Source organism: Aeromonas sp. sif2433, from assembly GCF_019218705.1.
GTDB classification, from domain to species: Bacteria; Pseudomonadota; Gammaproteobacteria; order Enterobacterales; family Aeromonadaceae; genus Aeromonas; species Aeromonas encheleia.
In genome coordinates, this window is the sequence record NZ_JAHUXD010000018.1 from 1 (window position 1) to 52,698 (window position 52,698).

Genomic DNA, 52,698 nt, shown 5'->3' on the forward strand with positions numbered 1-52,698 from the left:
CCCACTATCTGAGGAATTATCTGGGCTGGCGACGGATGCTGGAGCGTTATGGGCGGGAAGTGGATGTTCCACGTTGCTTGCATGAGGCGCTTGGGCGCCCCATGCAACACGTAATTGGGACATAGCCATAAAAAAGGCCTCCTGCCCAGGGGGAGGAGGCCATGCTGGTGGAGCATGCAGGCGCGGGGCGTCACCACCCCTCGCCGGCTTACTGGGCGCTCAGGCTGTAGGCCAGGGTCTGGTCGTTGAAGCGAACCAGATAGGCACCGATCACCGCGCTGGTGATGTCGGCCCCTGCCGACTCGGCCACGCCGTCCTGGTTGCTGTCGCCGTAGTTCTGGGTCCAGTCCCCCTTGACGTCGAACTTGAAGCGCTGACCCCCGTTGGCATCACCGGCGCCGCTGAAGGTGACGCTGGCCTGCCACAGGTGGTCGCCGACCAGGGTCAGGGGGGTGGTGCCCCAGCCGTTGGGGGTGCCGCGCAGGTTCAGGCTGGCGAAGTTCTTGGCATAGCCGACGCTGACCGGGCTCAGGCTGTACTGCAGGCTCTGGTCGTTGAAGCGCACGCGGTACAGGCCGGTGACAGTGGTGGCGATGTCGGCACCGGCCTGCTCGGCCACGCCATCCTTGTTGGTATCGCCGTAGTTCTGGCTCCAGTCCCCCTTGACGTCGAACTTGAAGCGCTGGTTGGTCTGACCGTCGAAGCTGACTTGCGCCTCCCACTGATTGTCGGCGATCAGGGTCATGGCCAGTGCGCCCCAGCCGTTGGGGGTGCCACGGAAGTTCAGGGTCGGCAGCACGCTGGTGTAGCTGCCGTTGCTGTCGGTGACGTTCACGGTGGCGCTGGCGCTGGCGGTCAGCCCCTCTGCGTCGGTGACGGTCAGAGTGACGGTGTGGGAGCCCTGGGTATCGAACTGGACTGTCTCGGTCTGGGCGCTGCCGCCGGTGGACCAGCCGTAGCTCACCACACCGGCATCATCGCTGGAGGTTGAGCCATCGAACACCACGCTCTCCCCCAGCTTGACGCTGATGGCCTTGGGCGAGAGGACGGCGACAGGGGCCTGGTTGGCATTCAGGGCGGTCAGGGTGTAGCTGAGATCGCTCTCCTTGAGGGAGACACGATACTGGCCGACGCCACTGAGGTAGATGTCCTTGGTGCTGCCCTTGTCGGCGATGCCATCCCCTTCGTTGTCGCCATAGTTTTCGGTCCAGTTGCCGAAGACGTCGAACTTGAAGCGCTGGGCCCCGGTGGCATCACCGGCGCCGGTCAGGTTGATGATGGCGGACCAGATGCGGTTGGCATCCACCTGCATGGGGGTGTTGCCCCAGGCGTTGTGGGTGCCGCGCAGGTACAGGCTGCTGAACCTGTTGCCCGGCAGGGCTGTCCCACCGCAAGGGCTGGCCTTGGTACAGCCGGCCAGGATGGCGGCGGCCTTCATGCCTGCGAGGTTCAGGCTGGCCTTGCCGCTGCCGTCGACCTGGATATAGGCGCCGCTGCAGTAATCGTTGCCGCTCAAGATGTTGCAGTACTCGCCGGCCGGCAGACCGGTCTGCACCGAGGCCACCAGGCTGCCGCTCTCGTTGTTGATGGCGACGAAGCCCTTGTCACCCCGGCTGAAGGCGATCTGGTTGTTGCCGTTGTCCCACCAGTTGCTGACCGCAGTGCCCTCGGTCCTGTTGTGGAACAGGGCCATGTTCATGATGGTCGGACGGCGCTGTTCGCAGTTCCACTGGCTGTCGGAGCAGGGCGTGCTGCCCGGCGCGCCCTTGTCGGTCTCGTACTTGCCCATGTCGGCGAAGCGGTAGCCTGACATCACCTGTTTCCAGCCATAGGGCCAGGCCATCATGAAGACGTTGGCCAACTCATAGCGACCACCGTTCATGAAGGTGAGCATGCCGCCACCGCCGTGGCCGCGTTCGCGGTCGTGGTTGACCACGAAGATGAAGGACTTGTCGGAGGGGAGCAGGCCCCAGCTCTCCCCCAGGGTCTTGAGGTTCTTGATCTGGCCGTTGAAGTTGGCGGCGAGACTGGTGCCGTATTTGAAGTCGGTGACCCTGTCGATATAGGTGTAGCGGTTGGGCTGGATCTCGGCGGATTCCCCACCGGCACCTATCACCTCCAGATAGGCCTTGGGACTGCCTGCCTTGTCGAGGATCGCCTTCACCTCGCTGGGGGCCATGTGCTTGGCCGCGTCGACGCGAAAACCGGCAACCCCCCAACCGAGCAGGGTCTTCATGTAGGTGGCGATCTGCTCCTGCACGTAGGTGGATCCTGTGTTCAGATCCGGCATGCCGTAGAGGGCGCCGTTCCAGACGTTGTTGCTGTCGCCGTAGTTGGTGATGTCACCGCTGTGGTGGAAGTCGTTGTAACCGAACTGGGGATACTGGAACTGGCCGGAGTTGTAGCTGCCGCCGCCGGTGGCGGTGGCCGTGCCCGAGGCCAGCTGGTTGAAGACGGCGTCGGCGTAGATCTTGACCCCGGCGGCGTTGCAGCGGGTGATCATGCTCCTGAGCTCCGCCTCACTGCCACCGAAGCTGTTGAAATTCTTGAAGCTGACCGGCTGGTAGACGGTCCACCAGTACTCGCTCCCCTGCTTGTGCTCGGCCGGCGGCGTGATCTGGACGCCCCCGAACCCCTTGGGACCGAGCACCGTCTCGCACTCGTTGGCGATGTCGTTGAACTTCCATTGGAACAGATGGACCATGACGCCTTCGGCGGTGGCGGAGTGGCTGAATGAGCCAAGCGCCGCGGCGAGCAGGGCGGTTCGAAACAGTGTGTTGTGCATGACGATTTTCCCTTCGATTTTGTTATTGGTTTTCACTGCCTGAATCTCGAACGGACGACGAACAACTCTCGTTCGGTTCAGTAGCATTGATGAAATCCAGCTGGTTGAAAATCGAGCAGGCGTAATTAGTTAAAAACTGTGAATGAAAATGCTTTCATATGGCACTTGTCGGCTCTCGGCTGTGCGGGGTGAACGAGGCGGCTCAGCACCGCCATCCGGTGCCAGTGCCGATGGGTTTTCGGTCGTGGTGAGGAGGGGAATAGCAGGGAGAGAGGAGGGGAGTGCTCCCCTATGCAGGCGAAGGTGTTAGCGGGTCAGCGATGGCAGGGCGCGGCGAATGCACATCGCCCTGCCATGGGTTCTCGGGATCAGGAGTGTGGTTCTTGCTGTCGGACCGGGGCGGCGCGCTGGCGCATCGGCAGCATGCGGGCCAACAGATTGCTGCGCTGGCGCCAGGAGGTGTAGACGATGGCGCACAGGTGCAGGGCAATAAGTCCCTGCAGCGCCCAGGTACACCAGACATGCCAGTCGTCGGCCCCCAGTTCAAACCCCGGCTCGGTGTTTTGAAACCAGCCGGTGCCCGCGGTAGCCAGGATGAGCAGCCAGAGTGCCCAGACCGCCAGCTTGCCGCTGCCGTGATGGCCGGGGGCGGCGGGGGCGCGTTCACGCAGCGCCAGGGCCTGCTGGCGGAAGTCCTCCCGGTTCGGGATGAGGGCGCTCAGGCGGGCGTGGCCCCTGGCGAAGGAGAGTCCCCACCCCAGCCGCAGGCTGATCAGGATGATGGCCAGATAGCCGAGCCGCTCGTGCCAGGTCTCTCCCGCCTCGTTGAACCAGAGGTTGGCGACGCAGGCCGCCGCCACCCCCCAGTGAATGAGGCGGACCAGGCTATCCCAGCGAAAAGACTCAGCCTTTCTGCTTGGCATAGGTGTGGTACTCCTTCTTCAGGTCGTTGACCTTGGCCAGATGCGCGCGGGCCTTCTCCTCATCACCGGCCTGCAGGGCGGCCAGGCTGGCGTCCAGCTCGGTCTGCACCTCGCCCATGCCTTCGAGGAACTTCTCCTTCTTGGCCGTGGGCATGTTCTGCTCTTTGGCGATGTCGAGCTGGGCCTTCATCTCCTTGATGTGCTTCTCCATGGTGGCGGCATCGCTGGCCTTGAGTGCCTGCTTGTAGTTGAAGCCGATCTTCTTCATCGGCTGCTCCAGATCGCCTGCCATGGCGGGCAGGGTCATCAGGCCAAACATCAGGGGCAACAGCAGGGGGCGCACAGTTTTCAACATGGGATTTCCTTATGGGACTACGACATTGTGGGTTCTTATGGCACTCATTTGAGTGCGGTTAATTTAGCATGATGCCATGAAAATGGGTCAAATGTATGGCTGAAAAGCGACTAATTGTGACGAAATGTGTGCATTGTGCTGACGACATGTAGCAGGACAGAAGGGACGGGCGCTCTGATGGGGCTGGGTGGATAGCAGGCAAGCCGGCCTGAGCTCGGCTCGTCGGCGGGGTAGCGTGAGCCGCCGGCGTCGGCACTCACTGGGGCGAGCGCGAGCTGGTGCAGGGGACTGCGCGGCCTGTGGCTCTGGCGACAGGCCAGTAGCCCCGCTCCCGGATCCCAGGCACAAAAAGGGGCCCGCAGGCCCCACTCGCATCAGGGTACGAACGACCGGACTTACTTGGCCTGTTCGCGCTCGATGGCGCGCCAGCCAATGTCGGTGCGGTAGAAGACCCCGTCCCACTGGATGCGGCCCGCCAGCTGATAGGCGCGTTGCTGCGCCTCGGCGACCGTGTGACCCAGCGCGGTGGCGCACAGCACGCGGCCACCGGCGGTGACTATGGTGTCTCCCGCCAGCTGGGAGCCGGCATGGAACACCTTCTCGCCGCTCGCCTCTTCCACCGGCAGGCCGCTGATGGGCTTGCCCTGCTGGTAGTCACCCGGGTAACCGCCCGCCGCCAACACCACGCCGATGGCGACGCGGGGATCATAGATGGCTTCGACCCGATCCAGCTTGCCGGCGCAGGCGGCCAGGCACAGCTCCACCAGATCGGAGCGCATGCGCAGCATGATGGGCTGGGTCTCGGGGTCACCGAAGCGGCAGTTGAACTCGATCACCTTGGGGTTGCCCTGCCCATCGATCATCAGGCCGGCGTAGAGGAAACCGGTGTAGACATTGCCCTCGGCCGCCATGCCACGCACGGTCGGCATGATCACCTGCTCCATCACCCTCTGATGCACCGCATCGGTCACCACGGGGGCCGGGGAGTAGGCTCCCATGCCACCGGTGTTGAGGCCGGTATCGCCGTCGCCGACCCGCTTGTGATCCTGGCTGGTGGCCATGGGCAGCACGTGCTCGCCGTCCACCATGACGATGAAACTCGCCTCTTCCCCGTCCAGGAACTCCTCGATCACCACCCGGGCGCCGGCGTCGCCGAACGCATTGCCGGACAGCATGTCGCGCACCGCTTCCTCTGCCTCATCGAGGGTCATGGCGACGATGACGCCCTTGCCGGCGGCCAGGCCGTCAGCCTTGATGACGATGGGGGCACCCTTCTCGCGCAGGTAGGCCAGTGCGGGCTCTACCTCGGTGAAGTTCTGGTAGTCGGCAGTGGGGATGGCGTGGCGTGCCAGGAAGTCCTTGGCGAACGCCTTGGAGCCTTCCAGCTGGGCGGCGGCGGCGGTCGGGCCGAAGATGGCGAGCCCTTCGGCACGGAAGGCATCCACCACGCCTTTCACCAGCGGCGCTTCCGGTCCGACTATGGTGAGACCTATCTGCTGAGCCTTGGCGAAGGCCAGCAGGGCCGGGATGTCGGTCGCCTCGATGGCGATGTTCTCGATGCTGCCCTCGTGGGCCGTGCCGGCATTGCCGGGGGCGACGAACACCCGGGTCACCATGGGGGATTGCTTGGCCTTCCAGGCCAGGGCGTGCTCACGGCCGCCGTTACCAATGATCAGTACTTTCATCGTATCGCTCGCTTCTATTTGTGATCACCGCTTGGGACAAGCGGTTGAAAATAGTCAGTTGAAAAGAGACAACAAAAGGGCCGCCAGTGGCGGCCCTGACTCATCAGTGACGGAAGTGACGCATGTTGGTGAACACCATGGTCATGCCGTGTTCGTCGGCGGCGTCGATCACCTCCTGGTCGCGCATCGAGCCACCCGGCTGGATGACGCAGGCGATGCCGGCGGCGGCGGCGGCGTCGATGCCATCGCGGAACGGGAAGAAGGCATCGGAGGCCATGACGGAGCCTGCCACTGTCAGCCCTTCATCCTCGGCCTTGATGCCGGCGATCTTGGCAGAGTAGACCCGGCTCATCTGGCCGGCGCCGACGCCTATGGTCTGGCCGTCCTTGGCATAGACGATGGCGTTGGACTTGACGAACTTGGCCACCTTCCAGCAGAACAGCAGATCTTTCAGCTCGGCCTCGGTCGGCTGGCGCTTGCTGACTACCTTCAGGTCACCCTGGGTCACCATGCCCAGATCGCGCTCCTGCACCAGCAGGCCGCCGTTGACGCGCTTGAGGTCAAACCCTTGGGCCGGTGCCGTCCACTGGCCGCACTCCAGCAGACGCACGTTCTGCTTGGCGGCGACGGCGTCACGGGCCTCCTGGCTCACGCTCGGGGCAATGATCACCTCCACAAACTGGCGGGCGACGATGGCGGCGGCGGTGGCGCCGTCCAGCGGCCGGTTGAAGGCGATGATGCCGCCAAAGGCCGAGGTGGGGTCGGTCTGGTAGGCACGATCGTAGGCCGTCAGCAGGTCGTCACCTATGGCCACACCGCAAGGATTGGCGTGTTTGACGATGACGCAGGCCGGCTCGCTGAACTCCTTCACGCACTCCAGCGCCGCGTCTGTGTCGGCGATGTTGTTGTAGGAGAGTGCTTTGCCCTGCAGCTGTTGGCTACTTGCGACTGAGCCCGGTGCGGCCTGCTCCTCGACATAGAAGGCGGCAGCCTGATGGCTGTTTTCGCCGTAGCGCATGTCCTGCTTCTTGATGAACTGGCTGTTGAAGGTGCGCGGGAAGCGGGACTCGGCGTCGCCTTCCTTGTTGTCGCCGTAAGAGGGCACCAGGGTGCCGAAGTAGTTGGCGATCATGCCGTCGTAGGCGGCGGTGTGCTCGAAGGCGGCGATGGCGAGATCGAAGCGGGTGGCGAGGGTCAGGCTGTTGCCGTTGCCGTCCATCTCGGCGATCACCCGGCTGTAGTCGGCGGCCTTGACCACTATGGCCACGTCTTTGTGATTCTTGGCGGCGGAGCGCACCATGGTCGGGCCACCGATGTCGATGTTCTCGACCGCGTCGGCCAGGGTACAACCCGCTTTGGCCACGGTGGCGGCGAAGGGGTAGAGGTTGACGACAACCATGTCGATGGGGGAGATATTGTGCTGGGCCATGATGGCGTCATCCCGATCGCGACGGCCGAGAATGCCACCGTGCACCTTGGGATGCAGGGTCTTGACCCGGCCATCCATCATCTCGGGGAAGCCCGTGTAGTCGGAGACCTCGGTCACCGGCAGACCCGCGTCGGCGAGCAGCTTGGCGGTGCCGCCGGTGGAGAGCAGGGCCACGCCACGCTCGTTGAGTGCCTTGGCAAATTCCAGGATGCCAGTCTTGTCAGACACACTCAGCAGTGCACGGCGAATGGGTCGAGCTTGTTCCATCACACTATCGTCCTCAGCATGCGGGAACTTCTATGGGAGGCAGGCGCACGTTGGCCGCACCCAGCACAGAGAGTCCCCAAATAAATGGAAGTGGGGGATTTCGCAAATCACTCTCGCCCAAAAGCCCGGATGCTGGCAAAAGCGTTTTAGGAAATGCCCGCTTGACGCGACGCTCTCTTGTGGGCGCGTATTCTACACAAAAAATGTGAGCCGTGGTGGATTTTTTAAAGTGACAAAGCCTTGTCTGGTGCGGTGTTAAACGTTTTCCGATCATTTTTTGTGAAACGTTTGTCTTTTCAGCGTTTTGACGGGAAATGACCCTGCCGTCCGCCTTTATCTAGCGCTTTCCTGCCTTTGGCTGGCAATCGACAGGCAAAGGCGCGATAGTGGAATCCGCTTTGTATTGAGTACCATATCCAGTGGGAGAGGGACATGTATCGGATCGGGGAACTGGCCAAGGCGTGCGGGGTGAAGGCGGATACCCTGCGCTTTTACGAGAAGAACGGGCTCATCTCGCCGGGCCTGCGCAACGAGTCCGGCTACCGCCTCTATGGCGAGCAGGACAGGCGACGGCTGGAGTTCATCATCCGCGCCAAGTCGGTGGGGTTCTCCCTCGCCGATATAGGTGAATTGCTGGATCTCGACACCAACAAGGCCAGGGTGACCTGCCAGGAGGTGAAGGCAGTGGCCGACGCCAAGCTGACCCAGGTGGAGCAGAAGATCATCGAACTGACCCGTTTTCGCGAAAACCTGCGGGAGCTCTCCAACATCTGCTGCGGCGGGCCGCGCTCGGCCGAACACTGCGCCATCCTCGAGACCCTGGAGTCGGGCACCCCGGCCCGCCATGAGCATCACGATCATGAGCACTGAGTCCATAAGCAAGGAGCACAGACGGCCCAGGGTCTCCGCCTTCCTGGCCCTCTCCCTCGATGGCTTTATCGCGGGGGAGGGGAATGATCTGGACTGGCTGAGTCCCTATAACGGCGACTCCCAGGAGGAGACCGGCTACAGCGCGCTGATGGCGAGCGCGGATGTGCTGCTGATGGGGCGCAACAGCTACGAGACTGTGCTGGCCTTCCCCGACTGGCCCTACGGCGACAAGCCACTGGTGGTGCTGACCCACAGGCCCGCCGAGCCCCGTGCCAACGTCTCCTTCCGACAGGGGGAGCTGGCACAGGTGCTGAGGGAGCTGTGGCAGGAGGGGACCCGCCACCTCTATCTGGACGGTGGCGCCGTGGTGCGGCAAGGCCTGCAGGCCGGGCTGGTGGACGAGCTGACTCTGTTCTGGGTGCCGGTGGTGCTGGGCAAGGGCGTCTCGCTGTTCGGGGGCGAACCGTTGCCGGGGGCCCTGGTGCCCCAGAGCAGCAAGCTGCTGCCGAGTGGCCTGATGCGGGTCGTTTATCATCCCGCATGACGCATCGGCTGCCTGTCTTCGCGCGGGACTTGCGCTGCGGTGGGCCCGGAGGCACAATCGCTGCGTTTTTGACCGCCTCGTTAACTAGAGGGGGCGTTATCTTCGTCAATGAAAGAGGGTCATATGGCCAAGCAACAGAAGGTGGCCGCTGCCACCGCCGAGTCCGCGCACGATCATCAGCGCGGCGTCATCCACGACAATCACCTGAAGGCGCTGGTGACCTCACCGCTGTTTCAGGCCAGAGTCGAGCAGAGCAAGAAGGGCAAGGGCAGTTATCAGCGCAAGGCCAAGCATGGCCAGCGGTGGGAGCCCGGCCAACAGCGGATGCAACGCGTCTGCTGCTGAGCGGGTTTCTACCGGCCGATGTGGCCAGATCAAAAACAGGGCGTCATTGACGCCCTGTTTTGTTATCGAGAGAGAGGAAGGTCCGGAGCCACCTCACTCATCCATAAAGAGCTCGAGCAGCACATTCAGGTAGCGGTGGCCGAGGGCCGTCAGCTGCCAGCAATCCCCCAAGTCTTCGATCAGCTCCTTGGTCTGGGCGATGGCCAGCATGGTTTCCACCCGCTCCAGTGGCAGACCGGTATAGGCCTCGAACTCCGCCTTGGGGGCTCGTTCGAACAGCCGGAACCGGTTCATGAAGTACTCCAGCGGCAGATCGTCCTCGGTCACCTGCCACTGGTTGTCCAGGTAGGGACGGGCCGGGTCCAGGTAGCCCTTGGGATGCTTCACCTTGGCGCTGCGCAGGATCCGCTGGTTGGCGAGATCCGTCACCTTGCCGTGGGCCCCGCAGCCGATCCCCAGGTAGTCGCCGAAACGCCAGTAGTTGAGGTTGTGACGGCACTGATAGCCCTCCCTGGCGTAGGCCGAGATCTCGTACTGGTGGTAGCCCTGGGCGGTGAGCATAGCGTGGCCCTGCTCATAGATGTCCCACAGCAGATCGTCTTCCGGCAGCCGCGGCGGCTTGGAGGCGAAGGCCGTGTTCGGCTCTATGGTGAGCTGATACCAGGAGAGGTGGGGCGGCGCGCAGTCGATGGCCTGCTGCAGATCGTAGAGGGCATCGTCCAGGCTCTGATCCGGCAGGCCGTGCATCAGATCCAGGTTGAAGGTGGGCAGCTCTATGGCGTGGGCCAGGGCGGCGGCCTTGCGCGCCTCCTCCGGGCCGTGGATGCGGCCGAGCCGGCTCAGCTTCTCCTGCTGGAAGCTCTGCACCCCGATGGAGATGCGGTTGATACCCGCCCGCTTGAAGCCGGCGAACTTGTCCGCCTCCACCGTGCCGGGGTTGGCCTCCATGGTGATCTCGCAATCCGGGGTCAGCGCGATGCGGGCCCGCACTCCGTCCAGCAGGGTCTGCATGGCTTCCACGCTCAACAGACTCGGCGTACCACCGCCGATAAAGATGGAGGAGAGCGCTCGCCCCTGGGCCCACTTCAGATCCAGATCCAGATCCTCCAGCAGGGCGGCCACGTACTCGAGGTGGGGCAGCTCCCCCTTCTGGGCGTGGGAGTTGAAGTCGCAGTAGGGGCACTTCTGGACGCACCAGGGCACATGGATATAGAGGGAGAGGGGCGGCAGTTGCAGCATGGGGTTTCCAATAATCAAAAATCAAAACGGGGGCTGACGGCCCCCATTGTAGATGAAATGCTTGCCGGAGTATCCCGGCGCCTTGTCCGGACTCAGTGCGCCGCGGCCAGGGCGGCCTTCAGCTTGGCCAGCGCCTGACCACGGTGGCTGAGCTGGTTCTTCAGCTCGCTCGGCATCTGGGCTGAGGTGCAGTCGTGATCGGGCACGAAGAACACGGGATCGTAACCGAAGCCGTGCTGGCCGCGGGGTTCGTCGATGATCATCCCCTCCCAGCTCGCCTGGCAGATGATGGGGGTGGGATCGTCGGCGTGGCGCATGTAGACCAGCACGCACCAGAAGCGGGCGCTCTTGAGGTAGTCGGGGGCACCCTGCAGCTCCCCCAGCAGCTTGTCGATGTTGTCCTTGTCGCTGGCCTGTTCGCCGGCGAAGCGGGCGGAGTAGACGCCGGGGCGACCGTGCAGCAGATCCACTTCCAGGCCGGAGTCGTCGGCGACGGCGGGCAGGCCGGTGATGCGGGCGGCGTGGCGGGCCTTGATGATGGCATTCTCGACGAAGGTGGTGCCGGTCTCTTCGGCATCGGAGACCGCAAATTCGCTCTGCGGGATCACCTGGATCTTCATATCGGCCAGCATGGCGGCCAACTCCTTCACCTTCTTCTGGTTACCTGTTGCCAGGACAAGCTTGCTCATCACGCACCTCCGCAAAAAATAATCTGCGCATTCTATGCGGGGCGGGCGTTTAGTCAAAGCGCCAATTACCCCCGACAGGGGAGCATGCCGCGTCGCAGCTGGGCTGCTCGGAGGAGTGGATGAGATGCATGTTTCCATATAGGAATAACCAAAGTGATTAAATACCATTTCAATTCATTACTCTGAGTCAGTAGACTCGCGCACCAATCGATATTCCCTAGGCTTGAGGTGACTGATGCCATTGATTCTTCTGCTTGTACTCCTGGTGCTGTTCAGCCCGCTGGCCATCGACATCTATCTGCCTGCCATACCGCAGATGGCCGAGCGGCTCGGTGCCGAGGTGACGCTGATGCAGGGCACCATCACCTGGTTCCTGTTCAGCATGGGGTTGGGCCAACTGCTGGTGGGGCCGCTCGCCGACCGCTACGGCCGCAAGCCCATCGCCCTGGGCGGCGTGCTGCTCTATGGCCTGAGCGCCCTGGCCGCTGGCTTCGCCGCCAGCCTGGGTGAGCTGATGCTGGCGCGAGTGCTGCAAGGCTTCGGGGCCTGCGCCACCTCGGTCGCCGCCTTCTCCGTGGTGCGTGACAGTTATGGCCCCAAGAAGAGCGGCCAGATGATCTCCTACCTGAACGGCGCCATCTGCTTCATCCCCGCGCTGGCGCCGCTGCTCGGCGGCTGGCTCACCGCCAAGGCGGGCTGGTCGGCGAACTTCTGGTTCATGGCCGGTTATGCGGTGGTGGTCGGCAGCTGGCTGCTGTGGCGCATGCCGGAGACCCGCCCCGAGGAGACTAGCAGCGAGGGGGCCCTTATCAGCTGGTCCCGTTACCGCCCGGTGCTGAGCTCCCCCAGCTTCCTGTTCAACGCCAGCCTCTGCATGCTGGCGATGGCGGTGATCCTGGCCTATGTCACAGCCGCGCCAGTGCAGTTGATGGTGAAGCTCGGCCTCGACATGAGCGGTTTCAGCTACTGGTTTACCGCCAATGCGGCGCTGAACATCCTGGCCTGCTTCCTGGCGCCGCGCTTCATCGCCAGAGTGGGACCGAGGCGCACCCTGCGCATCGGGCTGCTGGTGATCTGCCTGTCGGCCATCGCGTTGACCTTGGTGCAGCACATCGAGCATCCGCTGGCCATGATGGGACCCGTGTTCTTCTCCAGCATCGGCTTTGCCATGGTGCTGGGGGCGGCGGCCGGCATGGCGCTGGCCCCCTTTGGTCACTGCGCCGGCACCGCGGCGGCCCTGCTCGGCCTGTTCCAGATGAGCGGCTCCGGTGCTTTGGTTGGGCTGACCGGTTGGCTGATGCCGGATCCCCTCAATCAGCTGGCGCTGCACATGTGGCTGCTGTTGCCGCCTCTGCTGCTGTTGCTGACCAGGCGTGGTCGTCGGCTCTGCCTGCAGCCCTGATCCGCTGCAGCCTGATGACAGGGGCTGACAGCGCCGTGGCTTGATGGATAACGGCGCTTGTACTGGCAATAAATCCTGTGCTCTGATGAGCGCAAGCGGGGGCTTCGGCCCCCTTGTTTTTTGGGCGAGCAGTCGCCAGACGCTTATCATAATGGACAGAGTTCAGCGGAGAATCCCATGAGTCAGACAATCAACGCCGCCCTGGTGGGCTACGGTTTCGCAGGCCAGACCTTTCATGCCCCCTTCCTGACCAGCACGCCGGGCCTCTCCCTGCGCTGGGTGGTGAGCCGGGATGCGGCCAAGGTGCAGGCCGAGTTACCCGGTTGCCTGGTGGGTTCGCTGGAGGAGGTGCTGGCCGACAGCACTGTCGATCTGGTGGTGATCGCCACGCCGAACGATACCCATGCCCCCATCGCCCGCAAGGCGTTGCTGGCTGGCAAGCACGTGGTGATCGACAAGCCGTTCGCCCTGGATCTGGCCGAGGCCGAGGCGCTGGTGGCGCTGGCGGATAAACAACAGCTGCTGCTCAGCATCTTCCACAACCGGCGCTGGGACGGGGACTTCCTCACGGTGCGCCGCCTGCTGGCGGAGGGGGCGCTGGGGCAGATCGCCCAGTTTGAATCCCACTTCGATCGCTATCGTCCCGAGGTACGCCAGCGCTGGCGGGAGGCGGGCGGCCCGGGATCGGGTCTGTGGTTCGATCTCGGCCCCCACATCCTGGATCAGTCGCTGCAACTGTTCGGCCAACCAGACTGGATCCAGGCGGACCTGGCGCAGCAGCGTCCGGGCGCGCTGAGCGATGACTACTTCCACGTGGTGCTGGGCTATGGCGCGCTGCGGGTGATCCTGCACGGCAGCTGCCTGGTGTCCGCCACCATGCCCCGCTTCGTGATCCACGGCAGCACGGGCTCCTTCATCAAGTTCGGCATGGACGTGCAGGAGGAGCAGCTCAAGCTCGGCCTGCGGCCGCCTCTGGCGGACTGGGGCCGGGATCCCGAGCCGGGTCTGCTCAGCCGCATCCTGGATGGTCAGCCGCAGCAAACCGCAGTGGCGGGCGAAGCGGGTGACTATGGCGCCTATTACCGCGGTATCTGTGCCGCCATCACCGGCAAGGGGGCCAATCCGGTGCCGGCGGCGGAAGCCCTGGCGGTGATGGCGCTGCTGGATCTGGCTCAGGAGAGCCATAGCCAGGGTAAACGGCTGATTTGTCAGAAGCTGTCTGACTGAGTCGGCTCGGACCGGCGAGATAAAAAGGCAATTGATGGCTAACAATTGCCCTGATGGCGCTGTTTTGTCATGGGAGAGCGCCTCAATCGTGGCGTATTGCATTAACAGTTGTCGTTGCAGTAGTTCTTTTCATCCAGGCAACGAGAAAATATTATTGTGATACGCGTTTTCATTGGCGGCATATGGCGCTATATTTCGCGCGCCTCTTGGCCCTCGGTGTATGGCTCTTTTACCGGGGGTGAGGACGCACAGTGATGGTTATCAAGACCATCTCTCCACTTTTTTTGAGGGTATGCACATGAACAAAGTACTGGTAGCCGGTATCCTGGGTCTGATGTTGACCGCCTGTGGTCAGAAAGAAGAAGCTGCCGCTCCGGCTGCTACTCCGGCCGCCGACGTTGCTGCAACTGTTAGCGAAGCTGCTTCTACCGTAGAGAAGGCTGCTTCCGAAGCCTCTGCTACCGTCGAGAAGGCTGCTGCTGACGTAGCCACCAAGGCGGAAGCTGCAGTGAGCGATGCCAAGGCCAACTAAGCCTGCACCTCATCTGAAAACGGGCCCGGCGTTACCGCCGGGCCCGTTTTTTTATGGGCAAGAGCCGAGCTGACCGGCAGCGCGGCGGCGATCAGGGCAGCGGCTCGACCAGCAGGATGTGGGAGTCGGCCCCCACCACCTTGACCCGGCTGCCCGCCGGCAGCGGCACAGGGCAGCGCACAGTCCAGACGGTGTCATCCAGATGCACCCGGCTGGTTCCCTGGCTCACCTCATCCAGCAGGGTCAGCTCCCGCCCCAGATAGCTCTGCATCCGCTCGTTGATGGGGGCGGCCGCATCGCGGCTCGAGCGGTCGCGCTTGTGCTGCCAGCGCCACCAGGCCCAGGTGGTCACCAGGGACTGCGCCGCAAACAGCAGCAGCTGGGCCTGCCAGCCGAAGGGCCAGAGCAGCAGGATCAGCCCGACTTCTAGCGCGGCTATGCCGGTCCAGAGCAGAAAGCCCACCGACCCCAGCACCTCGATGGCCAGCAGCACGAAACCGAGCCCCAGCCAGTGCCAGTGGGTCAGCCCCTCGAACAGGGCTGTCATGACTTGCCGACCTTGCCATCTTTGTTGAACAGCTCGGCCATGCCCGCCACCGAGCCAATCAGGCTGCCCGCCTCCAGCGGCATCATGATGATCTTGCTGTTGGGCCCTTCACCGATGCGGGCCAGCGCCTCAGTGTATTTCTGGGCCACGAAGTAGTTGATGGCCTGCATATCCCCCTCTGCGATGGCCTTGGAGACCATATGGGTCGCCTTGGCTTCCGCCTCGGCGGCCCGCTCCCGCGCCTCGGCGGCGAGGAAGGCGGCCTGGCGTTCCCCCTCGGCTTTCAGGATCTGGGACTGCTTCTCCCCTTCCGCTTTCAGGATCTTGGACTGGCGCACCCCTTCGGCCTCCAGCACCTCGGCCCGTTTCTGCCGCTCGGCCTTCATCTGGGCGTTCATGGCTTCCACCAGGGCCAGCGGCGGGCGCACATCCTTGATCTCGATCCGGGTCACCTTGATGCCCCAGGGGGCGGTGGCCGCATCCATGGTGCGCAGCAGCTTCTCGTTGATGGTGTCGCGCTGGGAGAGCATCTCGTCCAGCTCCATGGCGCCCAGCACTGTCCGCATGTTGGTCATGGTCAGATTGCGGATGGCGCTGGTGAGATCGTTGACCTCATAAGCCCCTTTGCGGGCATCCACCACCTGCACGAAGCTGATGGCGTCTATGGTGACGTTGGCGTTGTCCCGGGAGATCACCTCCTGAGCCGGGATGTCCAGCACCTGCTCCATCATGATGATCTTGTGGCCGACTCTGTCCACATAGGGGATCAGCAGGTTGAGACCGGGGGAGAGGGTGCGGGTGTAGCGGCCGAAGCGCTCCACAGTCCAGTTGAAACCCTGGGGCACTATCTTGATGCCCGCGCTCAGGGTGGCCAGCACCAGGAACACGAAGATCCCCAGCACAATCAATGACTCATTCATGGTAAAGCTCCTTATGAAACACTTTCACTAGCCTAGGGTCTGGTGCGAACCACCACAAGGACATTCGCTCCCCTTTGCCACGACATGGTTTTGCTAATTACTAAAACGCATTAAAGAGCATTTTTTATTATTTTGAGGGATAAGGACTCCTGCCTATAGTCGCCCCAGATGTCGTCGTATGCCGAGGAGTGGGCCCTGATGGATTATTTACCTATGTTTGCCAGGTTGGAAGGCCGCCCGGTATTGCTGGTGGGCGGGGGCGAGGTTGCCCTGCGCAAGGCGCGCCTGCTGCTGGCGGCAGGTGCCCGGCTGACCCTGGTCTCCCCCGAGCTCGAGCCCGACTTCCATGAATTTGCCGGTCGCTTCACCCATCTGGCGGCGCGCTTCGACCCGGCCCATCTGGCCGGCCAGATCCTGGTGGTGGCTGCCACCGACAGCCTCGAGGTCAATGCCCTCGTCTATCAGAGCGCCAATCAGCTCGGGCTCTTTGTGAATGTGGTGGACGACCCCGAGCGCTCCAGCTTTATCTTCCCCTCCATCATCGACCGCTCGCCCCTGATGGTGGCCGTCTCCAGCGGCGGCAAGGCGCCGGTACTGGTGCGCCTGTTGCGCGAGCGACTCGAGAGTCTGCTGCCCCGCCATCTGGGCGGACTGGCCGAGCTCTCGGGCCGGGTGAGGGGCAAGGCCAAGCGGGTGCTCGCTTCTCTCTCCGATCGCCGCCGCTTCTGGGAGCGGGCATTTGCCTCCAACACCCTCGCCGGTCTGATTGAGAAAGAGGATTGGCAGGGGGCAGAGGGCTGGCTCAATGAGGGGCTCGACAAGGCCCAAAGCGAAGTGGGCGAGGTGGTGCTGGTCGGTGCGGGCCCCGGGGATCCTGGCCTGCTGACCCTCAAGGCGCTGCAACAGATTCAACAGGCTGAAGTGGTGCTCTATGACCAGCTGGTCTCCCCGGAGATCCTGGACCTGGTGCGCCGTGACGCCACCCTGGTGTCGGTCGGCAAGAAGGCCGGTGCCCACAGCGTGCCCCAGGAGGAGACCAATCGCCTGCTGGTGCAATACGCCAGGGCGGGCAACCGTGTGGTGCGGCTAAAGGGGGGTGATCCCTTCATGTTCGGCCGCGGCGGCGAAGAGCTGGAAGTGCTGGCGGGCGAGGGCGTTCCCTTCTCAGTGGTGCCCGGCATCACGGCCGCCGCCGGCGCCACCGCCTATGCGGGCATACCGCTCACCCACCGCGACCATGCCCAGAGCGCCGTCTTTATTACCGGCCACTGCCAGAAAGAGGGCAAGGAGCCCGACTGGCAGCAGCTAGCCATGACCCAGCAGACGCTGGTCATCTACATGGGGCTGATGCGCTCCGAGCACATCCAGCAGCAGCTGGTGAGCCATGGCCGAGGCCAGGGCACCCCCATCGCCATCATAGAGCGGGGCACCACCGCCCGTCAGCGCGTGCTGACCGGCACCCTGGCTGACCTGGCCGTATTGGCCGAGCAGGCGGTGAGCCCGTCGCTCATCGTCATCGGCGAGGTGGTGGCTCTGCGCAAGCAGCTCGCCTGGTTTGGCGAGCAGGGTGGCGAACAGGCCGAAACAGAGGCGAGCCGCCACGAACTGAAGCTGGTGAGCCTGGCCTGAGGGCAGGCCGCGACAGCAACCGATTTGACGGTGCGGCCAAGGCGGCACCGAACTGAACCAGAACTGCGCCCCGAGCAGGCGCGATAGCAATGAACCGAGGACCCAGACATGGACCGTGAAAGACTGACACACCTGCAACAGCTGGAAGCCGAGAGCATCCACATCATCCGCGAGGTGGCTGCCGAATTTGAAAACCCGGTGATGATGTACTCCATCGGCAAGGACTCCTCCGTCATGCTGCACCTGGCCCGCAAGGCCTTCTACCCGGGCAAGATCCCCTTCCCCCTGCTGCACGTCGACACCAACTGGAAGTTCAAGGAGATGATCACCTTCCGGGACGAGACCGCCAAGAAGTACGGGCTGGATCTGATCGTTCACAAGAACCCGGACGGCCTGGCCATGGACATCAACCCCTTCGTGCACGGCAGTGGCAAGCACACCGACATCATGAAGACAGAGGGGCTCAAGCAGGCGCTCAACAAGTACGGCTTCGATGCCGCCTTCGGCGGGGCGCGCCGGGACGAGGAGAAATCCCGGGCCAAGGAGCGGGTCTACTCCTTCCGTGACAAGTCCCACCGCTGGGATCCGAAAAACCAGCGCCCGGAGCTGTGGCGTGTCTACAACAGCCAGGTCAACAAGGGGGAGAGCATCCGTGTCTTCCCGCTCTCCAACTGGACCGAGCTGGACATCTGGCAATACATCTATCTCGAGAACATCGACATAGTGCCGCTCTACTTCGCGGCCATGCGCCCCGTGGTGGAGCGCAGCGGCATCAAGATCATGGTGGATGACGAGCGCATGCCCATAGGCCCGGAAGACGAGGTGAAGCAGGAGCTGGTGCGCTTCCGTACCCTCGGCTGCTACCCGCTGACCGGGGCCATCGAATCCAATGCCACCACCTTGCCGGAGATCATCGAAGAGATGCTGCTCACCACCTCGAGCGAGCGGCAAGGGCGGCTCATCGACCACGATCAGGCCGGCTCCATGGAGCAGAAGAAGCGTCAGGGATATTTCTAAGGAATCGCATCATGAACAACCACATTCAGACCGCCATCAGCGAACAGGGCATCGAAGCCTACCTGCACGCCCAGCAGCACAAGAGCCTGCTGCGCTTTCTCACCTGCGGCAGCGTGGACGACGGCAAGAGCACCCTGATCGGCCGCCTGCTGCACGACTCCCAGCAGATCTATGAAGATCAGTTGAAGGCGCTGGAGTCCGACAGCCAGAAGCTCGGCACCACGGGTGAAAAACTCGATCTGGCGCTGCTGGTGGACGGCCTGCAGGCCGAACGCGAGCAGGGCATCACCATAGACGTGGCCTACCGCTATTTTTCTACCGCGAAACGCAAGTTCATCATCTCTGACACCCCGGGCCACGAGCAGTACACCCGCAACATGGCCACCGGCGCCTCCACCTGCGATCTCGCCATCATCCTGATCGACGCCCGCAAGGGGGTGCTGGATCAGACCCGTCGCCACAGCTTTATCGCGAGCCTGCTCGGCATCAAGCAGTTCGTGGTGGCGGTCAACAAGATGGATCTGGTGGGGTTCAGCCAGGAGGTGTTCGATCGCATCAGTGCCGATTACCGCGAGTTCGCCAAGAAGCTCAGCGTCGACACCATCCACATAGTGCCGGTCTCCGCCCTGGACGGTGACAACGTGGTCAACCCAAGCGACAAGCTGGCCTGGTATCAGGGCGAAACCCTGCTCGCCCTGCTGGAGAGCGCCGATGTGATACAAAATGCGGAGCGCGAGCTGGAATGCCACCCGGTGCGCCTGCCGGTGCAGTACGTGAACCGCCCGAACCTCGATTTTCGCGGCTTCGCGGGGACGCTGGCCTCCGGCATCCTGCGGGTCGGCGACAGGCTTGCGGTGCTGCCCTCCGGCAAGGAGAGCACTGTGACCCGCATCGTCACCTTCGACGGGGATCTGGACTACGCCCTGCCGGGTCAGGCCATCACGGTCACCTTCGCGGACGAGATCGACATCAGCCGGGGCGACCTGCTGGTGGATGCGGCCCAGCGGCCCCAGGTGACCCAGAACGTGCTGGCTCACATCGTCTGGATGGGGGAGGAGTCCCTGCAACCGGGCCGGGTCTATGACGTCAAGCTGGCCACCAAGAAGAGTCGCGGCCAGGTGGAGGCCATCCGCCATCGCATCGAGATCAACAAGCTCGACGAGCTGCCGGCAGCTGAGCTCAAGCTCAACGAGATCGGCCTGTGCGAATTCAGCCTGACCGATCCGGTGGCGTTCGATCCCTATGCGGATATCCGCGACACCGGCAGCTTCATCCTGATCGACCGGCTGACCAACGTCACCGTGGGCGCGGGCATGATAGTGGAAGGGCTGGCCGCAAAAGCGGTGGCAGGGCAGTACAGCGAGTTCGAGATCGAGCTCAACGCCCTGGTGCGCAAGCATTTCCCCCACTGGCAGGCGCTGACCATCAGCAACGATTCCGGCAAGGAGTAAGCCCATGACCTGGCAACAATCCCTGGTGCTGGGTCTGCTGGCTGCCCTCGTCGCCCTGCTGATCCAGGGCAAACTCCGGCCGGCGCTGCTCTTTTCGGGCGCCGTGCTCATCACCTATCTGAGCGGCCTGGCGGACATCAACGCCGTGGTGGCGGGCTACACCAACAGCGCCCTGCTGACCCTGGTGTTGCTGCTGCTGGTGTCGCTCGCGGTGGAGAAGACCCGGGTCATGAGCTGGTTCGCCAACCTGGTGGGCACCGGCTCCTTCAACAAGGTGCTGGTGAAGGTGTGGTTCTCCACCGCCTTCCTGTCGGCCTTCGTCAACAACACCGCCGTGGTGGCCTCCATGCTGGGGGCGGTCAAACGCAACCCCAATCATGCCCCCTCCCGGCTGTTGCTGCCCATGTGCTTCGCGGCCACCTTCGGCGGCGTTCTGACCCTGATCGGCACCTCCACCAACCTCATCGTCAACAGCTTCCTCATCAAGATGGGGGCCGAGCCGCTCGGCATGTTCGACTTCTTTATGGTGGGAGCCGGCACCCTGTTGACCGGTCTGGTGGCCGTGCTGCTGTTTGCCCGCCACCTGCCGGAGCAGGACACCGAGATGAGCCGGGAATCCGGCTACTTTCTCGAGGCCAAGGTGGGCCCCGGCTCACCGCTGGCCGGACGCAGCGTCAAGGAGAACGGCCTGCGCAGCCTGAAAAGCCTCTATCTCGCCGAGATCATCCGGGGCGATCAGGTGATCTGCCCGGTGCAGCCGGAACACGAGCTGCACGAGGGGGACATGCTGCTGTTTTGCGGCGACGTGGAGAGCGTCGGCGTGTTGCAGGAGCTCAAGGGGCTGGATCTCTACGGCCAGCACCGCCTCAACGGCCAGCATCTGGTGGAGGTGATCGTCAGCCACAGCTCGCGGCTGGTGGGGCAGACCATCAAGGATGCGGAGTTTCGCACCCACTTCGATGCGGTTGTGCTGGCGGTGCGCCGGGGCGAGACCCAGCTCACCGGCGGCCTCGGCCAGATTGAATTGCATGCGGGGGACACCCTGCTGCTGGCGCCGGGCCCCAAGTTCGCGGGCAACAAGTCCCTCTCCCGGGAGTTTGTGGTGGTGAGCGGGCTCGAAGCCTCCACCCGGCTTGATGGCAAGCGCAGCGCCGCCGTGGTGCTGGGCTTTCTCGGGGTGCTGGCGCTGTCGGTGTTCGATCTGGTGCCGCTCTTCAAGGGGCTGCTGGTGATGCTGGTGGTGCTGCTCTTCTCCCGCATCCTGACCCTGGACGAGATCCGCCGCCGCTTTCCGCTGGACATCTGGCTGGTGGTGGGGGGCGCGCTCGCCATCGCCGATCAGCTGGAGAAGAGCGGCCTGGCCAGGTTGATTGCCGACTGGCTAATGGGGGAGTTCAACGGTTCCAGCCCACTCATCGCCTTTATCGGCATCTACCTGTTCACCCTGGTGCTGACCGAGCTGATGAGCAACAACGCCGCCGCGGCCCTGGCTTTCCCCATGGGCTACCAGCTGGCGCTCAGCATGGATGTCTCCACCATGCCGTTCATCCTGGCGGTGCTGTTCGGGGCCAGCTCCAGCTTCATACTGCCCTATGGCTACCAGACCAACCTCATGGTCTATGCGGCGGGCAACTACAAGATGCCGGACTACCTCAAGCTGGCAGTGCCTGTCTCCCTGGCCTACAGCCTCGGGGTGATTGTCATGGTGCCCCTGCTGTTTCCGTTTTAAGGCGCAACCCTCTTCGTTTTGGGGCCCTGATGCCTCGCAAGGAGTTTGAATGAGCAATACCATGGCATCAGCAAGTTATCGGCTGACAGTCCGAATCGGCTCCCCGTGGTTGTGGACAGTTTCAGTGTTGAGGCGTGAGCGCCAATCAAGGAGTGTTGGATGAGCAATATCGTGTGGCATGCCCATGCCGTCGACAAACAGAGCCGGGCCGAGCTGAAGGGACAAAAGCCGCTGGTGATCTGGTTCACCGGGCTGTCGGGGGCGGGTAAATCCACCCTGGCGGGGGCACTGGAGCAGGCGCTGGCCGCCTCGGGCAAGCACACCTATCTGCTGGACGGGGACAACGTGCGCCACGGCCTGTGCGGGGATCTGGGCTTTGATGACGCCGCCCGCCAGGAGAATATCCGCCGGGTCGGCGAGGTGGCGAAACTGATGGTGGATGCGGGCCTTATCGTGCTCACCGCCTTTATCTCGCCGTTCCGTGCCGAGCGGGATCTGGTGCGAAACCTGTTGGGAGCGGACGAGTTTGTCGAGGTGTTTGTGGATGCGCCGCTCGCCGTCTGTGAAGAGCGCGACCCCAAGGGGCTCTACAAGAAGGCGCGGGCAGGGGAGATCCGCAACTTTACCGGAATTGACTCCGCCTACGAGGCACCGGAGCAGCCGGAAATCCATCTGCTGAACGCCGGCAAGCCGGTGGCAGTGCTGGTGGATGAGCTGATTACTGCACTGCGGCAGCGGGGGTTGATCGACTAGGCGGCGACTTGTGGGGAGCTCGGCCTAGCTCCTTACCTGTGGCTGGCACTTTGATGCGGCTGCGCCGCATAGGGATTTCGCCCGCCCTGCGGGCTGTGGCGAGTGACTTTTCTTTGCGTGGCCAAAGAAAAGTCACCAAAAGAAAGGCCACCCCCGCTGATTCGCTCTCCTTCGTCGAGTACCCTCACCTCTACCACAGCACCGACGGCACGCGCCGACGGGCCTTCCATGACCCGCCGTCACTCGCTCGGCATCCTTGTCTCGCGACCTAGTGCAGTGGCCTCGTCTCGGCGAATCAGAGGGGACCAATACAGTGCCCGTCTGTGACAATGGGGATAGTTCGCCAATCGGTTGGCCGCTATGTGGCGCTCAGAACGGTGGGTGTTCCAATTTCACCCATGATATGCATCGATCATCACAAAAGTGGTAGGCTAGGGATTGTTGCGAGTGAGCCAAAAACAGAGGGGTGGGGTGGTGACTGCAGGCAAGAATGACATTTCCGATGACGTTGATTTTTCTGAGGTGTTTAGTGGTGTCGATATTAATGAAATTGTTAAACCCTTTCAGGAATATACTCAGGCCTTAAGTTTATTTTTTACAACATACACGCCTGAAACTAGCAAGACGCTCATACACATACATAGTGATTTCGACCCTGACTTATTTACTCAGCAGGAGGCTGCTTTTGCAAACGAAGCTTTAAAATTTGCAAACTATGATGAAAACGCCCTTCAAGGTGAGTTAGTTGTATTGTTTTCGACTCCGGTTATTGTCTCGGAGCTCTCTTGTCGGAATGTATCTAAATCTGAAAATGAAGGGGCAGTTAGGCTTATTTCCTATCACGGTACGGATAAGAGATTTGCAACCAAAAGAATAACAAAACAACCTTTGAATAGCGTACCTATTTCCACATATAAAATACATGACATTGCGTTGGGTCTTATCTTGCCAAAGCACAGTGTATTTTGCTCTGTGCGTGTTGCAAGCACCTCTGCGCTGCTTACTGAGCGGGAAAAATTTGATAGGGCTAAAGATGCTCTAAACAGAGCTAGAGAAGTACCGCTTATCGAAATGCAAAAGATTAAAGGTAAGCTTGAGAACATTAATAGTGTTATCGATGTTAAGCGAGCGTTGTTTGATTCTATATCTAATGATATCAATATATTAGAGCAAGAGCGCTCCCACGCAAAAAACAGTCTAGCTCACAGTCAGAATGCTCTGGAAAAAGTAAGAAGTGACATCGATAATTCAAGTCGGGAGTATGAAAAGCTTTCAAAAACTATTGCCGATGAGTCTGATAATTTAATCGCGATAGAGAAAAGAATCGAAGTTGAGACTGATTCGTACAAGAAAGAAGAAAATAAGCTTAAAATGTTGGTTGTCGATACTGAGAAAGCGAGCGATGTGCTAAAGGCGGTACAGCAAGAGTTAGCTGTTGCGAATCGGCAAAAAAATCTTACCACCCTAGATATGGTGGGACACTCTAATGAAACGTCTAAACAGTTAAGGCCATATTATATCTTGGCTGTTTCTACATTTGTTGCGTTGGCTTTTATGGCAAGATATATATACCAAAATGGTGAGAGCTTTATGTATATGGTGCCATTTTTGGGTAATGTTAGTGCTTGGGATATTCTTCTCAGTAGATTGCCGCTGATTACAGCCACCACCCTGATTATTGGCGGTTTATCGGGTGTTTTCTTTTTCTTGGTTAAGCATATCGTCTCTCTTAATACTGAGAAAATGACAATGCTTAAGGCCGCCATTTTGGCAGAGCAAATAACTAATTCCATAGAATGTGAGCATATGACTGAGCGGGAGAAACTAGAGTTCAAGCGTGACACTAAAATCAGGCTCATAACTCAAGTTTTCTCTAAGAGTGAGCCAGAGATAGACAAGGCTAGCTTTATTATGGATGTTCTAAAAGCACTCAGTGATAAAAAATAGCTTAAAGAAGCCACCGGATAAACGGTGGCTTTTTATTAACATGGGTCATCATCTTGTATGTTGGGCTAAAATTCGTAGGTTGGTGCTGAGCGAAGTGAGGCCCAACATTTACCACGAAACGTATCTGCAAACTTGTGTTACTGATCGACCCAATTCATGTTTATTCCACTCTGGTTGAGGTGGTCATGTTCGTCTGTTGGGCTTCGCTACGTTCTACGCCAATCTATAAAGACAAATAAAAATGGAACAGTCACCATTTTGGTTCTGTGGGCCACTACGCGGCGCTCAGAATGGTGGGTGCCCCTAATTTTATTTAAGCTCAATATTATCAGCGTGTAATAATCTGATTTTAAATTTCGAATCACCAAGAATTATATTCCATCGGTGTTCCATAAATCTAAGTAGCTCTAATCCTCGCTCTAAGATTTTATTCGGTGTCCAGTCTGTATTTTGAGCAACCTCATTCTCGGAAACAGATCCGTTGTAATAACCAACACCTGTTCCGTTATTAACCTTTTGAGGAAAACTATCATTTTGCAATGCCGAGTTTTTGGAGCGAGAAAGAGGTAACAAATTTCCTAAAGAGTGGGTTAAATAGCGCCGTTCCTGCTCATTAAGGTGACCGAAACGCTCACGCCAATAGGCATCGTCAGGAGTTTGTGGAAAGATATGCTCCAAAGTCACATGATCTTTTTTACTGGTTTTCAGTGCATCCCAAGTGAGTTTACTGGCTGCCTGTTTACCTTTCTCCTTGAGCCAGTACTCATATTCATATAGAAAGTAACGAATACCATCCCAGTGGTAAAATCCGTTCCTGTCCAACTCGTACTTCTCCTCAATGTGAGCTAGAAATTTCTCTGAATCATAGTAGCGATCAATCCAAGAATTTATGGACTCAACTACCTCTTTAATCGATCTAACTCCAGTTAATAAATCCCGCGACATACTAAAGAACTCTGTGTCACCGGTATTAGCACGGCGCTGGCTTAGATTGAACAATGTGAAATTATAGCGTTCAGCCGCGGCCAGCAGCTTACTAATCATTTCGGGATCTTGCTTGGAGACAAATGCCGACAAGATTAGAGGCTTAAAAGATCTAAAGCTCAAACGCTCCAAGCGATCCAGCCACAGTTTCTGAAAGTCGTTAAGCTGGTTGCCTTGCGTATAATATGGATTATGCATAAAGAACCAGTAGACAACAGACTGCTGAAGACTTTTCACATAGTCAGAGATCTCTTCAATCTTAAGTTCATCTTCTACTTTTTTGGAGTGAGTAATGTTTCGTGCATTAAACTTCTCATCCAGTAGAAAATTGATGTAATCATCCCCTTTTTTGCGAGTATATTTGAAAAACATTGTCCAATGGTTACGTAAAAAGAGGTTGTCACTGAGGGGAATGTCGGGGTTTTGCCCTAGGTACTCATACATGGTTTTCCATGCATCATTAATATTAGTTCTTAGTTGCTCCCGCCCCTCATTGTCTTTAAACAATGTAGAAAGATAGATTAACCTATTCTTAAGCAACTCCAAACTGGTCAGTGGCTTACCCCGATTATTCATTGTTTCGAAAGTCACAAAAACATCAATCTCTTCATCAATTTCGTACAGATTAAATTTAAGTTTCTGCGTTAATTTCTTATAAATTATGGCTATATCATCAATTGGCATTACAGCTAACCGCTCCATAAAGTAGCTTTTAGCAAAGCTGAGATTGCGTGTATAAAGTGTTTCCACAAACTGATTTGAGCTGGAATACTCACCAAAGATCTTGGTTTTCATGTATTCATCGCTGGGATTATCTTTCACATATCCAAAAATGAAACTCTGTTGTAATTTATTGTCAGCTTCAAAAAATATGAATTGTTTACGAATAGAAACAATAGATTGATAGTTCAGTTCTGCACCGTTATCGACGGAATCAAGGATCGCTTGCAAAAGGATCATTGACGTGGTTAAACGCTGCTGACCATCCACTACATAAAATGGGCGAAACCCTACACCTTCGATTAGCCATAGGTCTTTTTCCCAGCGTTGATATAAACTGGACTTTACTGGTTCGAGAGTGATTACACCAGTATAGTGAATCCGATCAGATTCTAGCTGAAGAATATCCTCCCAAAAGTCTTCAACTTGGTGCTCCTTCCATGCATATCCACGCTGATAATCAGGAATACGTAATAATCGCCGTTCGAAAATATCGTTAAGGCTATTCAATTTCATACTAAAACTTCCATTTAGGATGGATAACACCCTGTTAATTAGAAAAATTTAGTTGGCTATCACCTTGAGCGAAGCGAAAAAGCCAACTGAATTTTTTCTTCTTTCCAACATCTCGTATGTTGGGCTAAAAGCCGTAGGTTGGTGCTGAAGGCAGTGAAGCCCAACGTTTACCGCGAAACGTATCTGAAAATTTGTTTTACCGCTCGACCAAATCCATCTTTATCCCGCTCTGGTTGACGTGATAATGCTCGTCTGTTGGGCTTCGCTACGCTCTGCGCCAACCAACAGAAACCACGCTACCGCCCCCTGAATCACAGCCTCCAGTCTGCTGGTATTTAATTGGGGTTTTGCTCTGGTCTGGCTCATTGCTGACTCCGACGAGACATTACCGAGAACGACTATGTTACCGAACGGAGCTGGTGTGGGAAGCGGGAGAGGGTGGTTTTATGGGCAAGATCAAGAAATGAGTCGCGCTCACGCTGGCCTTGTCATGCTCATGGGCCCGGTATCTGTGACCATACCGGGCCCATGGCCTTTGTCGGCCGCTGGGCAGTCAGGGGGAAGCCCAAGGGTCTGCCGGGATCAGCTGGGGAGATCAGGCTCGCCGGCCGGGGCCAGCATCAGGGTCTCGATCTGCAGGTTGGTCGACAGCAGGGTCTTCAGATCCTGCAGGTACTCCTCCAGCGGCGGTTCATCCAGCAGCAGGGCGAGCTCGTTGCCGACCGGGGTGAGGCGGTAATAGAGCAGGGTCAGGCCGCTTTGGCGCTGGCGCAGTCGCCAATGCTGGTTGCCGAAGGCGAGCTCGACGCCGTCCGCCGGCAGGGGCCCGGATTCCAATTCGCCCCGGTGCAGCAGGCCCAGATCGAACAGCAACAGCAGCGCGCTGTAGGGCACCCGATACTTGCCAAGCCCCATGCGGGTGACTTTGGCCCGGCTGAGCAGGCTGGCGCCCTTGTGCATGCCCAGCAGCAGGCGCTGCTCTTCGCTGCCCTCATAGTGACAGCAGAGGGCGCAGATGCGCTGGAACAGCTGGGCCTCGCGCTGGGTCATCTCCTTGAGGGTGCTGAGGGCCCGGATAGAGAAGCGGCCCGGGGTCGCCACCTCCAGCGCGAAGATCCGTCCCCACAGCTGCTGCATGGGCACCATGCTGATGTCTTCGGCCAGTTGCAGGAAGCGGGTCAGCCAGTCGCTGTCCATCTCGCCGCCGGCCGCCGTCTCTTCGCAGTGACGGGCGGCCATCACCATGATGGCTTCCAGATTGCGCTGGCGGGCGGCCTGATCCGCCAGATGGCGGAAGGTGGCGCGTTGTTCGAAGGTGCTGTCGCTGTTGCGGGTCAGCATGCCGTCTATGCCGCGACTGCGGGCCAGGCGCAGGGTCTGCTCCTGGCTGCTCAGGATGGCACTCTCTTTCTTGGGGGGCAGGTCAGCCATGCTGGCTCCGTGATCGCAGGGTCTGGTGTTGAATGTTACTCCAACCTGGCCCATGAACAATCCCTCAGGCGGGGACGACGTCAGCGGGCTCAGGATAAAAAAATGGCCTCCCGCAGGAGGCCATCGGCGTGGCTTACTCTTCGTAGATGCTGACCTCGACCGCCTCCATGGAGTAGGAGGCGGTCGCCATCTCGTGGCTGGAGCTGAGGGTGTGCATCTTGCCCTTGACCCAGATGGCGTCCCAGAGATCATCCACCGGCGCCCCCTTGGGGTAGCTCACGTAGATCACCTGGTTGGTGGGGGGCGGCGGCACGTGGATGCAGGCGCCGAAGTAGGGCACCAGCAGGAAGGCGGTGATGGTCTTGGCATCCCCCTCCAGCGGCACCACGAAGCCGGGGATCCGCACCTCCTGGTTGTCCAGCTTCTTGTTGACGCCTCCCACCGGCTGCGGCACCGACATGGGGTCTTCGTGATTGACCTGGGGCGGTGGCAGCAGCTTCTCCCCCTCCGGGATCAGCACGTCCCAGTCGATGGTCTTGTAATCGGCGGCCATGGCAGGCAGCACCAGCAGGCTGGCCAGCAGCGCCACTATCTTCCACTTCATCATCAGTCCTTCTCTCATTTTTATGCGGGCATGTCGCTAGATACGAATGCTCATGCCATCACTCAGGCTGTAGCGGTAAGCGCGGGCGGCGATATTGACCTTATCCAGCGCGGCATCATATCCGGATACTCATGCCATCGCTCAGGCTGTAGCGGTAGGCGCGGGCGGCGGGCAGCAGGCCTATCACCATGCCCGCCAGCCACACCAGCCCCAGCAGTTGCCACTCGTAGGCGCTCGGCAGCCCCAGGCTCAGTTGCAGGCCATAGTGGCTGAGCAGCCAGGGGGTGGCAAGCCCCTGGCCGAGATAGAGCACGGCCACCCCGAGGGCGATGCCGAGGGTGGTCAGCGCCATCGCCTCCAGCGCCAGCAGCAGGAAGAGGTGGGAGGGACCCGCACCCAGGGATCTCAATATGGCGAGCTCGCGGCGCCGCTCGTTGAGCCCCGCCAGCAGGGTGGTCAGCATGCCGATGAGACCCGCCACCACCACGAAACCGGCGATGACCGACAGTGCCGTCTCCGCCACGCTCATCAGGCTCCAGAGCTCCTGCAGGGCGGCCCCGGGCAGTATGGCCATCAGCGGCTCCCTGGGGTAGGTGTTGATGCTGCGCTGCAGCTGGAACGCTAATATCCGGTTGCTCAGGCCCACCATAAAGGCGGTGATGGTCTTGGGGGTGAGATCCAGAGCCAGCGCCTGCTCCGGGGTCACATTCTTGCTGTGGCGGCCGGTGTCCCAGCCGAGGTGGATCGCCTCTATCCCCGCCAGCGGCACATGTATGGTGCGATCTATGGGGGTACCGGTCGGTGCCAGTATCCCCACCACCTTGAACGGCAGGTTGTCGTGCTGGCTGAAGGAGGTGTTGCCGGCGCCGTGGGCGATGACGATGGCTTGATCCAGCTTGTAGCCGAGCTTCTGTGCCACCTGGGCGCCGAGCACCGCCTCGAACGGCGTCTCGAATGGCCGCCCCTCGCGCAGTTGCAACGACTGCTGCTGGCCGTATTTCAGATGGGTGAAGTAGTCGCCGTTGGTGCCGAGCACCCTGAACCCCTTGTGGGAGTCACCCAGAGAGAGGGGGATGGTCCAGGCGACGCCAGGCTTTGTCTTGATGGCCTGGTAGGAATCCCAGCCCACGTTGTTGGTAGGGTTGCCGATGCGAAACACCGAGTAGAGCAGCAGGTTCACCTGACCGGAGCGGGCGCCGACGATGAGGTCGGTACCCGAGACAGTGTTGGAGAAACTCTCCCGGGCTTGCATTCGCACCCGTTCCACCCCGAGCAGCAGGGTGACGCTGATGGCAACGGCCAGCAGGGTAAGCCCGGCGGTGAGGCGTCGGGCCCAGAGACTTTGCAGGGCAAGTTTCAGCATGATGCCCTCCGTTTTTTGGCTTGTGAACTAACCAACCTTGCGGGGCTGGCCGGGCAGAGGCGCTGGATTGCGGCTGTCATCATGCGGCCCTCCGGTTGAGCAGTTGCAGGTTCTCCACCCGGGGGAAGAGGGGCTCCAGATAGGGATCGTGGCTGACGAAGACGAGGGTCGAGCCCTGCTTGTCGCACTCCTCGAACAACAGCTTGATAAAGGCGGCCCTGTTGTCGGTATCGAGGGCCGAGGTGGGTTCGTCGGCGATCACCAGCGGTGGCGAGCCGATCAGGGCGCGGGCGGCGGCGACCCGCTGCTGCTGGCCGATGCTCAGGGCGTGGACGGGTCTGTGCAGCGCCTCGTTTGGCAGTTGCAGCTCCCCCAGCAGCCGGCGCGCCTCCTGTTCCGGGCTCCCTTGCAGGCGGGCTCGCTTCTGGGGCGAGAAGCTGAGGGCGGCGGTGACATTGTCCAGCACGGATAAAAACGGCAGCAGGTTGAACTGCTGGAAGATGTAACCCAGATTGGCGGCCCGGAAGTGATCACGGGTGCGGCCAGAGAGCTGGGCCAATGGCTGGCCCAGCACCTCCAGGGTGCCGTGGTTGGCGGTCTGGATCCCGGCCAGCAAGCCGAGCAGGGTGGACTTGCCGGACCCCGAGGGCCCCTTGATGAAGACCCGCTCCCCCTGCTGGATGCACAGGGCGGGCAGATCGAGTACGGCCTCGCCACCTGGCCAGGCAAAGGCCAGATCGCGGATCTCAACCACGGCGTTTTTCATGGTGTCACCAGCTCAGTTGGAAGGCGGATGGGGTCAACTCGGCCGCGGTCTGGCCGTTGGGCAAGATACCCTGCACGCTCAGCTTCTCCAGGCTCGGATAGACGGCAAACAGGGTGGCCTCGAGACCAGTGAGTTTGGCCGGGGTCTCGCAGGTGTAGGTGTACATGGCGCCCATGTCGGCGTGACCCGCCTCATCATGGTGGTGCTCATCCTGATCGCCGTCCGCCTTTTCATGGTCATGATCGTGGTCGTGATCTTCCTTGGCGGCATTGATCTCCTGCCGGGTCAGGGTGCAACCGGCGGCAGGATCGAGGCGGAACAGGGCATCCGGCTGCTGGAGCCGGGTCAGCGCCCTGGCGTACTGCGCCTTCTCCTCATCGCTTCTGGCAGCATGCTCGAAGCCCACCAGATCGGCGGCAGGCGCCTGCAGCTCGATCATCAGCTGGTTGCCATCGAGCACCAGATTGAGGTGGCCGTGGCCATGCTCGTGGGCCCCGTGGCCATGGCTCTCATGGTCGTCGTGATTGGCTTGTACGCCGAAGGCGGCGGCCGCCAGTAACAGGGTGACTGCTTTCATCGTTAATCCTTTTAAACCATCAATTAATAAGAGAAATATTCAGTTGGTTCAACGATGGGAAGCCGGCGGGGCGCGGATGCTGTAGTGAGGCGAGGCGGGGTTGCCGAGCAGGGGGAAACCGGGGATAACGGGCGGAAAGCTGGCAAACTGTGGGGCAGGGACAAGCGGAGTGGGCGTCAGGGCCAGCTTGCCATCCAGATGGAGGGCGCAGATGAGGCAATGGTGGCCGTGGTCAGGCAGGCTCGCTTCCAGCGGATGCTGCGCCAGTGCCGGTTGCAACCACAACCAGCCCAGCAGCAACAACCAGATTTTCAGCTTGAAACGACCCATAGACCCTTATGGAAAGGGCGCCATCAGCGCCCTTACTCTCTGATTCAGAGATGGGACTTGATGAGCCCCATCACGGTAGCGATGTTGGTGGCATCGAGCTGGCCATCTTTGGCGAACAGCACCTTGCCCTCTTTATCCAGCAGTATGATGGCCGAACTCTCCGGCGCGAGATCCCAGGCGTTGCGGGCCATGCCCTTGGCATCCAGTACCATGACAGACCAGGGGAACTCCTTCTTGCTGTCTTCTGCACTGCTCTTCACGAAACCGGAGGTGCCCCAGATGGCGTCATTGCTGTTGATGATGGTGACGGTCTGGTACTGATCATGGGGCAACTTGGCCGCCTTGATCGCCTCGATCATGGGGGCATTCAACTCCTTGGCACTGGAGCGACCGGCGATGTGCTGGATCAAGAAGACCTTGCCGGCCAGCACCTTGCTCTGCCAGGGCTGATAGCTTATCGCCTTGTCCTGCAGCACCAGCTCACCCTTGTCACCGATGTTGACCGGCGGCACCTGGGCAGATTCCTTGATGTTGTGGGCCATGACCAGGCCTGGCAGCAGCGCCAAGGTAAGTACGAGATGTTTCATCCTGATGACACTCCTTTGTTATGTTATAACGATTTCATGATTGTGGGAATGGGACAGTACTCATCCTAAACTGATCGGATCTGTTTAAAAAGTGTTAAATAATGTGGTGAGCGTTAGGATCGCACCGTCCGCCAGCGCAGATTGGCGGCTGGTAAGGGCGGCTAGGATGGCACGCAGTCGATAAAAATCAACACCTTATCAACTGGTTTGAGGAGTCTGGCTCAGTAGAGCGGTTCACTGACCAGCGGGATCTGGGCCATGGTCATCTGCTGGGCCAGCAGGGGGGAGCCGGTCAGCAGCACGTGGCGCTGATTGCCGATCACTAGGGTGTCACCTTTCAGCCCGCTGTCGGCGGTGATGGCGAGCCAGGCCGGGGAGACGCTGCCGATGCTGATGTTGGGGTAGATGATGCTGAGCATGTACTGGGGCGCCAGCTCGGCCAAGAGGCTGGCCATCAGCAGTGCCTTCTCGTCACTGTCGGCCTTGTTGTCCTGCAGCGCCTGCAAGGGGGGGGCGAAGTGATCCATCTGCTCGGGAGGGGTGGGGATGCCGTTTAACCACTCCTGCAGCAGATTGACGCTGGTGGCCAGATCCTTGGCCGAAAACTGCTGGGCCAGCGGCTTGAGGTCACCCTTGAACTGATAGAACAGCTGGGAGTAGTTGGGCCGCACGCAGGGCAGCTTGCGATTGGCCGGGTGCACACAGGGCAGCACCCGCATCTGGTAGAAGGCATCTTCCTGATATTGTTGATAGGCCTGCCAGAACTGGTTCGACTCCAGGCTGTCGTCGTGCAGGGTGAAGGCCTGCTCCAGGTTGCGAAACTTGGTGGCGGTCTCCGGGCTGCTCTGGTTGATCTGGTTGATGCTGTTGTAGAGCCGCGGGCTGATGTAGGAGTAGAGGGTCTCCAGCGGATAGTTGAGGGAGGCGTCGAGCAGGGTCATCTCATGACGGCTGGCCGAGATGACGCGCTCATCCGTGCTCAGTTGCAGATGCTTGAGCTGGCCGTCGGCGGACTGCCATTGCCAGCTGAGGTTGACCTCCTGGGCACCGGCCGCGGCGGCAAACACTAGACTCCACAGCACTCCTTGTGCCAGTTTCATGATGCTGCATCCCGCGCCGATAGATACTAAACAACTAGGTGAGGCGGCAGGTTTTGGATTACTTCAATTGCATTGAAGTTGGTAATCACCTGATAAAGCTTTAAATTTAATTCTGAAAATAAGTCGCACAGGGAGCGATCATGAAGCCTATCTCGATGCTCTTGCTGATGTCTGTCGCGCTGCCGGCGCTGGCGGGCCAGGTGATCGTCAATCAGGGAATGTCCACGGCAGACACCTTTGCCCTGCGGGATCAGCTGGCGCGGGAACACGAATGGCAGGAGTGGCTGCGCCTGCAGCAGGCGGTCAAGTGGTTGGAGGTGTTGCCGGTCAACTGCGAGCTGGTGGGGGGCAGGGGCGAGGATTACCACTGTGGCGACAGTTACTACCGTCCCTACCGCCAGAATGGGCGCGACATCTATATCCAGGGCGATCCGCCGGGGTTGACGCCGGGTCATCAGCCCAGAGCAAATAAAAAGGCGCCATGAGGCGCCTTTTTATTTCGAGAAATACGCTTACTTGGCGGCGTAACGCTCGGCAGAAGTGACGATCTCGGCTTCTGCTGCGGCCTTGTCGCCCCAACCTTCCACCTTGACCCACTTGCCCGCTTCCAGCTCTTTGTAGCGCTCGAAGAAGTGCTGGATCTGGGCCTTCAGCAGCTCAGGCAGATCGTTCACATCCTTGATGTGATCGTATTGCTTGGTCAGCTTGGAGTGCGGCACGGCCACGATCTTGGCATCTTCACCTGATTCGTCGGTCATCTTCAGCACGCCGACCGGGCGGCAGCGAATGACGGAGCCGGCCAGCAGCGGGTAAGGAGTCGGCACCAGCACGTCGACCGGATCCCCATCCAGAGACAGGGTGGCGTTCACGTAACCGTAGTTGCACGGGTAGAACATCGGGGTGGACATGAAGCGATCAACGAAGATGGCACCGCTGTCCTTGTCGACTTCATATTTGATCGGGTCGGCGTTCTGCGGGATTTCGATGATGACATAGATGTCGTCAGGCAGGCTCTTGCCAGCCGGTACCAGGTTCAGGCTCATGACGTTTCCTTCAGTGTTGGAGTCAAGTTTGCAGGCCGATATTATAGCGATGTCGAATCAAATGACCATATTTCGAGGGCACTGCGACAGAGTTGGCTGCAGCCGGTCAGCTTGGGTCTGCCAAATTGGCGCCATCTTGCTAGAATGCTCGCTCTCTCTACAGGAACGGGAAGCGGTATGCATATTCACATCCTCGGTATCTGCGGCACCTTCATGGGCGGCGTCGCCGTGCTGGCCAAGCAGCTGGGTTATAGAGTCACGGGCTCCGATGCCAACGTCTATCCCCCCATGAGCACCCAGCTCGAGCAGCAGGGCATAGAGCTGACCGAGGGCTATGATCCGTCCCAGCTCGATCCGGCGCCGGATCTGGTGGTGATCGGCAACGCCATGAGCCGTGGCAACCCCTGCGTGGAATATGTGCTGGATCGCAATCTGCCCTATATCTCCGGTCCCCAGTGGCTGCTGGAGCATGTGCTGCAGGATCGCTGGGTGCTGGCCGTGGCGGGCACCCATGGCAAGACCACCACCGCCAGCATGCTGGCCTGGGTGCTGGAGTACGCCAAGCTGGCACCTGGCTTCCTCATCGGTGGTGTGCCGGGTAACTTCCCGGTCTCCGCCCGCCTGGGGGATGCGCCCTTCTTCGTCATCGAGGCGGACGAATATGACTGCGCCTTCTTCGACAAGCGCTCCAAGTTCGTGCACTACCATCCCCGCACCCTGATCATGAACAACCTGGAGTTCGACCATGCGGACATCTTCCCGGATCTCGCCGCCATCCAGCGTCAGTTCCACCACCTGATGCGCACAGTGCCGAGCAATGGCCGGGTGCTGTTTCCCCAGGCCGATGCGAACCTCGGTGCCGTGCGCGAGATGGGCTGCTGGAGCGAAGTCGAACTGGTGGGTCAGGACGACGCCAAGTGGAAGGCGGTCAAGCTGGCAGAGGACGGCTCAGCCTTCGAGGTGTGGCTGGATGGGCAGAAGCAGGGCGAGGTGCACTGGGAGTGCATCGGCGAGCACAACGTCAACAACGGTCTGATGGCCATCGCCGCCGCCCGTCACGCCGGCGTCATGGTGGAGCACGGGATCAAAGCCCTGTGCCAGTTCAAGTCGCCGAAGCGGCGGATGGAGCTCAAGGGTGAGGTGGCGGGCATCAGCGTCTATGACGACTTCGCCCACCACCCGACCGCCATCGAGACCACCCTCGGTGGCCTGCGCGCCAAGGTGGGCAAGGCCCGCATCCTGGCGGTGCTGGAGCCGCGCTCCAACACCATGAAGCTCGGGGTGCACAAGGAGGAGCTGGCCGGTTGCTTCGACGGCGCGGACGAGGTGCTCTTCTTCCAGCCGGCCAACATCGGTTGGGATCTGGCCGAGGTGACGGCCCACATGAGCCGTCCGGCCCGGGTATTCGACGAGCTGGAGACCCTGATCGACCGGCTGGTGGCCGAGAGCCGTGCCGGCGATCATATTCTGATCATGAGTAACGGCGGCTTCGGCGGCATTCACGACAAGCTGCTCGCCCGCCTCAAGCAAGGCAAGTCATGAGCAAACAGATCACCCTGGCGCTGACCGGTGCCTCCGGCGCCCCCTACGCCCTACGCCTGCTGCAATGCCTGGTACAGGCGGACTATAGGGTCTATCTGCTGGCCTCTTCCGCCGCCCGGGTGGTGCTCAAGACCGAGCAGCAGCAGGACTGGCCCGGCTCGCCGAAGGAGCTGTCTGCCTACCTCTGCCGCCAATATGGCGCCAGGGAAGGGCAGATAGTGGCCTGTGGCAAGGAGGAGTGGTTCTCGCCGGTGGCCTCCGGCTCGGCGGCGCCGAAACAGATGGTGATCTGTCCCTGCTCTATGGGCACAGTCTCGGCGATTGCCAACGGCGCCTCCGACAACCTGCTGGAGCGGGCGGCTGACGTGGTGATCAAGGAGCGTGGCCAGCTCATCCTGGTGCCGCGGGAGAGCCCCTTCTCGGCGATCCATCTGGAGAACATGTTGAAGCTGGCGCGGCTCGGGGTGACCATCATGCCGGCCGCCCCCGGTTTCTATCATGAGCCGAAAAGTATCGAGGATCTGGTGGACTTTATGGTGGCCAGGATCCTGGATCACCTTGGGGTCGAGCATGCGCTGACCCGGCGCTGGGGCTATGCCCAGCCCTGAGCCAGACGGCAGGCAAACAAAAGCGGCGCCGACCTGAACAGTCCGGCGCCGCTTTTTTATTGGCGAGGCGGGTTAGGCGACCTGAATGGGGGCCGTCACATACTTGAACAGAAAATCAGTCACCTCTTCCCGGGATGGGCGTTGGGGCTGATTGATCATCTGCATCATGACGTAGCCAAACCCGGTCAGGGAGCGGGCCAGATCCTGCGCCGACAGCACGCTCTGGATCTCGCCACTGTCCATGGCGGCCTGCAGGTGGGGCGCTATGCGTTCCAGCGCCCGGTCCAGCAAGCGGGTGTAGCGGGGCCACACCTCTTCCCGCACCGATGAGCTCCATTCCAGCCAGATGCTGGCATGGTCCGGGCTATCGTAGGCGGCGTCGACGAACAGCTTCACGTGACGGTGAATGCTGTCGCTGACCGGACCCTGGCCGGTATAAGCCTGCTCGAGGATCTGTTGCACGAAGCGCTCGATCTCGGCCAGCACTTCATCGACCAGATCTTCACGGGTGTTGAAATAGTTGAATACGGTCGCGACCGATACCTTGGCTTGTTCCGCGATCTCGGCATGTCCCGCACGGCCAATGCCGCGACGGGAGAATACCTCGATGGCACACTCCATCAGTTGGTCACGGCGAGCCTCCGGCGAAAGCCGGGTTCGACGTCTTATTTCTGCGCGTGGTTCCATAGTTTTTTCATCTAATAGTTATTGATTATGGTGTTTATAGTATTGTCACCGATAATGCCCAAAGGCCCGCTAACTCTATCAATTAAAATAAGCCGATAAAAGCATCACGTATGCCTGACGCCTCCCGGCTGGAATGGTAGAATCCTCGGTTTTGATGCAAATGAACGGCCAATAACCCTTTGGCCATGAATGGAGTATGTGATGAAACACACTGTCGAGGTGATGATCTCCGAGGCCGACGTCGCCGCCCGGATCGCCAAATTGGGTGAAGAGATCACCGCCCGTTACCAGGGTTCCGATGAAGTGGTCATGATTGGCCTGCTGCGCGGCTCCTGCGTCTTCCTGGCCGATCTGTGCCGTCAGACCCAACTGCCCATCACCCTGGATTTTATGACCGCCTCCAGCTATGGCTCCGGTATGCACAGCACCCGTGACGTGCGCATCCTCAAAGATCTGGATGACGACATCAAGGGCAAGGACATAGTGCTGGTCGAAGACATCATCGACACCGGTTACACCCTCAACAAGGTGCGCGAGATCCTCTCCCTGCGCGAGCCGAAATCCCTGGCCATCTGCACCCTGCTGGACAAGCCGTCCCGCCGTGAGGTACATGTGCCGGTGGACTGGATCGGCTTCTCCATTCCGGACGAATTCGTGGTGGGCTGTGGTATCGACTACGCCCAGAAGTATCGTAATCTGCCGTTCATCGGCAAGGTAGTTCCGCAAGAATAAGCAAGGCTCAGCAGTGACATAGGCAGCATGGCCGCCGCCATCGACTGTCTGCAGGCGGCCTCGGCCGCCTTTTCTGTCTCGAGATGGGCCATTCCATCACAGGGGTTGCAATGAACGCATTGGAAATCAGCGGCCTGAAAAAGACCTATCAGGGGGGCGTCGAAGCCCTTAAGGGCATCGATCTTACCGTCAAGCAGGGGGACTTCTTCGCCCTGCTCGGCCCGAACGGGGCGGGCAAGTCCACCACCATAGGCGTCATCAGCTCGCTGGTGAACAAGAGCGCCGGCAAGGTGAAGGTGTTCGGCTACGACATCGACGGCCAGCTGGAGCAGGCCAAGGCCCAGCTCGGCCTGGTGCCGCAGGAGTTCAACTTCAGCCAGTTCGAGAAGGTGAGCCAGATCGTCATCCATCAGGCCGGCTTCTACGGCGTACCGAGTGGCGAAGCCAAGATCCGGGCCGAGAAGTACCTGCGCCAGCTCGATCTGTGGGACAAGCGCGACGCGCCGGCCCGCACCCTCTCCGGTGGCATGAAGCGCCGCCTGATGATCGCCCGCGCCCTGATGCATGAGCCCAAGCTGTTGATCCTGGATGAGCCGACCGCCGGGGTGGACATCGAGATCCGCCGCTCCATGTGGCAGTTCCTGCAGCAGCTCAACGAGCAGGGGGTCACCATCATACTCACTACCCACTATCTGGAAGAGGCCGAGATGCTGTGCCGCAACATCGGCATCATCGACAAGGGCCGCCTCATCGAGAATACCAGCATGAAGGCGCTGCTCGGCAAGCTGGGGCGCGAGACCTTCATGCTGGATCTGGCGCCCGGCAGCGCCATGCCCCATGTGCCCGAATTCCAGGGGCGGATGCAGGATGAGCACACCCTGGAGGTGGATCTGGACAAGAGCCAGTCCCTCAACAGCCTGTTCGAGCAGCTGTCCGCCCAGGGGGTGCAGGTGCAGAGCATGCGCAACAAGGCCAACCGGCTGGAAGAGCTGTTCGTCAACCTGGTGGAAGAGGGCCGTAAAGCATGAACGCCAACACCTATTACATCGCCTTCAAGAGCATACTGACCAAGGAAGTGGTCCGCTTCACCCGGATCTGGCTGCAGACCCTGGTGCCGCCGGCCATCACCATGAGCCTCTACTTCGTCATCTTCGGCAACCTCATAGGTTCGCGCATCGGTGACATGGGGGGCTTCAGCTACATGGAGTTCATCGTGCCCGGCCTCATCATGATGTCGGTCATCACCAACTCCTACTCCAACGTCGCCTCCTCCTTCTTCAGCGCCAAGTTCCAGCGCAACGTGGAGGAGCTGCTGGTGGCGCCGGTGCCGAACTACATCATCATCGCCGGTTACGTGGGCGGCGGGGTGGCGCGTGGCCTCTGCGTCGGCCTCATCGTCACCCTGGTGTCGCTGTTCTTCGTGCCGCTGCAGATCCACCACCTGTTCAGCGTCTGCTTCACCGTGCTGTTGACCTCGATCCTGTTCTCCCTGGGCGGGCTCATCAACGCGGTGTTTGCCAAGACCTTCGACGACATCAGCATCATCCCCACCTTCGTGCTGACGCCGCTCACCTACCTTGGCGGGGTCTTCTACTCCATCACGCTGCTGCCGCCGTTCTGGCAGGGGGTCTCCCAGGTGAACCCCATCATCTACATGGTGAACGCGTTCCGTTACGGCTTCCTTGGTATCTCCGACGTGCCGCTCGGCACCGCCTACCTCATCATCATCGGCTTCATCGTCGCGCTCTACGGCCTGGCCTGGTGGCTGATCTCCCGTGGCACCGGGCTGCGGCACTGAGTGCTCGCACCATGAAAAAAGGCGCCCGCGGGCGCCTTTTGTTTTGGACTTGAAGGGATCAGAAGACGGGGGCGTCGTAGTGCGCCGGTTCATCGCTGTAGATGCAGACGTTCCACTTGGCGACTATGCCATCCTCGGCGAGGCAATGGCGCTCGAAGAACGCCTTGATCTCGGCACGCTGGCAGTGAGCCTCGAAGCTCGCCATGTCGCGCCAGATCTCGTTGAAGGCGATGGGGAAGCTCTCGCCCTCGGCGAAGGGGCTGGGGATGTGGCGGGTGACTATGTACTGCTGGCAGCCATCTTCCCGCAGGGTGTTGGGCTCGAGCCCCTGCAACACCCGGAACAGCGCCTGCTCCTGACCGACCTTGGGCTGGAACTGGGCGATGCAATAAACCTTCTTGGACATCTCTTTCTCCTTGTCGGGACCTGTCAGGCCCCGAGCGTGACCACACAATTGTCGATGAGGCGGGCCTTGCCCAGATAGGCGGCCATCAGGATCACCAGCCGCTCGCTGGCCTCGGTGGCCGATTCGAGCGTATCGGCATCGACGATGTCGATGGCGTCGGTCCTGAAGCCGGCGTTATCGAGGCGCTGACTGGCCTGGGCTACCAGGGAGGGCAGGTGGTGATCACCGGCCTCGATCTGCTCGGCGACCCAGTTCATGGTACGGGCCAGCTCGGGGGCCAGGGCCCGCTCGGCGGCGCTGAGGTAGCCGTTGCGCGATGACAGCGCCAGTCCGTCCTGCGCCCGCACCGTCGGTACGCCGACGATCTCGACCGGGATGGCCATGTCGGCCACCATCTTGCGGATCAGCGCCAGCTGCTGGTAATCCTTCTGGCCGAAGCAGGCCAGGTCCGGCTGGACCAGGTTGAACAGCTTGGCGACGACGGTGCTGACGCCACGGAAGTGGCCGGGGCGCAGCGCCCCTTCCAGCAGGCTGGAGAGGCCGGGCACCTCGACGAAGGTCTGGCTGGCCAGGCCATGGGGGTACATCAGCTCGGGGGTCGGCGTGAACACCAGATCCACGCCGGCCCCTTGCAGGGCGGCACAATCCTGCTCCAGGGTGCGCGGGTAGTTGGCGAGGTCATCGGCCTTGTCGAACTGCAAGGGGTTCACGAAGATGCTGACCACCACCTTCTCGCCGTGGCGGCGCGCCTGTTCAACCAGAGTGAGATGGCCCTGGTGCAGATTGCCCATGGTGGGCACGAATGCGATGGTGCGCCCTTCACGGCGCCATTGACCGATCTGTTCACGCAGATCGACGGGATTGTTCACAACCAACATCGGCGGTTACCTTCGGATACATCAAAGAGAGAGGGGTTGAATCAGCCTGGATATGGATGGCGAAACGGGGGCTGATGCCCCCGTTGCCATGAATGAGGCCTTGCTCAGTTGAAGCAGTGCTCGGGACCGGGGAAGGTGCCCTCGCTGACCTGCTTCACGTAGAGACGGACGGCGGCATGCAGATCGCCGGTCTCGGCCAGGAAGTTCTTGGTGAACTTGGGCACATAGCCGGAGGTGATGCCGAAGGCGTCGTGCATCACCAGGATCTGGCCATCGGTGGCCGGGCCGGCACCTATGCCGATCACCGGGATACGCAGCGCCTTGGTGATACGCTCGGCCAGGCTGACCGGCACGCATTCCAGCACCAGCAGTTGGATCCCGGCCGCCTGCAGCTCGAGCGCCTGGCGGTAGATCTCCTGGGCGTGGAACTCATCGCGGCCCTGTACCTTGAAGCCGCCAAACACGTGCACGGATTGCGGGGTCAGGCCCAGGTGAGCACAGACCGGGACGCCGTTGCGGGTCAGGTGGCGGATACTGTCACACAACCAGTCCCCCCCTTCCATCTTCACCATGCGGGCACCGGCGGCCATCAGTCGGGCGGCGTTCTGGTAGGTCTGCTCCGGGGTGGCGTAGCTCATGAACGGCATGTCGCTGACCACCAGCGCCTTGCTGGTGCCACGCACCACGCAGCGGGTGTGGTAGACCATCTCGTCCATGCTGACCGCCAGGGTGTCTTCTCCCCCTTGCAGCACCATGCCCAGGGAATCGCCGATCAGCAGCACCTGGGCGCCCTCGTCGTCGAACAGCTTGGCGAAGCTGGCGTCATAGGCGGTGATGGCGGTGATTTTTTGTCCGTCCTGCTTCATCTTCAGCAGGCTGGTGGTGGTGATCTTGCTCATTAGGTTGCTCCTACTCGCCCACTAGGTCGGGAATGATCTTCGGGGTCGCGATGGCGGTGAATGTCTGACGGGTCGGCCTGGATTGGCGCAGGATGGTGGTGGCAATCTTGCTCATGACGGCGACTCGTCTACGCACCCGTGGCGTCGGCAAGGATCACGAGACCATTGCGCGGGCAGCGGGCGACCAGTTCGGAGAGCGGGGTACCGCAGGGCAGTACCAGAGCGGGCGCAAGTTCGGCGAGGGGGAGCAGCACGAATTCCCGCTCCTTCATGCCGTAGTGGGGGACGGTCAGGCGTTCATGCTGGATGATCTGCTCCCCATAGAGCAACAGATCCAGATCCAGGGTCCTTGGACCCCAACGCTCGTCCTTGCGCACACGTCCCTGTTCCAACTCGATTCTTTGCAGCTGATCCAGCAGGGCCAGGGGGCCGAGCCGGGTATTGAGCCGCACCACGGCATTGACGTAGTCCGGCTGATCGGCAGGGCCCATGGGGCGGCTGCCGTAAAGGGATGAGGCCTGCAGCAATTCGGTCTGTGGCAACGCCGCCAATGCGGTGACGGCGCGCCTGGCCTGGGCGATGGGATCCCCCAAGTTGGAGCCGATGGCAACGAAGACCTCGGTCATCACTTTTTTATCACTCGGCCGCTTTCGGTTTGCGACGACGGGGGCGGCGACGATTGCGGCTGTTGCTGTTGCCGCTGCGCTTCTCGCCAGCCGGTGCCGGTGCGCCTTCACCCTCGCGAGTCGCTTCCCGCTGCAGGGTGCGCTCACCGCCCCGGGTCGCTTCCCGCTGCAGTTGCGGGCGCACATCCGGGTTGGATTCCACATAGCGCTCCCACCAGCTGGCGAGTTCGCCGAGGCCACGCTCGACCCGGTTGCGCAGCAACAGGAAGTCGAAGGCGGCGCGGAACTTCGGATGCTCCATGGCCCGCTCGGGGTGACGGCCCTGACGACGGGTCAGCCGCTGTTGCAGCGCCCAGATGTCGCGCACGTCTGTGGTGAAGCGGCGCGGCACGGCGATGATCCGTACCTGGGCGTCCAGCACCTCGTTGATGGCCAGCATGAAGGCGTCGTGCCAGGGCAGGCCGCTCTCGTTTTCCAGCACCCGGGCACGGGCCTCGACGGCGCCCCACAACAGGGAGGCGTAGAGGAAGGCGGGGGTGACCCGCTTGTCTTCACGCACCCGGGTGTCGGTGTCCATCAGCGCCAGCTCGATGAACTGCTCGAACGGCGAGTTGCCATGGGGGGTGAACAGGGCGGCCACCTGCGGGAACAGCGGCTGGAACAGCCCGTATTCACGCAGCAGCTTGTAGGTCGCCAGGCCATCGCCAGCCAGGAACAGCTTGAGGGTCTCCTCAAACAGGCGGGCGGGCGGGATATCCTGCAGCAGCGACGCCAGCTCCTTGATGGGGGCGGCGGTACGCGGGCTGATGTTCATGTCCAGCTTGGCGGCGAAGCGCACGGCCCGCAGCATCCGCACCGGATCTTCCCGGTAGCGGGTCTCGGGGTCACCGATCAGCTCCAGCTTGCGCTGGGCGAGATCCTCGATGCCACCCTCGAAATCGTGCAGGGTGAAATCCTTGGCGCTGTAGTAGAGGGCGTTGACGGTAAAGTCACGGCGCTCGGCATCCTCTTCGATGGTGCCGTAGACGTTGTCGCGCAGCAGCATGCCTTCATCAGACTGGGCCGACACATGTTTGCTGGTATTGACCTGATGGTGGTGACCCCGGAAGGTGGCCACTTCGATCACGTCACGACCAAAGACGATGTGCGCCAGGCGGAAACGGCGGCCGATCAGGCGGCAGTTGCTGAACAATGCCTTGATCTGCTCCGGCGTCGCGTTGGTGGCGATGTCGAAATCCTTTGGTGTCTTCCCGAGCAGAATATCCCGGACACCACCCCCGACCAGGTAGGCGTCATAGCCACCCTTGTTCAGGCGGTAGAGCACCTTGAGCGCATTCTCGCTGATCTCTTTGCGCGAGATGGGGTGCTGGTCGCGGCTCAAGGTTCGACGCTGGCCGGCTACGTGGACCGGCAGGGTAGATTCAACCGACTGCTCGCCGTCGTCCTTGCCGAGCACCTTGCGGCAAAAGTTTGCGATCTGGGAAAAAATGGTACACCTCTTCATGACTTCAAATTGACGGGAGGCCAAAAAATAGCGGCCTATCATAGCTCAGGCCTGACCAAATGAGAAACGGTGTGGCCTGCTTCCCTTATTCGGGCCTGGTCATACAAACAACAGCGCTGTCTATTCCTCTAGTCTGAACCTGCTCAACTGGTCGCCAGGGCGATCTTTGGCTGGCGGGGGACCAGCTCCAGCCGCCAGTGTTCTATCCCCCAGCCGATGATCTCCTCGATGCGGCAGCTTCGCAGCTCGGGGGGCGGGCACTGGCCGAGGAAGGCGAGCGCCTGCCACAGCGCCGGCCTCACCTCGTCGAGGGACAGTGCCGGGGCGTGGTTCTGCTTGGAGAGCTTGTTGCCATCCGCCAGCACCGCCAGCGGCAAATGTACCCAATCGGGCACGCATGCCCCCAGCGTCTGGTAGAGCGCGATCTGGCGCACCGTGGGCTCCAGCAGATCGGCGCCACGCACTATCTCGCTGATGCCGCTGTCCATGTCATCCACCACCACCGCCAGGTTGTAGGCATAGAGCCCGTCGCGGCGGCGAACGATAAAGTCCTCCTCCGCCAGGGCGGCGGGCACGGCTATCCTCCCCTGCAGCGCATCATCGAAATGATAGACGGGGCGTCGCTGGCGCAGGCGGGCGGCGCAGCCTGCCGGTGCCAGCCCCAACTCGCGGCAGTGACCGCCATAGAAGCCGCCGCCGGCCATGATCTCGCGCCGGGTGCAGCGGCACCAGTAGAGGTCCCCCGCCCGGTAGAGCCGCTCGATGATCTCGTCATAGCGGGCGTGGCGTCGGCTCTGGTAGATCACCTCCCCATCCCAGTGCAGGCCATGGGCCTCCAGGGTATGGAGGATGAGCTCACTGGCCCCGGCCATCTCCCGCGGCGGATCTATGTCTTCGATGCGCACCAGCCAGCGTCCCCTTTGCGCCCTGGCCTGCAGGAAGCTGCCGAGGGCCGCCACCAGCGAACCGAAGTGGAGCGGGCCGGACGGGGAGGGGGCGAAGCGACCGACATAGGGTCGGGAGAGGGGAGTCAGGGCCATGGAGATTCGGGTAGACGATGCATTGAGGCTGCATTCTGGGATGCCAGTGCTAAAAGCTCAATAAAAAAGGGAGCCCGCAAGCTCCCTTTTTTGACTATGTCGAGGGTCGGCATCAGCCGGCCATCTGTTTTTCCTTGATTTCAGCCAGTGTCTTGCAGTCGACACAGAGGTCGGCGGTCGGACGGGCTTCGAGGCGACGAATACCAATTTCGATACCGCAGTGTTCGCAGTAACCAAAGTCGTCTTCTTCGAGTAGCAGCAAGGTCTTCTCGATCTTCTTGATCAGCTTGCGTTCACGGTCGCGGGTACGCAGTTCGAGCGCGAACTCTTCTTCCTGCGCGGCGCGATCGACTGGATCCGGGAAGTTGGCAGCCTCATCCTTCATATGGTCAACGGTGCGGTCAACTTCCTGCATCAGTTGGTTACGCCAGGCTCCCAGGATTTTGCGGAAATGAACCTTCTGTTGGTCATTCATGTACTCCTCACCGGCTTTCACCTGGTAAGGCTCTACACCCGCAATGGCCAGGGGGCCCAGAGATTTCCTGTTTTCGCCTGTTGGCATGCCCTGTCTCCTAATTCAGCACGCTACTCGTGCCATCCGTAAATTGAGGGCGGTATCTATAGCAGAAGGGTCAACTGGAGGCAAACAAGCCTTGCCAATAATGTTACCCATTCCAGCATTTATTCGCTGCCCTCGGGTTGCAGGTGGCCAGATTCAAACGGAATAAAGCCTTGGGCCACCATGCTCTGCACCCCAACATGGGGGCGATAGCATAAAATTTCAACCCCTGCCGCCATGGCTTGCTCAATAAGCTGACTATAGTGCGGATCTATGTGGGTTGCAGGACGCATCCGCGCTATTCCGGAGTGCAATACCATGAATAACAACACGGCGCGATGCCCCGCCGCCTTCATGGCCATCAGCTCGCGCAGGTGTTTGGCGCCACGGGTGGTGACCGCATCCGGGAAGTAGCCCATCCCCGGCGCCGCCCGCTCGTCGAGCAGGGTGACGGACTTGACCTCTATGTAGCAATCGGGCTGGTGGTCATCCTCCAGCAGCAGATCGATGCGGCTGTTCTCCTCGCCATATTTCACCTCGGTGCGCAGCCTGGCATAGCCCGCCAAGGGGGCCAGCGCCGCCTGCTCGATCAGCTCGCGGGCTATCTGGTTGGCGCGGGCGGTGTTGACGCAGATGAAGTGCCCCGCCGGGCTCTCGGCTATCTCCCAGCTGTGGGCCAGCTTGCGCTTGGGATTGTTGGAGGTGGAGTACCAGACCCGGGTGCCCGGCTCGGCGCAACCGGTCATGGCCCCGGTATTGGCGCAGTGGATGGTGATCTGCTCGCCATCATCCAGCAGCACGTCGGTCAGGAAGCGTTTGTAGCGGGAGACCAGCAGGCCGGATTGCAGAGGGGGATCGAAAATCATGGGGCGCTGTCCTTTCTTAATTGTTTGTTGTTTGTTTCTCTGGGCGAGCAACCCGCGGGCTGGGTTGCAAAGGGGATGGCTCATCAGGCCAGGTCTTCTCGCGTGTCCGCCTTGGCGCGGGCGCGCAGGGGCCAGCAGGCGAGCGGCTGGTAGCAGACCCCGTCCGGCGTGCTGACGGAGCGATAGAGGCAGAAGTGATCGGCGGTCAGCACGAAATCCGGCGCCGGCAGCTCGGCGGGGGCCTCGCCGGCCTTGCGCGACAGGGTGACATGGGGGCGATAACCCTGCTCGCCGTTGCCAAGGCCCAGCTTCTCGCCGTGGCGCCGCAGCGCTTTGGCCAGCACATTCAACTCGTTCGGCCACTCGCTGGGCCCCACCCAGGCGGCCTTGGCGCGGTGGAACCAGCCGGTCTGATCCAACGGGATGCGCAGCGGCGGGCAGTGTTGCCGCTCGGCGGCGGCCATCAGCCTGGCCTGGGTGGCCTCGTCGGCTTCGCCGAGAAAGGCCAGGGTCAGGTGCAGGTTGATCTCCGGCACCGGCAGGCCGGGCCAGGGGCGTCGGTCACGCCAGTCGATCAGCTTGGGGGCAGTCCCGTGCAGGGGCAGGGCAAAGAAGAGTTTGGCCATTCGGGGGATGGTGCCTTTTTTTCACGCTCATAACATGGCCCCATTCTATGGCAGAATAGACGCCGTTTTTAAGGTCATCACAGAAGGTTTTCGCCGCTTTGTCCCAACTCCCCATCGTTTCGGTGCTGTCCGGGCTGTTTGATGCCATCGACCAGCACGCCAGCGTGATCCTGCAGGCGCCGCCCGGCGCGGGCAAGTCGACCCTGTTGCCGCTGGAGCTGGTGCGCCAGGCCCGCTTGCCCGGTCGCATCATCATGCTGGAGCCCCGTCGGCTGGCGGCGCGCAACATCGCCGGCTTTCTGGCCCGCCAACTCGGCGAGAAGGTGGGGGAGCGCATCGGCCTGCGGGTGCGTGGCGAGAGCAGGGTCAGTGCCCAGACCCGGCTGGAGATAGTGACAGAGGGGGTGCTGACCCGGATGTTGCAGCAGGATCCCGAGCTCCCTGGCGTCTCCCTGATCATCTTCGATGAATTCCACGAGCGCAGCCTGCATGCCGACACCGCCCTGGCCTTCGCCATCGAGAGCCAGCAGGGGCTGCGCGACGATCTCAAGTTGCTGATCATGTCCGCCACCCTGGATGGCATGGCGCTGGAGAGCCTGCTGCCGGACGCCCCCGTCATCCGCTCGGAGGGGCGCGGCTTCCCCATCGACTACCACTATCGTCCCGCCAATCGCCAGCAGTGGCTGGAGCCCCAGCTGGGCGCCGTGGTGCTGGAGGCACTGGCCAGCCACGCCGGCAGCGCCCTGGTGTTCCTGCCGGGGCAGGGGGAGATAGAGCGGCTGGCCCAGTGGCTGGCGGGACGGCTGCCCGATGATGTGCGCCTGGCGCCGCTCTATGGCCGCCTCGACATGGCGGCGCAGCAGGCGGCCATCGAGCCGGCGCCGGCGGGCAGTCGCAAGCTGGTGCTCACCACCAATGTGGCGGAGACCTCCCTCACCATAGAGGGGGTCTCGGTCGTCATCGACAGCGGGCTGGAGCGGCGCGCCAGCTTCGATCTGAAGAGCGGTGTCACCCGGCTGGAGACCCGCCAGATCGCCAGGGCCTCCGCCACCCAGCGGGCGGGTCGCGCGGGTCGTCTCGGTCCGGGTGTCTGCTACCGGCTGTGGAGCGGCGAGGTGCAGGAGCGCCTCGCCGAGCAGAGCCCACCGGACATCCTGACCCAGGAGCTGACCGGTCTGCTGCTGGATGCCGCCCAGTGGGGGGCCAGGGTGGAGAGCCTGCCGCTGCTGGACATGCCCCCCGCCGCCGCGCTGGCCGGCGCCCAGCGTCTGCTGGTGGCCCTCGGGGCCATGCAGCCGGGCGGTGAGCAACAGCTCACCCCTCAGGGTCGGGCCATGGCGGCACTTGGCACTCATCCCCGGCTGGCGCGCCTGCTGCTGCGGGCCCGGGAGCTGGAGGCCGAGGGTCTGACAGGGATTGTCGCCGATGCCGCTTATCTGGTGGCGCTGCTGGAAGAGGATCTGCGAGGATCCGAGCGCCTCTCGGTGCTGTTCCACCGCCGCCTGGGGGCCCTGCGTCAGGGCGCCGCCCGCTGGTTCGAGCGGCTCGGGGTGCGGCCCGGCTCTGCACCACGGGAGGCTCAGGGGCAGTGGCTGGGGCTGCTGTGCGCCCTCGCCTGGCCGGATCGGATCGGCAAGTTGCGCAGCGCCACCCGCTATCAACTCAGTGGTGGGGTGAGCTGCGATCTGGTAGAAGGTCATCCATGCCAGGGACAAGGCGCCCTGATCGCCATCGAGATGGGGCAGAACGAGCGCGGCAGCCGCATCTTCATCGCCGAGCCGGTGGAGCTGGACGAGCTGGTCCGCCTGCTGCCCGAGCTGGTGAGCGAGCGCCAGTGGTTCGACTGGGACGAGCGGGAGGAGCGGGTGCGGGCCGAGCGCCAGCAGGTGCTCGGCGAACTGGTGCTGAGCCAGCGGCCGCTGACCGAGCTGTCGGACGAGCAGAAGGGGCGCTGCCTGCTGCAGGGCATTCGCCGCAAGGGGTTGCACGTGCTGCCCTGGGATGAGCAGAGCGAAGGGCTGCTGGCCCGCCTGCGCTGCGCCGCCGACTGGTTGCCGGATGAGGGCTGGCCCGCCATGGACGACGAGAGCCTGCTGGCCCGGCTGGAAGAGTGGTTATTGCCTGCCCTGAGTGGCATGACCCGGCTGGAGCAGCTGAAGCGGCTCAACCTGGTGGACATATTGCGCCAGTCCCTGCCCTGGCCGCTGCCGAGGCGGTTGGACGAGGCGCTGCCGAGTCACTTTGCCGCGCCGACCGGCAGCCGGGTGCGGATCCGCTATCAGCCGGGTCAGGCGCCGGTGATCCCGGTGCGGATCCAGGAGATGTTCGGCCAGGCCAGCACCCCCTGCGTGGCCGATGGCCGGGTGGCGCTGGTGGTGGAGCTGCTCTCGCCGGCCCAGCGGCCGCTGCAGATCACCGCCGATCTGGCCGCCTTCTGGGCCGGCTCCTACGCGCTGGTGAAGAAAGAGATGAAGGGGCGCTATCCCCGCCACTACTGGCCGGACAATCCCCTCGAGGCGATGCCGACCCGGGTGACCAAGAAGAAGATGGGCATGTAGAGGAAGTCAGGCTCGATTGGCGAAGCGCAATCGGCCCTACGGCTCTCGCCAAGACCAATGAGATAATGACTACGCCCGCGATGGCGACATAACGAATAGCAAAGAGGATTCATGGCAACGCAACAACGCAAGCGTACTCCCAAGAAGGCGGCGCCCAACCGCACCATCTGGCGCAAGCTGTTCTGGCTTGGTTTCAAGCTCTCCCTGGTGGTGGGCGCCTTCATGGTGGTATTTGGCATCTACCTCGATACCAAGGTACGCGAGCGCTTCGACGGGGAGAAATGGCAACTGCCGGTGATGGTCTACAGCCGTCCGCTGGAGCTCTATCCCAGCCAGCGCATCTCCCAGGCCCAGATGCTGCGCGAGCTCAACATGCTGAGCTACAAGCAGGTGCGCCAGCCCCATACCCCGGGCGAGTACGCCATCAACGGCAATCGCATCGAGCTGGTCCGCCGTCCGTTCGAATTCTCTGACGGCGCCGACGGCGCCCGCGGCCTGCGGCTCACCTTCAACGGCGCCCGGCTGGAGGGGATCCAGTCCCTGGAGACTCAGCGCCAGCTAGGTTATGCCCAGATGGACCCGGTGTTGCTGGACCGACTCAACACCGAGGACAGAGAGGATCGCCTGCTGGTGCGGATTGCCGAGGTGCCGGACAGCCTGCTGATCACCCTGCTCACCACCGAGGATCGGGACTTCTACCAGCACGGCGGCGTCTCGCCGGTGGCCATCATGCGCGCCATGGCGGCCAACCTGCTGGCCGGTCGCACCGTTCAGGGGGGCAGTACCCTCACCCAGCAGCTCGCCAAGAACTTCTTCCTGACCCGGGAGCGCAGCCTGTGGCGGAAACTGCAGGAAGCCTACATGGCGGTGTTGATCGACTACCGCTACAGCAAGGATGAGATCCTGGAGTCCTACCTCAACGAGGTCTATCTGGGGCAGAACTTCTCCCAGGGGGTCTATGGCTTCGGGCTCGCCTCCTACTTCTACTTCGGCATCCCGGTCAACGAGCTGGACATCGATCAGGTGGCGCTGCTGGTGGGGCTGGTGAAGGGCCCCTCCTATTACGATCCCTGGCGCTTCCCCGAGCGGGCCAAGGCGCGCCGGGATCTGGTGCTCAAGCTGCTGATGGATCATGGCAGCCTGCAACCGGCCGAATATGAGCTGGCCAGCAAGCAGCCGCTCGGCATCATCGCCCGTGGCCAGATGAGCTATGGCCGTACCCCGGCCTTCATGGGGCTGCTCAAGCGCGAGATCCAGAGCCGCTTCGGCCCGGATCTGCTCAAGCAGTCCGGCCTCAAGATCTTCACCAGCCTGGATCCCATCGCCCAGCACGCCGCCGAGCAGGCGGTGGAGTCCGGCCTCGCCCTCATCGAGAAGCAGCGTGGCAAGAAGAAGCTGGAGGCGGCCATGGTGGTCTCCGACTGGCACAAGGGGGAGGTGGTCGCCATGGTGGGTGGCCGGGATCCGCGTTACGCCGGTTTCAACCGCGCGCTGGATGCCCGTCGCCAGATAGGTTCCCTGGTGAAACCGGCGGTCTATCTCACCGGCCTCTCCAATGGCCTGACCCTGGGCACCCCGCTCAAGGATCAGCCTATCCGCATCCGTGGTCAGGATGGCCAGATCTGGACGCCGCAGAACTACGATCGCAAGTTCCGCCAGAGCGTGCCGCTGATGGAGGCGCTGGCCAGCTCCCTCAACGTGCCGACCGTCAACCTGGGGTTGCAGGTGGGGCTGGACAAGGTGGTGGACACCCTGCACAAGCTGGGGGTCGATCAGGATATCCAGCCCTATCCGTCGCTGGTGCTGGGGGCGGTGGCACTGTCGCCGATGGAGGTGAACCAGATGTACCTGCCCATCGCCAACCAGGGGCTGACCCAGCCGCTGTCGGCCATCCGCGCCGTCATCAACAGCGATGGCAGCCAGCTCTATCAGCATGATCAGGCCGCCAAGCGGGTGACGGACCAGCAGGCCAGCTGGCTGACCCTGTTCGCCATGACCAAGACGGTGAGCCAGGGCACGGCCCGCGCCCTGAGCGCCAAGTTCCCCGGTGCCACCATGGCCGCCAAGACCGGCACCACCAACGAGCTGCGGGACTCCTGGTTTGCCGGGATGGACAACAACGAGCTGGTCAGCATCTGGGTCGGCCGGGATGACAACCAGCCCGCCGGGCTGACCGGGGCCAGCGGTGCCCTGCAGCTGTTCAGCGGCTACATGAGCCAGCGCGGAGTCAACAGCCTGGGGCTGAAGATGCCGGAAGGGGTGAGCTGGGCCAACTTCTCCCGCTCCAGCGGCGCCCGGGTCGCCAGCGATTGCCCAGGCAGTCTGCAGGTGCCGGCCAAGCTGGCAGGATTGCCTGCACCCGCCAGCTGCGCCAGTCCGGTGACCAACCCGGTCAACGCGCTGGACAACTGGTTCAGCGGTTTCTTCAACTAACGACGACGGGCGGCCTGGCCGCCCGTCTCTCTGGAGTGGATATGACGGTTTCCCTCTTCGATGGCATCCATCACCTGGCCATCATCGCCAGCGACTATGGCCGCTCGCGTCACTTCTATCATGAGGTGCTGGGGCTGCCCATCATCAACGAGACCCTGCGCGAGGAGCGCCACTCCTGGAAGCTGGATCTGGCGCTGCCCGACGGCAGCCAGCTGGAGTTGTTCAGCTTCCCGGCGCCGCCGGCGCGGCCCTCCCGGCCGGAGGCCTGTGGCCTGCGCCACCTGGCGTTTCGGGTGCAGGCGCTCGAGCCCGTCATCGCCCATCTGCAGCGGCACCAGATTGCGGTGGAGCCGGTGCGGGTCGATGAGCTGACCGGCAAGCGCTTCACCTTCTTCGCCGATCCCGATGGCCTGCCGCTTGAGCTCTACGAGACGGGCCGCTAACCCTACTCGCGGGCTGCCACAAACCCAAAAAGCCGCCAGGCGTTGCCTGGCGGCTTTTTTAAGGCTCTGTCCCAATTACATGTTGAAAGGCTAACCTTGAAGTAGGTCATCACCCGAGGGCCGCCATCATGGATACCCAAGCCTTTCAACACCTGCTGTCTCTCTTCCCACAGCTCAGCTTGCGCCA

Annotated in this window: 51 protein-coding genes and 1 pseudogene; 22 read left to right on the forward strand and 30 right to left on the reverse strand. The window is 61.5% G+C overall.

The annotated features are described in order from the left end of the window. Positions 1-125: pseudogene (locus tag KW825_RS19305) on the forward strand (IS1595 family transposase); the annotation flags it as partial. 83 nt (positions 126-208) lie between these two features. Here KW825_RS19305 and KW825_RS19310 read toward each other — a convergent pair. The 5 genes from KW825_RS19310 to purH form a co-directional block, all read right to left on the reverse strand. Next, positions 209-2,785 (reverse strand): alpha amylase C-terminal domain-containing protein, encoded by a 2,577-nt coding sequence (locus KW825_RS19310; protein ID WP_218330124.1) that lies wholly within the window; start codon positions 2,783-2,785, stop codon positions 209-211. Positions 2,786-3,153: 368 nt separating this feature from the next. After that, positions 3,154-3,708: a cytochrome b/b6 domain-containing protein gene (locus KW825_RS19315; protein WP_218330125.1), complete on the reverse strand. Its 555-nt coding sequence runs from the start codon at positions 3,706-3,708 to the stop codon at positions 3,154-3,156. Next, a complete protein-coding gene (locus KW825_RS19320; RefSeq protein ID WP_218330126.1) occupies positions 3,689-4,063 on the reverse strand; it encodes a cytochrome b562 in 375 nt (124 codons plus the stop codon). The genes KW825_RS19315 and KW825_RS19320 overlap by 20 nt, the downstream gene beginning before the upstream one ends. Positions 4,064-4,458: 395 nt before the next feature. Further along, on the reverse strand, positions 4,459-5,748 hold the full coding sequence (gene purD / locus KW825_RS19325) for a phosphoribosylamine--glycine ligase (protein WP_042653024.1): 1,290 nt from the start codon (positions 5,746-5,748) through the stop codon (positions 4,459-4,461). Between the two features lie 103 nt (positions 5,749-5,851). Further along, entirely contained in the window at positions 5,852-7,444 is a 1,593-nt protein-coding gene (gene purH / locus KW825_RS19330; protein ID WP_218291651.1) for a bifunctional phosphoribosylaminoimidazolecarboxamide formyltransferase/IMP cyclohydrolase, read from the reverse strand. Between the two features lie 432 nt (positions 7,445-7,876). Here purH and zntR point away from each other — a divergent pair, with 432 nt between their 5' ends. The 3 genes from zntR (at position 7,877) to KW825_RS19345 (ending at position 9,203) form a co-directional block, all read left to right on the forward strand. Beyond that, positions 7,877-8,314, forward strand: a complete 438-nt coding sequence (gene zntR, locus KW825_RS19335) for a Zn(2+)-responsive transcriptional regulator (RefSeq protein ID WP_218330127.1) — start codon at positions 7,877-7,879, stop codon at positions 8,312-8,314. Positions 8,315-8,318: 4 nt separating this feature from the next. Continuing rightward, positions 8,319-8,858 (forward strand): dihydrofolate reductase family protein, encoded by a 540-nt coding sequence (locus tag KW825_RS19340; RefSeq protein ID WP_218330150.1) that lies wholly within the window; start codon positions 8,319-8,321, stop codon positions 8,856-8,858. Between the two features lie 123 nt (positions 8,859-8,981). Next, on the forward strand, positions 8,982-9,203 hold the full coding sequence (locus KW825_RS19345; RefSeq protein WP_218330128.1) for an alternative ribosome-rescue factor A: 222 nt from the start codon (positions 8,982-8,984) through the stop codon (positions 9,201-9,203). Positions 9,204-9,296: 93 nt separating this feature from the next. Here KW825_RS19345 and hemW read toward each other — a convergent pair whose 3' ends face one another. Together hemW and KW825_RS19355 are read right to left on the reverse strand one after the other, a co-directional pair. Beyond that, a complete protein-coding gene (gene hemW, locus KW825_RS19350) occupies positions 9,297-10,442 on the reverse strand; it encodes a radical SAM family heme chaperone HemW (protein WP_218291654.1) in 1,146 nt (381 codons plus the stop codon). Positions 10,443-10,534: 92 nt separating this feature from the next. After that, positions 10,535-11,131 carry an XTP/dITP diphosphatase gene (locus KW825_RS19355; protein ID WP_042653018.1) on the reverse strand — a complete coding sequence of 199 codons (597 nt, stop codon included), beginning with the start codon at positions 11,129-11,131 and terminating at the stop codon, positions 10,535-10,537. A 235-nt stretch (positions 11,132-11,366) separates the two neighbouring features. On the opposite strand from KW825_RS19355, the gene KW825_RS19360 reads away from it, so the two are divergent. From KW825_RS19360 to KW825_RS19370, 3 genes are all read left to right on the forward strand, one after another. Then, entirely contained in the window at positions 11,367-12,533 is a 1,167-nt protein-coding gene (locus KW825_RS19360; protein ID WP_042653017.1) for a multidrug effflux MFS transporter, read from the forward strand. A 177-nt stretch (positions 12,534-12,710) separates the two neighbouring features. After that, complete coding sequence (locus KW825_RS19365) at positions 12,711-13,760, forward strand: oxidoreductase (RefSeq protein ID WP_042653016.1); 1,050 nt, start codon at positions 12,711-12,713, stop codon at positions 13,758-13,760. Positions 13,761-14,058: 298 nt separating this feature from the next. Further along, the gene (locus KW825_RS19370; RefSeq protein ID WP_025328222.1) at positions 14,059-14,292 is read left to right on the forward strand and encodes a hypothetical protein; all 234 of its coding nucleotides are present in this window, start codon (positions 14,059-14,061) and stop codon (positions 14,290-14,292) included. Between the two features lie 91 nt (positions 14,293-14,383). On the opposite strand, the gene KW825_RS19375 is transcribed toward KW825_RS19370, so the two are convergent. Then, positions 14,384-14,839: an NfeD family protein gene (locus KW825_RS19375; RefSeq protein WP_106885852.1), complete on the reverse strand. Its 456-nt coding sequence runs from the start codon at positions 14,837-14,839 to the stop codon at positions 14,384-14,386. Further along, a complete protein-coding gene (locus tag KW825_RS19380; protein ID WP_025328220.1) occupies positions 14,836-15,759 on the reverse strand; it encodes an SPFH domain-containing protein in 924 nt (307 codons plus the stop codon). Before KW825_RS19380 ends, KW825_RS19375 begins: the two co-directional genes overlap by 4 nt. A gap of 198 nt (positions 15,760-15,957) precedes the next feature. Here KW825_RS19380 and cysG point away from each other — a divergent pair, with 198 nt between their 5' ends. The 6 genes from cysG (at position 15,958) to KW825_RS19410 (ending at position 24,285) form a co-directional block, all read left to right on the forward strand. Continuing rightward, positions 15,958-17,388: a siroheme synthase CysG gene (gene cysG / locus KW825_RS19385; protein WP_218330129.1), complete on the forward strand. Its 1,431-nt coding sequence runs from the start codon at positions 15,958-15,960 to the stop codon at positions 17,386-17,388. Between the two features lie 108 nt (positions 17,389-17,496). Next, the gene (gene cysD, locus KW825_RS19390) at positions 17,497-18,405 is read left to right on the forward strand and encodes a sulfate adenylyltransferase subunit CysD (RefSeq protein WP_163137668.1); all 909 of its coding nucleotides are present in this window, start codon (positions 17,497-17,499) and stop codon (positions 18,403-18,405) included. Between the two features lie 11 nt (positions 18,406-18,416). Next, on the forward strand, positions 18,417-19,856 hold the full coding sequence (gene cysN / locus KW825_RS19395) for a sulfate adenylyltransferase subunit CysN (protein WP_218330130.1): 1,440 nt from the start codon (positions 18,417-18,419) through the stop codon (positions 19,854-19,856). A gap of 4 nt (positions 19,857-19,860) precedes the next feature. Then, a complete protein-coding gene (locus KW825_RS19400; RefSeq protein WP_218330131.1) occupies positions 19,861-21,585 on the forward strand; it encodes an SLC13 family permease in 1,725 nt (574 codons plus the stop codon). Positions 21,586-21,744: 159 nt separating this feature from the next. Further along, a complete protein-coding gene (gene cysC, locus KW825_RS19405; RefSeq protein ID WP_218330132.1) occupies positions 21,745-22,338 on the forward strand; it encodes an adenylyl-sulfate kinase in 594 nt (197 codons plus the stop codon). Positions 22,339-22,785: 447 nt separating this feature from the next. Next, the gene (locus KW825_RS19410) at positions 22,786-24,285 is read left to right on the forward strand and encodes a hypothetical protein (RefSeq protein ID WP_256354006.1); all 1,500 of its coding nucleotides are present in this window, start codon (positions 22,786-22,788) and stop codon (positions 24,283-24,285) included. A 309-nt stretch (positions 24,286-24,594) separates the two neighbouring features. On the opposite strand, the gene KW825_RS19415 is transcribed toward KW825_RS19410, so the two are convergent. The 9 genes from KW825_RS19415 to KW825_RS19455 all read right to left on the reverse strand — a co-directional run bounded on the left by KW825_RS19415 (position 24,595) and on the right by KW825_RS19455 (position 33,263). Next, a complete protein-coding gene (locus KW825_RS19415; RefSeq protein WP_218330133.1) occupies positions 24,595-26,505 on the reverse strand; it encodes a DUF262 domain-containing protein in 1,911 nt (636 codons plus the stop codon). Positions 26,506-27,087: 582 nt separating this feature from the next. Next, positions 27,088-27,936, reverse strand: a complete 849-nt coding sequence (locus KW825_RS19420) for a TIGR03899 family protein (RefSeq protein WP_218330134.1) — start codon at positions 27,934-27,936, stop codon at positions 27,088-27,090. 133 nt (positions 27,937-28,069) lie between these two features. Beyond that, positions 28,070-28,543: a DUF3299 domain-containing protein gene (locus tag KW825_RS19425; RefSeq protein ID WP_218330135.1), complete on the reverse strand. Its 474-nt coding sequence runs from the start codon at positions 28,541-28,543 to the stop codon at positions 28,070-28,072. Between the two features lie 112 nt (positions 28,544-28,655). Continuing rightward, on the reverse strand, positions 28,656-29,903 hold the full coding sequence (locus tag KW825_RS19430) for an ABC transporter permease (protein WP_218330136.1): 1,248 nt from the start codon (positions 29,901-29,903) through the stop codon (positions 28,656-28,658). Between the two features lie 79 nt (positions 29,904-29,982). Further along, positions 29,983-30,669 (reverse strand): ABC transporter ATP-binding protein, encoded by a 687-nt coding sequence (locus KW825_RS19435; protein WP_218330137.1) that lies wholly within the window; start codon positions 30,667-30,669, stop codon positions 29,983-29,985. Positions 30,670-30,673: 4 nt separating this feature from the next. Beyond that, on the reverse strand, positions 30,674-31,246 hold the full coding sequence (locus KW825_RS19440) for a DUF2796 domain-containing protein (protein WP_218330138.1): 573 nt from the start codon (positions 31,244-31,246) through the stop codon (positions 30,674-30,676). A gap of 48 nt (positions 31,247-31,294) precedes the next feature. Then, complete coding sequence (locus tag KW825_RS19445; protein WP_218291668.1) at positions 31,295-31,576, reverse strand: hypothetical protein; 282 nt, start codon at positions 31,574-31,576, stop codon at positions 31,295-31,297. Positions 31,577-31,620: 44 nt separating this feature from the next. Continuing rightward, positions 31,621-32,163 carry a YtfJ family protein gene (locus KW825_RS19450; protein WP_042653000.1) on the reverse strand — a complete coding sequence of 181 codons (543 nt, stop codon included), beginning with the start codon at positions 32,161-32,163 and terminating at the stop codon, positions 31,621-31,623. A 221-nt stretch (positions 32,164-32,384) separates the two neighbouring features. Next, positions 32,385-33,263 (reverse strand): hypothetical protein, encoded by an 879-nt coding sequence (locus tag KW825_RS19455; protein WP_042652999.1) that lies wholly within the window; start codon positions 33,261-33,263, stop codon positions 32,385-32,387. A 140-nt stretch (positions 33,264-33,403) separates the two neighbouring features. Here KW825_RS19455 and KW825_RS19460 point away from each other — a divergent pair, with 140 nt between their 5' ends. Beyond that, positions 33,404-33,748, forward strand: a complete 345-nt coding sequence (locus KW825_RS19460) for a hypothetical protein (RefSeq protein WP_218291670.1) — start codon at positions 33,404-33,406, stop codon at positions 33,746-33,748. Between the two features lie 27 nt (positions 33,749-33,775). Here KW825_RS19460 and ppa read toward each other — a convergent pair whose 3' ends face one another. After that, positions 33,776-34,306 (reverse strand): inorganic diphosphatase, encoded by a 531-nt coding sequence (ppa, locus tag KW825_RS19465; RefSeq protein ID WP_005313216.1) that lies wholly within the window; start codon positions 34,304-34,306, stop codon positions 33,776-33,778. 177 nt (positions 34,307-34,483) lie between these two features. Here ppa and mpl point away from each other — a divergent pair, with 177 nt between their 5' ends. Both mpl and KW825_RS19475 read left to right on the forward strand, forming a co-directional pair. Next, on the forward strand, positions 34,484-35,848 hold the full coding sequence (gene mpl, locus KW825_RS19470; RefSeq protein WP_218330139.1) for a UDP-N-acetylmuramate:L-alanyl-gamma-D-glutamyl-meso-diaminopimelate ligase: 1,365 nt from the start codon (positions 34,484-34,486) through the stop codon (positions 35,846-35,848). Beyond that, positions 35,845-36,456 (forward strand): flavin prenyltransferase UbiX, encoded by a 612-nt coding sequence (locus tag KW825_RS19475; RefSeq protein WP_218330140.1) that lies wholly within the window; start codon positions 35,845-35,847, stop codon positions 36,454-36,456. Before mpl ends, KW825_RS19475 begins: the two co-directional genes overlap by 4 nt. 72 nt (positions 36,457-36,528) lie before the next feature. Here KW825_RS19475 and KW825_RS19480 read toward each other — a convergent pair whose 3' ends face one another. Further along, entirely contained in the window at positions 36,529-37,143 is a 615-nt protein-coding gene (locus KW825_RS19480) for a TetR/AcrR family transcriptional regulator (protein WP_042652995.1), read from the reverse strand. Between the two features lie 201 nt (positions 37,144-37,344). On the opposite strand from KW825_RS19480, the gene hpt reads away from it, so the two are divergent. The 3 genes from hpt to KW825_RS19495 all read left to right on the forward strand — a co-directional run bounded on the left by hpt (position 37,345) and on the right by KW825_RS19495 (position 39,673). After that, complete coding sequence (gene hpt, locus KW825_RS19485) at positions 37,345-37,875, forward strand: hypoxanthine phosphoribosyltransferase (RefSeq protein ID WP_042653310.1); 531 nt, start codon at positions 37,345-37,347, stop codon at positions 37,873-37,875. A 110-nt stretch (positions 37,876-37,985) separates the two neighbouring features. Beyond that, positions 37,986-38,903 carry an ABC transporter ATP-binding protein gene (locus KW825_RS19490; RefSeq protein ID WP_042652994.1) on the forward strand — a complete coding sequence of 306 codons (918 nt, stop codon included), beginning with the start codon at positions 37,986-37,988 and terminating at the stop codon, positions 38,901-38,903. Further along, positions 38,900-39,673, forward strand: coding sequence for an ABC transporter permease (locus tag KW825_RS19495; protein WP_042652993.1), 774 nt, complete (start codon positions 38,900-38,902; stop codon positions 39,671-39,673). Before KW825_RS19490 ends, KW825_RS19495 begins: the two co-directional genes overlap by 4 nt. A 58-nt stretch (positions 39,674-39,731) precedes the next feature. Here the strand turns inward: KW825_RS19495 and KW825_RS19500 are convergent, their stop codons facing one another. From KW825_RS19500 to thpR, 9 genes are all read right to left on the reverse strand, one after another. Next, positions 39,732-40,079: a putative quinol monooxygenase gene (locus KW825_RS19500; protein WP_218330141.1), complete on the reverse strand. Its 348-nt coding sequence runs from the start codon at positions 40,077-40,079 to the stop codon at positions 39,732-39,734. Between the two features lie 23 nt (positions 40,080-40,102). Continuing rightward, positions 40,103-40,957 carry a pantoate--beta-alanine ligase gene (gene panC, locus KW825_RS19505; protein ID WP_218330142.1) on the reverse strand — a complete coding sequence of 285 codons (855 nt, stop codon included), beginning with the start codon at positions 40,955-40,957 and terminating at the stop codon, positions 40,103-40,105. Positions 40,958-41,061: 104 nt separating this feature from the next. Next, the gene (gene panB / locus KW825_RS19510; protein WP_042652990.1) at positions 41,062-41,856 is read right to left on the reverse strand and encodes a 3-methyl-2-oxobutanoate hydroxymethyltransferase; all 795 of its coding nucleotides are present in this window, start codon (positions 41,854-41,856) and stop codon (positions 41,062-41,064) included. Between the two features lie 128 nt (positions 41,857-41,984). Continuing rightward, the gene (folK, locus tag KW825_RS19515; protein WP_218330143.1) at positions 41,985-42,482 is read right to left on the reverse strand and encodes a 2-amino-4-hydroxy-6-hydroxymethyldihydropteridine diphosphokinase; all 498 of its coding nucleotides are present in this window, start codon (positions 42,480-42,482) and stop codon (positions 41,985-41,987) included. A gap of 10 nt (positions 42,483-42,492) precedes the next feature. Next, positions 42,493-43,986: a polynucleotide adenylyltransferase PcnB gene (gene pcnB, locus KW825_RS19520; RefSeq protein ID WP_042653309.1), complete on the reverse strand. Its 1,494-nt coding sequence runs from the start codon at positions 43,984-43,986 to the stop codon at positions 42,493-42,495. A gap of 143 nt (positions 43,987-44,129) precedes the next feature. Further along, positions 44,130-45,026, reverse strand: coding sequence for a tRNA glutamyl-Q(34) synthetase GluQRS (gene gluQRS, locus KW825_RS19525; RefSeq protein ID WP_218330144.1), 897 nt, complete (start codon positions 45,024-45,026; stop codon positions 44,130-44,132). A gap of 112 nt (positions 45,027-45,138) precedes the next feature. Next, complete coding sequence (gene dksA, locus KW825_RS19530) at positions 45,139-45,588, reverse strand: RNA polymerase-binding protein DksA (protein WP_005329052.1); 450 nt, start codon at positions 45,586-45,588, stop codon at positions 45,139-45,141. Between the two features lie 119 nt (positions 45,589-45,707). Further along, the gene (sfsA, locus tag KW825_RS19535) at positions 45,708-46,451 is read right to left on the reverse strand and encodes a DNA/RNA nuclease SfsA (protein ID WP_218330145.1); all 744 of its coding nucleotides are present in this window, start codon (positions 46,449-46,451) and stop codon (positions 45,708-45,710) included. An 83-nt stretch (positions 46,452-46,534) separates the two neighbouring features. Next, positions 46,535-47,077 carry an RNA 2',3'-cyclic phosphodiesterase gene (gene thpR / locus KW825_RS19540; protein ID WP_218330146.1) on the reverse strand — a complete coding sequence of 181 codons (543 nt, stop codon included), beginning with the start codon at positions 47,075-47,077 and terminating at the stop codon, positions 46,535-46,537. A 98-nt stretch (positions 47,078-47,175) separates the two neighbouring features. On the opposite strand from thpR, the gene hrpB reads away from it, so the two are divergent. The 3 genes from hrpB to KW825_RS19555 all read left to right on the forward strand — a co-directional run bounded on the left by hrpB (position 47,176) and on the right by KW825_RS19555 (position 52,511). Beyond that, a complete protein-coding gene (gene hrpB, locus KW825_RS19545; RefSeq protein WP_218330147.1) occupies positions 47,176-49,635 on the forward strand; it encodes an ATP-dependent helicase HrpB in 2,460 nt (819 codons plus the stop codon). Between the two features lie 111 nt (positions 49,636-49,746). Then, positions 49,747-52,068 (forward strand): penicillin-binding protein 1B, encoded by a 2,322-nt coding sequence (gene mrcB / locus KW825_RS19550; RefSeq protein ID WP_218291681.1) that lies wholly within the window; start codon positions 49,747-49,749, stop codon positions 52,066-52,068. 41 nt (positions 52,069-52,109) lie between these two features. After that, positions 52,110-52,511 carry a VOC family protein gene (locus KW825_RS19555; protein ID WP_218330148.1) on the forward strand — a complete coding sequence of 134 codons (402 nt, stop codon included), beginning with the start codon at positions 52,110-52,112 and terminating at the stop codon, positions 52,509-52,511. Positions 52,512-52,513: 2 nt separating this feature from the next. Here KW825_RS19555 and KW825_RS19560 read toward each other — a convergent pair. Beyond that, positions 52,514-52,698 (reverse strand): hypothetical protein (locus KW825_RS19560; RefSeq protein WP_218330149.1); only part of this gene is annotated, 185 nt, incomplete at its 5' end.

What these genes read in the sequence shown, in the direction of transcription:
- KW825_RS19415 (WP_218330133.1), bottom strand. Translation starts at nt 26,505, where the DNA reads ATGAAATTGAATAGCCTTAACGATATTTTCGAACGGCGATTATTACGT.
- KW825_RS19480 (WP_042652995.1), bottom strand. Translation starts at nt 37,143, where the DNA reads ATGGAACCACGCGCAGAAATAAGACGTCGAACCCGGCTTTCGCCGGAG.
- KW825_RS19380 (WP_025328220.1), bottom strand. Translation starts at nt 15,759, where the DNA reads ATGAATGAGTCATTGATTGTGCTGGGGATCTTCGTGTTCCTGGTGCTG.
- KW825_RS19375 (WP_106885852.1), bottom strand. Translation starts at nt 14,839, where the DNA reads ATGACAGCCCTGTTCGAGGGGCTGACCCACTGGCACTGGCTGGGGCTC.
- KW825_RS19420 (WP_218330134.1), bottom strand. Translation starts at nt 27,936, where the DNA reads ATGGCTGACCTGCCCCCCAAGAAAGAGAGTGCCATCCTGAGCAGCCAG.
- KW825_RS19460 (WP_218291670.1), top strand. Translation starts at nt 33,404, where the DNA reads ATGAAGCCTATCTCGATGCTCTTGCTGATGTCTGTCGCGCTGCCGGCG.
- hemW (WP_218291654.1), bottom strand. Translation starts at nt 10,442, where the DNA reads ATGCTGCAACTGCCGCCCCTCTCCCTCTATATCCATGTGCCCTGGTGC.
- purH (WP_218291651.1), bottom strand. Translation starts at nt 7,444, where the DNA reads ATGGAACAAGCTCGACCCATTCGCCGTGCACTGCTGAGTGTGTCTGAC.
- cysN (WP_218330130.1), top strand. Translation starts at nt 18,417, where the DNA reads ATGAACAACCACATTCAGACCGCCATCAGCGAACAGGGCATCGAAGCC.
- mpl (WP_218330139.1), top strand. Translation starts at nt 34,484, where the DNA reads ATGCATATTCACATCCTCGGTATCTGCGGCACCTTCATGGGCGGCGTC.
- cysC (WP_218330132.1), top strand. Translation starts at nt 21,745, where the DNA reads ATGAGCAATATCGTGTGGCATGCCCATGCCGTCGACAAACAGAGCCGG.
- ppa (WP_005313216.1), bottom strand. Translation starts at nt 34,306, where the DNA reads ATGAGCCTGAACCTGGTACCGGCTGGCAAGAGCCTGCCTGACGACATC.
- hpt (WP_042653310.1), top strand. Translation starts at nt 37,345, where the DNA reads ATGAAACACACTGTCGAGGTGATGATCTCCGAGGCCGACGTCGCCGCC.
- KW825_RS19455 (WP_042652999.1), bottom strand. Translation starts at nt 33,263, where the DNA reads ATGAAACTGGCACAAGGAGTGCTGTGGAGTCTAGTGTTTGCCGCCGCG.
- mrcB (WP_218291681.1), top strand. Translation starts at nt 49,747, where the DNA reads ATGGCAACGCAACAACGCAAGCGTACTCCCAAGAAGGCGGCGCCCAAC.
- zntR (WP_218330127.1), top strand. Translation starts at nt 7,877, where the DNA reads ATGTATCGGATCGGGGAACTGGCCAAGGCGTGCGGGGTGAAGGCGGAT.
- folK (WP_218330143.1), bottom strand. Translation starts at nt 42,482, where the DNA reads ATGACCGAGGTCTTCGTTGCCATCGGCTCCAACTTGGGGGATCCCATC.
- KW825_RS19315 (WP_218330125.1), bottom strand. Translation starts at nt 3,708, where the DNA reads ATGCCAAGCAGAAAGGCTGAGTCTTTTCGCTGGGATAGCCTGGTCCGC.
- panB (WP_042652990.1), bottom strand. Translation starts at nt 41,856, where the DNA reads ATGAGCAAGATCACCACCACCAGCCTGCTGAAGATGAAGCAGGACGGA.
- KW825_RS19425 (WP_218330135.1), bottom strand. Translation starts at nt 28,543, where the DNA reads ATGATGAAGTGGAAGATAGTGGCGCTGCTGGCCAGCCTGCTGGTGCTG.
- KW825_RS19320 (WP_218330126.1), bottom strand. Translation starts at nt 4,063, where the DNA reads ATGTTGAAAACTGTGCGCCCCCTGCTGTTGCCCCTGATGTTTGGCCTG.
- KW825_RS19355 (WP_042653018.1), bottom strand. Translation starts at nt 11,131, where the DNA reads ATGAGCAAGCTTGTCCTGGCAACAGGTAACCAGAAGAAGGTGAAGGAG.
- cysG (WP_218330129.1), top strand. Translation starts at nt 15,958, where the DNA reads ATGGATTATTTACCTATGTTTGCCAGGTTGGAAGGCCGCCCGGTATTG.
- cysD (WP_163137668.1), top strand. Translation starts at nt 17,497, where the DNA reads ATGGACCGTGAAAGACTGACACACCTGCAACAGCTGGAAGCCGAGAGC.
- panC (WP_218330142.1), bottom strand. Translation starts at nt 40,957, where the DNA reads ATGTTGGTTGTGAACAATCCCGTCGATCTGCGTGAACAGATCGGTCAA.
- pcnB (WP_042653309.1), bottom strand. Translation starts at nt 43,986, where the DNA reads ATGAAGAGGTGTACCATTTTTTCCCAGATCGCAAACTTTTGCCGCAAG.
- sfsA (WP_218330145.1), bottom strand. Translation starts at nt 46,451, where the DNA reads ATGATTTTCGATCCCCCTCTGCAATCCGGCCTGCTGGTCTCCCGCTAC.
- KW825_RS19360 (WP_042653017.1), top strand. Translation starts at nt 11,367, where the DNA reads ATGCCATTGATTCTTCTGCTTGTACTCCTGGTGCTGTTCAGCCCGCTG.
- KW825_RS19365 (WP_042653016.1), top strand. Translation starts at nt 12,711, where the DNA reads ATGAGTCAGACAATCAACGCCGCCCTGGTGGGCTACGGTTTCGCAGGC.
- KW825_RS19475 (WP_218330140.1), top strand. Translation starts at nt 35,845, where the DNA reads ATGAGCAAACAGATCACCCTGGCGCTGACCGGTGCCTCCGGCGCCCCC.
- KW825_RS19440 (WP_218330138.1), bottom strand. Translation starts at nt 31,246, where the DNA reads ATGAAAGCAGTCACCCTGTTACTGGCGGCCGCCGCCTTCGGCGTACAA.
- KW825_RS19495 (WP_042652993.1), top strand. Translation starts at nt 38,900, where the DNA reads ATGAACGCCAACACCTATTACATCGCCTTCAAGAGCATACTGACCAAG.
- KW825_RS19555 (WP_218330148.1), top strand. Translation starts at nt 52,110, where the DNA reads ATGACGGTTTCCCTCTTCGATGGCATCCATCACCTGGCCATCATCGCC.
- KW825_RS19400 (WP_218330131.1), top strand. Translation starts at nt 19,861, where the DNA reads ATGACCTGGCAACAATCCCTGGTGCTGGGTCTGCTGGCTGCCCTCGTC.
- KW825_RS19500 (WP_218330141.1), bottom strand. Translation starts at nt 40,079, where the DNA reads ATGTCCAAGAAGGTTTATTGCATCGCCCAGTTCCAGCCCAAGGTCGGT.
- KW825_RS19435 (WP_218330137.1), bottom strand. Translation starts at nt 30,669, where the DNA reads ATGAAAAACGCCGTGGTTGAGATCCGCGATCTGGCCTTTGCCTGGCCA.
- KW825_RS19310 (WP_218330124.1), bottom strand. Translation starts at nt 2,785, where the DNA reads ATGCACAACACACTGTTTCGAACCGCCCTGCTCGCCGCGGCGCTTGGC.
- purD (WP_042653024.1), bottom strand. Translation starts at nt 5,748, where the DNA reads ATGAAAGTACTGATCATTGGTAACGGCGGCCGTGAGCACGCCCTGGCC.
- gluQRS (WP_218330144.1), bottom strand. Translation starts at nt 45,026, where the DNA reads ATGGCCCTGACTCCCCTCTCCCGACCCTATGTCGGTCGCTTCGCCCCC.
- KW825_RS19430 (WP_218330136.1), bottom strand. Translation starts at nt 29,903, where the DNA reads ATGCTGAAACTTGCCCTGCAAAGTCTCTGGGCCCGACGCCTCACCGCC.
- KW825_RS19445 (WP_218291668.1), bottom strand. Translation starts at nt 31,576, where the DNA reads ATGGGTCGTTTCAAGCTGAAAATCTGGTTGTTGCTGCTGGGCTGGTTG.
- KW825_RS19450 (WP_042653000.1), bottom strand. Translation starts at nt 32,163, where the DNA reads ATGAAACATCTCGTACTTACCTTGGCGCTGCTGCCAGGCCTGGTCATG.
- KW825_RS19370 (WP_025328222.1), top strand. Translation starts at nt 14,059, where the DNA reads ATGAACAAAGTACTGGTAGCCGGTATCCTGGGTCTGATGTTGACCGCC.
- thpR (WP_218330146.1), bottom strand. Translation starts at nt 47,077, where the DNA reads ATGGCCAAACTCTTCTTTGCCCTGCCCCTGCACGGGACTGCCCCCAAG.
- KW825_RS19490 (WP_042652994.1), top strand. Translation starts at nt 37,986, where the DNA reads ATGAACGCATTGGAAATCAGCGGCCTGAAAAAGACCTATCAGGGGGGC.
- dksA (WP_005329052.1), bottom strand. Translation starts at nt 45,588, where the DNA reads ATGCCAACAGGCGAAAACAGGAAATCTCTGGGCCCCCTGGCCATTGCG.
- KW825_RS19345 (WP_218330128.1), top strand. Translation starts at nt 8,982, where the DNA reads ATGGCCAAGCAACAGAAGGTGGCCGCTGCCACCGCCGAGTCCGCGCAC.